We start from the raw sequence: 57,413 nt of genomic DNA, 5'->3' as shown, positions 1-57,413 counted from the left end.
TGATTGAGCCTGTCGAAATCCCCGGCAACGGAGCACTCCTTGTATACACCAAGCCTCCGAATCCCGAAATATTGCCAGCTTTTCCCACTTTTTCACCCATCCATGTATACACTGGCTATACCAACGAAGGGACAGCCAGTGCGAGCCAGCGATCGGGCCTATACCGCGCTCCGCGATGACATCGTTCAGTGGCGGCTCAAGCCGGGCGCCTTGCTGGCCGAGGTGGAACAGGCGCAGCGGCTTGGGGTTTCACGCACGCCGCTCCGGGAGGCGCTGGGCCGCCTGACAGCAGAAGGGCTGACGACGGCGGCGGGCGGCCGCGGCGTCGTCGTCACCGGCATCTCGCTGGCGGACATCGAGGAACTCTTCGAGCTCCGCGAGACCCTGGAAGGCAAGGCTGCGGCACTCGCTGCGGAACGTGGCGACGCCGGGACATTCCGGATGCTTGAGGCAGACTTCCGGGCGGCCCCCGCACTCATTAACGGCAGTGCACCGGCATTGGAGGACTACTACCGGCTGGTGGAACGGCTGGACTCCGCCATCGATGCCGCCAGCTCCAATTCCTACCTTGCCCAGGCCATGCGCAGCCTCCGGGTCCACCTGGTCCGCATCCGCCGCCTGGCAGCCGACGACGCCGCCCGGCTGACAGCTGCAGCAGCCGAACATGCGGCGATAGCCGAGGCCATCGCCATTGGCAACCCGCGCCTGGCGCAGGCAGCCACCACCGTGCATCTGCACCGCAGCCTGTCCCATATCAAAGCAACCCACACACCCCGCTAAAAGGAGCCCCATGGTCAAGGAACACCACGTCCGCGTCTATAAGAGCGAAGAGAACCTGCCGCGGGAGGACCAGCTGGCACACAAGATCGCCAAGGTTGCCGCCGATCCCGTTGGTGTGCCCGCCGAGGTCACAGAGATGGTCATCAACCGGATCATCGATAACGCTTCGGTGGCTGTCGCGTCGCTGAACCGGGCACCCATCGTGGCGGCCCGGGCCCAGGCGCTGGCCCATGGCCCCAGCACCGGAGGAAAGGGTTCGAAGGTTTTCGGCATCGGCGAACGGGTTTCGCCGGAGTGGGCCGCGTGGGCCAACGGCGTGGCAGTCCGGGAGCTGGATTACCACGACACCTTCCTGGCCGCTGATTACTCCCACCCGGGTGACAACATCCCGCCGATCCTCGCGGTGGCCCAGCACGTGGGCTCAAGCGGCCGTGATCTGGTGCGCGCCATCGCCACCGGCTATGAGATCCAGGTGAACCTGGTGAAGGCGATTTGCCTGCACAAGCACAAGATCGACCATGTGGCGCACCTTGGCCCGTCCGCCGCGGCGGGCATCGGCACCCTGCTGGGGCTCGACGTCGAAACGATCTTCCAGTCCGTGGGCCAGGCACTGCACACCACCACGGCAACGCGGCAGTCCCGTAAGGGCGAGATCTCCACGTGGAAGGCCCACGCCCCCGCATTCGCCGGCAAGATGGCCGTGGAGGCGGCAGACCGTGCCATGCGGGGCCAGACCTCCCCGGTGCCGATCTACGAAGGCGAAGACGGCGTGATCGCCTGGCTGCTGGACGGCCCGGAGGCCTCCTACCTGGTGCCGCTGCCCGAATCAGGCGAACCCAAGCGCGCCATCCTGGACACCTACACCAAGGAACACTCCGCCGAATACCAGGCCCAGGCCTGGATTGACCTGGCCCGGAAGCTGCACCGCGAGCACCCGGAGGCAACCGACCCCGCGAACGTGAAGTCGGTGTTGATCAGGACCAGCCACCACACCCACTATGTGATTGGATCCGGCGCCAACGATCCGCAGAAGTACAACCCCACCGCGTCCCGGGAAACCCTGGACCACTCCATCCCGTACATCTTTACCGTGGCCCTGCAGGACGGCTCCTGGCACCACGTGGATTCCTACTCCCCCGAACGTGCCGGCCGGCCCGACACCGTGGAACTGTGGCAGAAGGTGAGCACTGAGGAAGACCCCGAATGGACCCGCCGTTACCACTCCCTGGACATCGCCGAAAAAGCCTTCGGCGGCTCGGTGGAAATCACGCTGGCCCATGGTTCCGTGATCAAGGATGAGATCGCCGTCGCAGACGCCCACCCGCTCGGCGCCCGCCCCTTCGGCCGCGGGCAGTACATCTCCAAGTTCCGCACCCTGGCCGCCGGCCTGGTGGAGGAGGCCGAAATCGAACGGTTCCTCGCCGCCGTCGAACGCCTCCCCGAACTCGGCCCCGGGGAACTTGACCAGCTGAACATCACCGCCGGCCCCGGAATCATCGACCCCAGCGCCGCACCCAAGGGACTCTTCTGATGCTGTACTCCAAAACCACCCCCGAACAGAAACGCATCCGGTTCCGCGAACTGCTCGCGTCGGGCACCATCGCCCAGTTCCCGGGCGCGTTCAACCCGCTCTCGGCCCGGCTGATCGAGGAGAAGGGCTTTGCCGGGGTCTACATCTCCGGCGCGGTCCTGGCCAATGATCTTGGCCTGCCCGACATCGGCCTGACCACCCTCACCGAGGTGGCCACCAGGGCCGGGCAGATCGCCCGGATGACCGACCTGCCCGCCATCGTGGACGCCGACACCGGCTTCGGAGAACCGATGAACGTGGCCCGCACCGTCCAGGAAATCGAAAACGCCGGCCTGGCCGGACTGCACATCGAGGACCAGTTCAACCCCAAGCGCTGCGGCCACCTCGACGGAAAGAACGTGGTGGACCTTGAGACAGCCACGAAACGCATCCGCGCCGCCGCGGACGCCCGCCGCGACCCGAACTTCCTGATCATGGCCCGTACCGACGTCCGGGCCGTGGAGGGGCTGGCCGCTGCGCAGGACCGGGCCCGGGCACTCGTGGAGGCCGGTGCCGACGCCATTTTCCCCGAGGCGATGGCCAACCTGCAGGAATTCCAGGCCATCCGCAGCGCCGTGGAGGTGCCCATCCTGGCCAACATGACCGAGTTCGGCAAGAGCGCTTTGTTCACCACACAACAGCTTCAGGACGCCGGCGTGAACATGGTGATTTATCCGGTGACGCTACTGCGTAGTGCCATGGGTGCTGCCGAGCGTACGCTGGAATCGATTATGGCTGAGGGCACGCAGGAGGCGCAGGTTGGCAGCATGCTGACCCGCGCACGCCTATACGATCTTGTTGACTACGAAGGCTACAACCGCTTCGACAGCGGAGTGTTCAATTTCCGGGTCCCCGGGGAGTAGGGAAAACCGCGCCGGTACCGCCGGTACAACAGGCGACAGGAACGAAGGAGTTTCAGCATGGCTGAAAAGGACATCAAAAAGGGTCTTGACGGCGTCGTGGTCGACTACACGTCAGTCTCCAAGGTCAACCCGGACACCAACTCCCTGCTGTACAGGGGCTACCCCGTCCAGGAGCTCGCCGCAAAGTGCAGTTTTGAAGAGGTGGCCTACCTGCTCTGGAACGGTGAGCTGCCCGGCCAGGAGCAGCTGGCGGAGTTCACTGCCCGCGAGCGGGCCGGCCGTTCTCTGGATCCGGTGGTCAAGCAGGTCATCGATGTACTCCCGGAGACGTCCCATCCCATGGACGTGTGCCGGACGGCGGCCTCGGTGTTGGGCGCCCGGCACGCCCTGGCCGAAGATTCCTCGCGCGAGGCCAACATGGCCAAAGCCATTGACCTGTTTGCTGCCATGCCGGCCGTGGTGGCCTACGACCAGCGGCGACGCCACGGGCAGGGCGTCATTGAGCCGCGTAACGACCTTGGCTATTCGGCCAACTTCCTGTGGATGGCTTTCGGCGAGGAACAGGTGCCGGAGGTGGTGGAGGCCTTCAACGTATCGATGATCCTCTACGCGGAACACTCCTTCAACGCGTCCACCTTCACCGCCCGGGTCATCACCTCTACCCTCGCGGATCTCCACTCGGCGGTCACCGGGGCGATTGGCGCCTTGAAGGGCCCGCTGCACGGCGGCGCCAACGAGGCCGTGATGCACACCTTCGACGAGATCGGCATCCGCCCGCAGGAAACCCTCGAGGAAGCGGCGGCCCGGGCCAAAACATGGATGGAAAACGCACTGGCGCAGAAAAAGAAGGTCATGGGGTTCGGCCACCGCGTCTACAAGCACGGCGACTCCCGCGTGCCCACCATGAAGGCAGCCCTGGACAAGATGATTGCCCACTACGGCCGGCCCGAGCTGCTGGGGCTGTACAACGGCCTGGAGACGGCCATGGACGAGGCCAAGGGAATCAAACCGAACCTGGATTATCCTGCCGGCCCCACCTACCACCTCATGGGCTTCGACACGGCCACGTTCACTCCCTTGTTTGTGGCCAGCCGCATCACCGGGTGGACGGCGCACATCATGGAGCAGTTGGACGCCAACTCGCTGATCCGACCGCTGAGCGAATACGTGGGCCCGGAGGAACGGCACGTTCCGTAGGCAGGCTTTTGCTGAAAGCACGACGCCGGCCCGGTCACCTCACGGTGGCCGGGCCGCGATAGTCCGGCGGCCCTGGTTCAGAGCAGCCCTTGGTTCAGAAAAGAAGGCTTTCCGAGGAGGCAACGGCTTCGTTGTCATTGTCCATGGTGACCACGATGTTGACCCTGCCGCCCTCCAGGACTACCGGCAGCCAGTGGTCGGCGTCCTGCCACATGCGGTCCACCGGCAAGCTGGCAGTGTCGAACCAGGCCGGAGCAATCTCGGCGCTCTCGGTGGGCTCGCCTTCCCAGCTGACGGCAGTGAACAGCCGCGTGTCCATGTCCCACTCCGGTTTAGCAGGAAACACGAAGCGCACAACGCCCGCGTCCCGCAGGTCTTCGTGCCGGATCCCGATGTCGGCCTCTTCCCGCACCTCGCGGATCACGGCTTCGGCGTCGCCCTCCCCCGCTTCGACGTGGCCACCGATGCCAACGATCTTTCCCCGCCCGAAGCCGGTCTTCTTCAGACCCAGCAGGACCTGGGAAGCACCGTCCAGCTCACGGAGCAGGAAGCAGAGAGTAACCCGTGCTGCAGTCATGCGCCCTAGCCTATGTGGTCCGGGAGTTGTCAGCGAGAAAGCGCCTGGGGGTGATGAATATGCCAAGCTCTACGTGTGACTCCCGAAACTGCAGACGGGATACGGCCGGCCCGCATCTCCGCCATTGACACCCGCCTGCCGGAATGGCTGGTGCGCAACCCTTTGTACTGGGGCTGGGCCTGGGCCGGTTTCTGGACAGTGCTCATTGTGACGGACGAATTCGTGGGCCTGGCAGGCTGGACGTGGTATCTGCTGGTGGCCGCGGCTGCCCTGCCCACGCTGCTCAGCACCCTGGCCGTGCTGCACGTGACTCCGCGGCAGCAAGTGAAGGCCGGCCGGGAATCGGTTTTGGGCCTGTTCTTCGTGCGTTTCCTGGCGCTCATTGCGGCATTCATGGTGTGGGCCATATCGGTAGTTTTGAGCGCGTCCATCTCCACCACCATCCAAGCCCTGGCGGGTGACTCCGAGCGGGAAGTGACCGCCCTGGGTTTCAACCTGATGGCGGCCCTGGTTCCACTGGTGGTCGCCGTCCTGTGGCTCGCGTTTGTTGCCAGGTGCGCCTGGTTCCTGCGGAGGCTTCGCGGCTGGCGGCAGATCCCCACGCTCTCGCGGGTGCCGAAATCGTTCCTCCGCGGCCGCCCACGGCTGCGCCAGGTAGTGATTGGCTTGGCGCATCCTGGCCTGATGTTGCTCGCCGGGATGGGCACATCGGTGCTGGCTTTCCTGCTGGGCCCGGTGGAACTGACCATCGAGGCGCTGCTCTAGCTGCCCCCGGGAAGTATTTCCACGCGGCCCAATATGTTCGTGGGTATCTTCAGCCCAACGCCCGAGGGTGCGCTGCTGCATAGATTTCCCGCAGGGTGTCCGCTGTCACCAGGGTGTACACCTGGGTGGTTGTCACTGAGGCGTGGCCCAGCAGCTCCTGGACCACACGGACATCGGCGCCGCCTTCGAGCAGGTGCGTGGCGAAGGAGTGCCGGAGGGTGTGTGGTGAGACTTCTTTGGTGATGTTGGCCTTCCCGGCCGCAGCCTTGAGGATGGTCCACGCACTCTGGCGGCTGATCCGGCCGCCGCGCGCATTCAGGAACAACGCCGGCGTCCCTTTACCCTTGGCTGCCAGCAGCGGACGGCCGCGGATCAGGTAGGCGTCCAGAGCCCTGGCCCCGTAGGACCCCAGCGGCACCAGCCGTTCCTTGGAACCCTTGCCAAAGAGCCGTACGATCGCCGGCCCGGTTTCCGCCTCCTGGAGGGAGATGTCGTCCACGTCCAGGCCAACAGCCTCGCTGATACGGGCACCGGTGGAGTAGAGGAACTCCAGCAGGGCGCGGTCCCGCAGGCCGGTAGCGGTATCGGTGCCGGCCGCCTCCAGGATCCTGGTGACCTCGCCCACGCTGATGGCTTTGGGCAGCCGTTTTCCAGGCATGGGCGGGTGGACGTCGCTGGCGGGGTCCGTCGTCGTGAACCCTTCCAGGGCCCAAAACTTATGCAGGCCCCGCACGGCCACCACGGTCCTCGCCGCAGACCGCACACCCAAGGCTGTGCCGCCGTCGGACCCGTCCGCCAAGGCACGGACGTACCCGGTGACGTGGTGCCGGGTGATGTCTTCGGGGCGGCCGCAGCCTGCGGCTGCCAGGTAACGGGAGTACCGGGCCAGGTCCCTGCGGTACGCCGCGAGGGTATTGGCAGCCAGTCCCCGTTCCACCCCCATGTGCTGGAGGTAGTCGGTGATGCCGCGGTCGATCGCCGTTGGCGGTGACGGGGGCACGGAACCGGAAACCTTGCCTGGGCCGGCTTGTTCCGGATCGGCGCGGGGGGCCACACCGGCGGGAGCCAGTTCAGCGGAAGGACCGGGGACCATCAGCGCTGGCTGGGGTGCTCGGGCCAGGGCGCGTCCGCCGGCCGGAGCCCGGCAAAGCCGTCAGCCCGCGCAGCGGCCGCGGCAAGGATCCCGACGACGGCAGACGGGTTGTGGAGGCGGCCGGCCAGCACGGACTCCACGGCGTCGTCCAGGCCGATCCAATGGAATTCGATTTCGGCTTCCTCGTGGATCCGCTCGTGCCGCTCATGGTGCGGTACTTCCGTGAGGTCGCGGGCGAGATAGATCCTGATGGCCTCGCTGGAGGAACCCGGGGAGTTGAAGACGTCAGCCAGGACATTCCAAGTGCCGGCGGCAAGATCAGCCTCTTCGGCAAGCTCGCGTGCCGCACCCACCTGGAAGTCCTCGCCTTCAACGTCCAGCAGTCCGGCCGGGATCTCCCAGAGGTCCATGCCCACGGGGTGCCGGTACTGCTTGAGGAGGAGGATCTCGCCGTCGTTATTCATGGGCAGGACGGCAACGGCGCCAGGGTGGTCGATATAGTCCCTGGTGAGGGCCTCGCCTGTTTCCTGCAGCTGGAAGGTATCGCTGACCACATCCCAGATCCGGCCTTCGTACACCTTCTCGCTGGACACAAGACGGCGCGGGCTCGGTGCATCCGAAACCTTTGCTACATGGGTGGCTTCGTGTGTACCGGGCATCGCGCCGTCCTTTATTTCGTGCGGAACTACTTAGCGGCTACCGTACCGGACGGCGCGGCCTCGGAAACACCAGCCCCCGGGGCGAGGGCCGTGTCGGAGCCTGCCTGGTGGTCCAGGGCGGCCTTGACGAGGCCGGCGAACAGCGGGTGCGGGCGGGTGGGGCGCGAGCTCAGCTCAGGGTGCGCCTGGGTGGCCACGTAGTACGGGTGGACTTCCGCGGGCAGCTCGACGAACTCCACGAGCTTGCCGTCCGGAGACGTGCCGGAGAAAACGAGCCCTTCGGCCGCGATCTGGTCGCGGTACTTGTTGTTCACTTCGTAGCGGTGGCGGTGGCGTTCGCTCACAGTGGTCTTGCCGTAGGTTTTGGCGATGACGGAGCCTTCGTCCAGTTTGGCTTCGTAGAGGCCCAGGCGCATGGTGCCGCCCAGGTCGCCGCGGCCCTCAACAAACTCCAGCTGCTCTTCCATGGTGGCGATGACGGGGTACTTGGAATCCGGCTCGAATTCGCTGGAGGACGCGCCTTCCAGACCCACCACGTTGCGGGCGTACTCGATGACCATGCACTGCAGGCCCAGGCAAAGTCCCAGGACCGGCAGCTTGGTTTCGCGGGCGAACTTCAGCGCGCCGAGCTTGCCCTCGAGCCCGCGGATGCCGAAGCCGCCGGGGACGCAGATGGCGTCGACGCCGTCCAGGGCCTTGACGGCGCCTTCGCGGGTTTCGCATTCGTCCGAGGGGACCCAGCGGATCTTGACCTTGGTGTCATTGGCGAAACCGCCGGCGCGCAGGGCCTCGGTCACGGACAGGTAGGCGTCCGGCAGGTCGATGTACTTGCCAACGAGCGCGATTTCCACGTGGTGCTTGGGGTGGTGGACTGCCTCCAGGAGCTTGTCCCAGCTGGTCCAGTCCACGTCCTTGAAGGGCAGGTCCAAGGCCCGCACGATGTAAGAGTCCAGGCCCTGGGTGTGCAGGGTCTTGGGGATGTCGTAGATGCTGGGCGCATCGGCGGCGTTGACCACGGCGTCGATATCGACGTCGCACATCCGGCCGATCTTTTCCCGCATGGCGTCCGGCACTTCACGGTCTGAGCGGATCACGATCGCTTCGGGCTGGATGCCGATGGAGCGCAGTGCGGCGACGGAGTGCTGGGTGGGCTTGGTCTTCAGTTCCTGGGACGGCCCGATGTACGGAACCAGCGAGACGTGCAGGAAGAAGACGTTGGTCCGGCCAATATCCTGGCGGACCTGGCGGGCCGCTTCGAGGAACGGCTGGGATTCGATGTCGCCAACGGTGCCGCCGATTTCGGTGATGATGACGTCCGGGGCGTTCTTGCCTTCAGCGGGCAGGCGCATGCGGCGCTTGATCTCATCGGTGATGTGCGGGATGACCTGAACGGTGTCGCCCAGGTATTCGCCGCGGCGTTCCTTGGCGATGACGGTGGAGTAGACCTGGCCGGTGGTCACGTTGGCCGAACCCTCAAGGTTTTCGTCGAGGAAGCGCTCGTAGTGTCCGATGTCCAGGTCCGTTTCGGCACCGTCGTCCGTGACGAAGACTTCGCCGTGCTGGAAGGGGTTCATCGTGCCCGGATCCACGTTCAGGTAGGGATCGAGCTTCTGCATAGTTACAGACAGGCCGCGTGCCCGCAGCAGATGACCGAGGCTTGATGCCGTCAGTCCCTTACCGAGCGAGGACGCCACACCACCGGTTACGAAGATGTGTTTGGTCGTCTTGGACGAGCCCGGGAACCGGGAATTTACACGGGAATTTGATCGCTGCACCACGGAATTCGAGCCTATCATCAAAAGAGCCTTCCACGGGTCGGGAAACTGTTCCCCAAATGATCCAGTCTGCGGGTCCGGCCGTGCGGGAAGCAAGGGGTGGCCGCTGCTTGCAGACGCCTGGCTGGAACGTTGGACGCAATCAGGCCCGCTGTGGCAGGAGTTTCGCGTCGTCCAGGAGTTCCTGCGCGTGCGCGCGGGCAGATTCCGAGTCCTCCTGGCCGGCCAGCATGCGGGCCAGCTCACGGACCCGCTCGGGGCCATCGAGGAGGCGGACATCACTTGAGGTGAATCCGGTGGCTGTCTTGCCGTCGGCTCCCCTGACGGAGGTTTTGGTGACGGTGATGTGCTGGTCCGCGAAGGCGGCCACCTGCGGCAGGTGCGTTACCACCAGCACCTGCACGTGCCGGGCCAGCATGGCCAGCCGGCGGCCGATCTCGACGGCGGCACGTCCGCCCACTCCTGCGTCCACCTCGTCAAAGACGAACGTGGGGACGGGATCCACGGCGGCCAGCACCACTTCGATGGCCAGCATGACCCGCGAGAGTTCACCACCGGAGGCCCCCTTGCCCAACGGCCTGGCCGGGGCACCGGAGTGCGGCTGCAGCAGGAAGCTGATCTCGTCCCCGCCGTACGGTCCCAGCTGGCCGGTGGTCTCGAGCTTGATCACCAGGGTGGCATCGGCCATGGCGAGGGCCTTCAGCTCGGCGCTGACCCGGGACGAAAGTTCCTTGGCGGCCTTGGCCCTGATCTTGCTGATGGCGGCCGCCTGCTTCTGCAGGTCCGCCTCCGCCCGGACCACTTCAGCTTCCAGGGTTTCGATCCGCGTTGAATCGTCCTGCAGTTCATCGAAGCGCACACGGGCCTTTTCCGCCCACTCCAGCACTTCGTCGATGGACGGGGCGTACTTGCGGATCAGCTTGGCCAGGACGGCCCGCCGGTCCTCGATTTCCGCGAGCCGTTCCGGCCCCTCCGTGTCCAGGCTGGCCTGGTAGCTGGCCAGGTCGGTAGCGATATCGTTCAGCAGGAAGCCCACCTCGGCGAGGCGGGCTGCTGCAGAGCCGAGCTCGGCATCATGCTCTGCCACGTGCTCCAGCGTCCGCTTGGCGGCGTCCACCAACGTGGTGGCATCGCCTGCGTCACCAAAATCCTCCGCGATCAGCGCCTGATGTGCCGTGCTCGCGGCAATCCGCAACTCCTCCACATTGGCCAGCTTCACTGCCTCTGCCTTAAGGAGCTCATCCTCCCCCGGCTGCGGATCCACGTCGTCGATTTCGGCGAGGGCGGTCTCCAGGGATTCTGCTTCCCGCAGCCGGTCCCGGGCGGCGCTGCGCAGGGTGTCCAGCTCGGCCTGGCTGGATTTCCAGTGGTTGTACAGCTCCTGGTAGCGCGCCAGCGGGCCGGCCAGGGCGTCGCCGGCGAACTTGTCGAGCGCCCCGCGCTGGGCCGCGGCGCCCTTGAGCCTGATCTGGTCCGACTGGCCGTGCACCACCACCAGGGTCTCGCCGATCTCAGCGAGGACGCCCACAGGGGCGGCCCTGCCGCCCAGGAAAGCGCGGCTGCGTCCGTCCGCACCCAGCCGGCGGGCCAGGATCAGTTCCGCGCCGCCGTCGAACTCTTCCGCCTCCGCACCCGCTTCCAAAGCACGCTCGATGGCGGGATGGCCGGCGTCGAGCTTGAGCACTGCCTCGGCCGTTGCGCTTTTGGCTCCGCTCCGGACGGCACCGGCGTCGGCGCGGGCACCCAGGAGGAGGCCGACGGCGGTGACCACCATGGTCTTGCCGGCGCCGGTCTCGCCGGTCACCACGCTCAGCCCGGGGCCCAGCGGCAGTGTTGCGTCAGTGATGACGCCCAGGTCGCGGATTCTGAGTTCTTCAAGCATGGTTCACTTTGCGGTTGAGGGATCGGGATCGCTGTCCGGTTGCCCGCCGCCAGGCACCTGAAGCGGCGGCATGGGGCGGGGCGTCCGGACAATGGGAATGGGGCCGGTGTGGATCGCTTCGGACTTGGGGACGGGGCCGCGCCAGCCGTGGATGGGCAGTTCGAACTTCCGCACCAGCCGCGCCGAGAACGGAGTCTGGTGGGTGCGGGCCAGCCGTACGGGGGTGGCTGATTTGGTGACTTCCACGCGGGCACCCGGCGGCAGGTCCACCGACCGCCGGCCATCACACCAGAGGACGCCCTGGGCATCGGTACGGCCCAGGACTTCCACGGCGAGGCGTGAGCGGGGCGAGACCACCAGCGGCTTGGCGAAGAGCGCGTGGGCGCTGATGGGCACAATGACCAGGGCCTCCACCTCCGGCCAGACCACGGGGCCACCGGCGGAAAACGCATAGGCGGTGGAACCGGTAGGGGTGGCCATGACGATGCCGTCGCAGCCAAAGGAGGTCAGCGGACGCTGGTCCACCTCCGTAACCACTTCGAGCATGCGTTCCCGGTTGGCTTTTTCGATCGCTGCTTCGTTCAGCGCCCAAGTGTGCCAGATTTTCTGTCCGCGGACCCACACCTGGACGTCGATGGTCATTCGCTCTTCCACCGTGTAGTCCCGGCTGGCAATCCATTCAACGGTCTGCGCGAGGTCCGCCCGCTCGCTCTCCGCGAGGAAGCCCACATGGCCCAGGTTCACGCCCAGCAGGGGCACGTCAACTTCGCGGACCAGCTCGGCGGCGCGGAGGATGGTGCCGTCGCCGCCCAGGACCATCACCAGTTCAACGTCCGGAAGCTGGACGTGGTCGTGGAGCACCTCCACCGGCTGGGCAAGGTGCCCGAAGAAGCGTTCCATATCGCCCAGTTCGGAGTCCTGCATCACCGGAACGATGCCGGAGGCTTGCAGCTGGGCGCAGGCCTCCCAGGCGGCCTTCAGTGATTCCTCGCGGCCGGTGTGGGCGAGGACCAGTACACGCCTGCTCATCAGGTTCCGCTCCCTAGTGGTTGTGCCAGATTCGTCCGAGCAAGGCAGCGGTGGCTGCGTCTCGCTCTTCGATCTTAGGCAACTCTTGGCTGTTCCTGCGGTTTATCCACAGGAAGTATTCGACGTTTCCGTCCTGGCCGGGCAGCGGGCTCTGTGCGAGGCCCCGCAGGTCGAGGCCGGCGTCGAGGGCAGCCCGGGCCACTTTCTCCACCGCCATCCGCCGCTCCCGCTCGGACGTCACCACTCCGGTACGTCCCAGCCGGTCCTTGCCGATCTCAAATTGCGGCTTCACCATGAGCACCAGGTCGCCGCCGGGTTCGGTGCATTCCGCCAAGGGCCGGACCACCAGGGTCAGCGAAATGAAGGACAGGTCGGCCACGGTCAGCGCTGCGGGGCCGCCGATGTCCGCCGGCGACATGTACCGCACGTTGAGTCCCTCGTGGACTTCCACGCGGGGATCTTCCCGCAGCTGCGGCACCAGCTGGCCGTGCCCGACGTCGACCGCCACCACGTGCGCGGCGCCCCGGCGGAGCAGGACATCAGTGAAGCCGCCCGTGGACGCGCCGGCGTCGAGGCACCTTTTTCCGGCGGGCAGCACCTCGGGAAACGCATCCAGGGCGCCGGCCAGTTTGTGCCCAGCCCGGCTCACGTAGGTGTCCTGCTCGTCATGCCGGACCACAAGGTCCCTGTCTTCAGCGACCTGGAGTGATGCCTTGCTGAGCACCTGGCCGGCTGAACGGACTTTTCCTTCGGCAATCAGCGAGGCGGCGTGGGTGCGGGACCTGGCAAGGCCGCGGGCCACCAAGGCCTGGTCGAGCCGCACCGGCATCAGGCGCCACCGTCCGAGGGGTCGCCGATCGTGGGGTCGCCGATCGTGGGATCGCCGATCGTGGGATCGCTGATCGTGGGATCCGAATCCAGGGCGGTCCGCAATTCGTCATGAAGTGCGTCATACACCGCTTCGTGCTCTGCCACAGGAACCCCAGGCAATGCATCCAGGGGTGCCAGGGCCTGTTGGACCAGCTGGTCGGTCACCGCGGGTTGGCTGTCCAGCGGCCAGTCCGGGGAGGGCTGGGCTGCTGCTGATTCGTCAGGCGTGCTCAGCTCAGTCATTCAACCAGTCTAATGATCCAGCCAGGCCAGTTGTGGTGCCTTCGCCGCCGCGGCGTCCGGGGTGGCCGCCCACCAGGCTGCACAGGCGGCCCGCCAGGAATCGAGGTTGTCCTGGCTGCCAATGATGCCCACGGCTCCGTTGGCTGCGCGGGCCGTTGCTTCGCCGCACGTGTAGGTGCCGTCGTCGTGCGTCACCTCGGGGTACGGGCGGTACAGGTCGGTCAGGGAGCTGATGATGTAGTCGGGCCGTTCGGCGGCGCGGGCAGCGAGGATGCTCTGCCGGGTGTCGACGCCGGTCAGTACTGCCACGGTGGCGAAACCGGCATTGTTGCCGCCCAGGATGTCTGTGTCCAGCCGGTCCCCCACCACCAGCGGGCGCTCGGCTCCTAGCCGCTTGGCGGCCGAGTGGAAGAGCGGAGCCTCGGGTTTCCCTGCAACGCGGGGCGTCCGGCCCGTGGCGGCTGTGACTGCGGCCACCAGGGTTCCATTACCGGGTGCGATGCCGCGGGCCTGCGGGATGGACATATCCGTGTTGGTGGCCACCCACAGGGTTCCGGCCGCCACAACATAGGCAGCCTCAGCGAGTTCGTTCCAGCCGATGGCCGGGTTGAAGCCCTGGACTACTGCCACTGGGTTCTCGTCCTGGCTGTACACCGGTACCAGGCCCACCAATTCAATTTCCTGCGCCAGCGCCGGGCTTCCAGTAATGAGCACCCGGGAACCCGGGGGCAGCTCGGAGGCGAGCAGCTCGGCGGCGGCCTGGGACGAGCTGACCACCTGGTTGTCGGCGGCCGGGGCGCCCAGCTCCCGGAGGTGGGCCGCAACCTGTGCCGGGGTCCGGGACGCGTTGTTTGTTACATAGCCAAGGCCCACGCCCAGGCCCGCCAGCTGCTGGAGTGATTCCACCGCACCGGGGATCGCGTGCGGGCCGGCGTACACCACCCCGTCCAGGTCGGCGAGCAGCGCATCGAAACGGGAGACCAGGGTTGCATCAGTCATGCGCTTAGTCTTCCCGGCGATCCTGGTGGTCCTGGTGGTCTGCGGGAGCGTTCCCGTCCGCCAGGTCCTCTCCGGTGTGGTCCAGTTCGTCGTGCTCCACCGAGTCCTCATCGGACTCAGCGTCGTCTGAAACGAAGTAGTCCGCTTCCTGGTCATCGATGCTTGCGTCCACTGCTTCTTCGACGGCGGGCGATTCCACTGCCTGGGTGACTGCAGCCTCCGTGGTTGCAGCTTCTGTGGTTGCAGCTTCTGTGGTTGCAGCAGGAGCTTCAGCGCCGGCAGCTGCCGTTGCGGCCGTGCCGGAGGCGCTGGATGCGCGGTCCAGGAGCCGGCGCCGCTCGGCTTCCTCGCGGGCTTCTTCTTCCTCATCCCAACCAAGGTCAATGATGTCGGGTTCTTCGTCAACACCCAGGCCCAGCGCGTTTTCGGCCACAACGGCCTGTTTCTGCCACTTCTCGGCTTCGGCGGTGCGGCCTACCGCAGCCAGGGCGTCCGCATAGGCCCGGAAGAGCCGGGGGCTGTAGGAGAACGCGCGGTTGATGTCCAGCTGCTGGATCTCCAGCTCTGCAACGGCGGCGTCCAGCTGGCCAAGGTCTGTGCGTGCGCCCGCTGCCACAATGGCAAGTTCAACTTTTCCGGGTGCGTCCAGGTCCTGGGCTTCCTCGGACCGGACCACATCGAGTGCACGGTCGGGGCGGCCCAGCCCACGTTCACAGTCAGCCATTACGGGCAGGTGCACGTTGGAACCGCTGATCCGGCGGTACGTCCGGAATTCCCGAAGCGCCTCGCCATAGTGACCCGCAGCGTAGGCGGTGAGGCCTACGGCTTCGCGGACAGCAGCAAGCCTGCCGCCGCGCCGGCTGGCGGCCAGCGCGTGCTGGAAGGCCAGTTCGGGCTCGTCGTCGATGAGCCGGCCGGCCATCACCAGGTGGCGGGCGACCCACTCCGCGTTGTTGGCCTCAAGCGTTTTGATCTGGTGCTGCGTTGCGCGGTCAAGCTCCTTGCCGGTGACATCCTCGTCGATCTCCGGAGACCGTTCGCGGTCCGGGCGATTGGCGCTGCGGAGGTCGCGCATGTTGGGTACACGTGCCGGGCGCTCTTCCTGGCGGTCCCGACCGAAGGTGCGGGGACCGGCATCACCGCGGCTGTCAACGCGACCCGGTCCGCGGTCGAAGCTGCGGGGTGCGCGGGCGGGACGTTCTTCCTGGCGGTCGCCACGGCTGGGACGGTCGCTGCGGTCGCCAAAGGGCTTGCGGTTTTCTCCGCCGCCGAAACCGCGGCGGTCACCCTCGCCGTCACGGCGCGGACGGTCACCAAAGGACCGGTTGTCGCGGTCACCGTAAGGCTTACGGTCACGGTCACCGAACGGCTTCCGCTCCCCACCACCAAAACCACGGCGGTCACCCTCGCCCTCGCGGCGCGGACGGTCACCAAAGGACCGGTTGTCGCGGTCACCGTAAGGCTTACGGTCACGGTCACCGAACGGCTTCCGCTCCCCAGTACCGAAACCGCGGCGGTCGTCGCCTTCGCCCTCGCGGCGCGGACGGTCACCAAACGGCTTCTTGTCGCGGTCACCGAACGGCTTCCGCTCTCCGCCGCCGAAACCGCGGCGGTCACCTTCACCGTCACGGCGCGGACGGTCACCAAAGGACCGGTTGTCGCGATCGCCGTAAGGCTTACGGTCACGGTCACCAAACGGCTTCCGCTCCCCACCACCAAAACCGCGGTCACCCTCGCCGTCGCGGCGCGGACGGTCACCAAAAGGCTTCTTGTCGCGGTCACCAAACGGCTTCCGCTCTCCACCGCCGGTAGCACCCCTGGAGGGCTGGGAGTTGTCGCGGTTGGTGCGGGACCGGAATCCTCGGGGCTCGCCGCCGGAGTTGTTGTGTCCGCGGAACCCGCCGCGGTCGTTTCCGCCGCGGTTGCCGCCGTTGTGCTCAGCCATGTGGATTCCTCCTGTTGTGAGCCGACCACTGGCGCAATCGCAGCCGCTCGTATCCGTGTTTCGTTTCCTACGCAACCCGAAATCAAGCGCTTCGAAGTCCGTACATCTTCATCAATTCTAGTGGAGTTGCCTCCCCGGGCAGCACCGAGCAAGCACTAAGCGGCGGCACCGTGGCAATCTTCACACCGATGCCCCATCACCTCCTGCAGATTCTGGAGCAACGCCCAATCCGTTCCAGGAGGCGTCCGAAGGCGGTGCTGCCGCGGGGGTGTGCGGGAGGCTGGCCTTGGGAGAAGCGGAAAGTGATGGATGGTTGGCGGATTCGGTGCAGAAGCTGATGGAAGGTTCCCGAATTTTCTGCGGGAGCTGATAGCGCGCTTAATGGTCGGCCGGAAAAATGATGGCGCGGCCCTCTTACGGGACGCTCCATCAGGTCCTGCGGCTTATCTTCCGACGCCCCATCACGTCCGACGGCGGTGCTGCCGTGGGAGGGCGCGTTTTGGGTTCACCCGGGTTGGCCTTGGTTGTTTAAATGCGGGAGGCCCCAACCAGGTGCTGGTTGGGGCCTCGACCGTTTAATGGTTGTCCGGCGGTGACCTACTCTCCCACACCCTCCCGGGTGCAGTACCATCGGCGCTGTGGGTCTTAGCTTCCGGGTTCGGAATGGGACCGGGCGTTTCCCCCACGCTATGACCGCCGTAACCCTTGTACCCGTCACACACCCCGGGGGGGTGGTGTGGGAAAACTGTGGTTACAACATGTTCTGCAATGAATGCAGTGGTGGTGTTGTTATTCAATTATGTTCCCGTAGCAACGAAACCAGGTTTGGTTTTGTTGTTTGGGAACCACATAGTGGACGCAAGCAGTCTTGTTTCTTTTTACCATCGGCTGGTGTGAACGTCTTTTGAATCCGTTCACGCCAATGGTGTGTGGTGTAAGTTATCGGCCTATTAGTACCGGTCAGCTTCACGAGTCGTTAGTCCTCGCTTCCACATCCGGCCTATCAACCCAGTGGTCTGGCTGGGGGCCTCTCACACACAAGGTGTATGGAAATCTCATCTCGAAGCGAGCTTCCCGCTTAGATGCTTTCAGCGGTTATCCCATCCGAACGTAGCTAATCAGCGGTGCACTTGGCAGTACAACTGACACACCAGAGGTTCGTCCGTCCCGGTCCTCTCGTACTAAGGACAGCCCTTCTCAAATTTCCTGCGCGCGCAGCGGATAGGGACCGAACTGTCTCACGACGTTCTAAACCCAGCTCGCGTACCGCTTTAATGGGCGAACAGCCCAACCCTTGGGACCTACTCCAGCCCCAGGATGCGACGAGCCGACATCGAGGTGCCAAACCATGCCGTCGATATGGACTCTTGGGCAAGATCAGCCTGTTATCCCCGAGGTACCTTTTATCCGTTGAGCGACGGCCATTCCACAATGTACCGCCGGATCACTAGTCCCGACTTTCGTCCCTGCTCGAGATGTCTCTCTCACAGTCAAGCTCCCTTGTGCACTTACACTCGACACCTGATTGCCAACCAGGCTGAGGGAACCTTTGGGCGCCTCCGTTACTTTTTAGGAGGCAACCGCCCCAGTTAAACTACCCATCAGGCACTGTCCCTGACCCGGATTACGGGCCGAAGTTAGATGTCCAAAGTGACCAGAGTGGTATTTCAACGATGACTCCACCCGAACTGGCGTCCGGGCTTCAACGTCTCCCACCTATCCTACACAAGCCACTCCGAACACCAATACCAAACTATAGTAAAGGTCTCGGGGTCTTTCCGTCCTGCTGCGCGTAACGAGCATCTTTACTCGTACTGCAATTTCGCCGAGTTTATGGTTGAGACAGCGGGGAAGTCGTTACTCCATTCGTGCAGGTCGGAACTTACCCGACAAGGAATTTCGCTACCTTAGGATGGTTATAGTTACCACCGCCGTTTACTGGGGCTTAAATTCTCAGCTTCGCCGTGAGGCTAACCGGTCCTCTTAACCTTCCAGCACCGGGCAGGAGTCAGTCCGTATACATCGTCTTGCGACTTCGCACGGACCTGTGTTTTTAGTAAACAGTCGCTTCCCCCTGGTCTCTGCGGCCCCGATCCCCTCCGGACAGCAAGTGTCCATCAAGGTTGGGGCCCCCCTTCTCCCGAAGTTACGGGGGCATTTTGCCGAGTTCCTTAACCATAATTCTCTCGATCGCCTTAGTATTCTCTACCTGATCACCTGTGTCGGTTTGGGGTACGGGCGGCTAAAACCTCGCGTCGATGCTTTTCTCGGCAGCATAGGATCACCAAATCCCCCCAAACGGGGGTCCCATCAGATCTCAGGCATCATGAACAGCGGATTTGCCTACCGTTCGCCCTACATCCTTAGACCGGGACAACCATCGCCCGGCTCGGCTACCTTCCTGCGTCACACCTGTTAATACGCTTGCCTCCCAGGATCAGGTCCTGCGCTCCACCAAAACCCTCACACCACAAGGGTGATCGGGCAGGTTTCGGGCAGTTAGTATCCCCTGTTCAGCATGGGCGGTTTTTCGCCGGTACGGGAATATCAACCCGTTGTCCATCGACTACGCCTGTCGGCCTCGCCTTAGGTCCCGACTTACCCAGGGCAGATTAGCTTGACCCTGGAACCCTTGATCATTCGGCGGACGGGTTTCTCACCCGTCTTTCGCTACTCATGCCTGCATTCTCACTCGTGTAGGCTCCACCGCTGGTTTACACCGCGACTTCACCGCCCACACGACGCTCCCCTACCCATCCAGACGCCTGAACCACAAGGGCTTAGCAAAAATCTGAATGCCACAACTTCGGCGGTGTACTTGAGCCCCGCTACATTGTCGGCGCGGAATCACTTGACCAGTGAGCTATTACGCACTCTTTTAAGGATGGCTGCTTCTAAGCCAACCTCCTGGTTGTCTGAGCAACTCCACATCCTTTCCCACTTAGCACACGCTTAGGGGCCTTAGTTGGTGGTCTGGGCTGTTTCCCTCTCGACTATGAAGCTTATCCCCCACAGTCTCACTGCTGCGCTCTCACTTACCGGCATTCGGAGTTTGGCTGACGTCAGTAACCTTGTAGGGCCCATTAGCCATCCAGTAGCTCTACCTCCAGCAAGAAACACGCAACGCTGCACCTAAATGCATTTCGGGGAGAACCAGCTATCACGAAGTTTGATTGGCCTTTCACCCCTACCCACAGCTCATCCCCTCCATTTTCAACTGAAGTGGGTTCGGTCCTCCACGACGTCTTACCGTCGCTTCAACCTGGCCATGGGTAGATCACTTCGCTTCGGGTCTAGATCACGCCACTGCAACGCCCTATTCAGACTCGCTTTCGCTACGGCTTCCCCACACGGGTTAACCTCGCGACGTAACACTAACTCGCAGGCTCATTCTTCAAAAGGCACGCCGTCACAACTACAAGGCTGCTCCGACGGATTGTAAGCACACGGTTTCAGGTACTGTTTCACTCCCCTCCCGGGGTACTTTTCACCTTTCCCTCACGGTACTGGTCCGCTATCGGTCATTAGGGAGTATTTAGGCTTATCAGGTGGTCCTGACAGATTCACACGGGATTTCTCGGGCCCCGTGCTACTTGGGATACTCATCCGGGCGGTACACAACATTACGGTTACGGGGCTCACACCCTCTCTGGCCGGCCTTTCAAGACCGTTCACCTATGCCTGCACATCACACCCTTCCAGTCCGGCAGAACTGAAACGGAAAGTCCCACAACCCCGACCATGCAACGCCCGCCGGCTATCACACATGGAACGGTTTAGCCTGATCCGCGTTCGCTCGCCACTACTAACGGAATCACTATTGTTTTCTCTTCCTGCGGGTACTGAGATGTTTCACTTCCCCGCGTTCCCTCCACGCACCCTATGTGTTCAGATGCGGGTCACCAGGCAGCTCGCGCCCCTGGCGGGGTTTCCCCATTCGGACACCCTGGGATCACAGTCCGGTTATCGACTCCCCCAGGCTTATCGCAGATTCCTACGTCCTTCTTCGGCTCCTAATGCCAAGGCATCCACCGTGTGCTCTTAAAAACTTGACCACAAAAGATCAATCAGTAATTTTCGAGAGAACCATGAAAACCAACCACAACCACAGGCTGCAGCCAGATCCAGGTTCATATTCTTGGAAATTGCTTCTTATAAAAGATGCTCGCGTCCACTATGTAGTTCTCAAACAACAACCCCAAACCACACACCCCACACATCTACATGCATGATCGGTGCAGCCAGGAAACCAGAAACAAACAAACCCGGCAAAAGCACCGCAGCCAAAAGCCACAGCGCCCCCACCGGTCCTGTTGCCTCAGGACCCAACAGTGTGCCAAACACTAAACCACCCACACCCCAACCCCGCCGTTCCAGGACACCAAAGCATCCGTACTAGACAAGAAAGAAACACAAGCAGCCGCTATTTGTTGATATTCCACCCTTGAGCACCCGCCGCAGAACAATCGTCTGCGCAACGGGCCTTTACTCCTGACAAACCCCACGCCCCCACATACATGGAAACGGTGGCCTGTAGGTGCTCCTTAGAAAGGAGGTGATCCAGCCGCACCTTCCGGTACGGCTACCTTGTTACGACTTAGTCCCAATCGCCAGTCCCACCTTCGACAGCTCCCTCCCACAAGGGGTTAGGCCACCGGCTTCGGGTGTTACCAACTTTCGTGACTTGACGGGCGGTGTGTACAAGGCCCGGGAACGTATTCACCGCAGCGTTGCTGATCTGCGATTACTAGCGACTCCGACTTCATGGGGTCGAGTTGCAGACCCCAATCCGAACTGAGACCGGCTTTTTGGGATTAGCTCCACCTCACAGTATCGCAACCCTTTGTACCGGCCATTGTAGCATGCGTGAAGCCCAAGACATAAGGGGCATGATGATTTGACGTCGTCCCCACCTTCCTCCGAGTTGACCCCGGCAGTCTCCTATGAGTCCCCACCATCACGTGCTGGCAACATAGAACGAGGGTTGCGCTCGTTGCGGGACTTAACCCAACATCTCACGACACGAGCTGACGACAACCATGCACCACCTGTAAACCGACCGCAAGCGGGGGACCTGTTTCCAGGTCTTACCGGTTCATGTCAAGCCTTGGTAAGGTTCTTCGCGTTGCATCGAATTAATCCGCATGCTCCGCCGCTTGTGCGGGCCCCCGTCAATTCCTTTGAGTTTTAGCCTTGCGGCCGTACTCCCCAGGCGGGGCACTTAATGCGTTAGCTACGGCGCGGAAAACGTGGAATGTCCCCCACACCTAGTGCCCAACGTTTACGGCATGGACTACCAGGGTATCTAATCCTGTTCGCTCCCCATGCTTTCGCTCCTCAGCGTCAGTTAATGCCCAGAGACCTGCCTTCGCCATCGGTGTTCCTCCTGATATCTGCGCATTTCACCGCTACACCAGGAATTCCAGTCTCCCCTACATCACTCTAGTCTGCCCGTACCCACCGCAGATCCGGAGTTGAGCCCCGGACTTTCACGGCAGACGCGACAAACCGCCTACGAGCTCTTTACGCCCAATAATTCCGGATAACGCTTGCGCCCTACGTATTACCGCGGCTGCTGGCACGTAGTTAGCCGGCGCTTCTTCTGCAGGTACCGTCACTTTCGCTTCTTCCCTACTGAAAGAGGTTTACAACCCGAAGGCCGTCATCCCTCACGCGGCGTCGCTGCATCAGGCTTGCGCCCATTGTGCAATATTCCCCACTGCTGCCTCCCGTAGGAGTCTGGGCCGTGTCTCAGTCCCAGTGTGGCCGGTCACCCTCTCAGGCCGGCTACCCGTCGTCGCCTTGGTGAGCCATTACCTCACCAACAAGCTGATAGGCCGCGAGTCCATCCAAAACCACAATAAAGCTTTCCACCAACCACCATGCGGCAGTCAGTCATATCCGGTATTAGACCCAGTTTCCCAGGCTTATCCCAGAGTTAAGGGCAGGTTACTCACGTGTTACTCACCCGTTCGCCACTAATCCCCGGTGCAAGCACCGGATCATCGTTCGACTTGCATGTGTTAAGCACGCCGCCAGCGTTCATCCTGAGCCAGGATCAAACTCTCCGTTGAAGTAAAACAGACACAACCCCCAGCCCCGGGAAAACGGGACCAAAAAGCTGCACAAAATTTGAAACCAGCTGTAAAAACCAGACCCCACCACAGGGGCGGAAGGATCCAGCCAAAACAACCAATCAATAAAACAATTGGTATCAACAAACTTGGCACACTATTGAGTTCTCAAACAACAGACACATTCGAATATTCCCGAAACAATTCATTCAATGAATTTCTATTCCGTATTTCTTCGCTGCGATGTTTCAATCTTATTTGATTCAATTTCACTTTGCAAATCCGGTTGTTTTCCCGGAATTCACTCGGAGGAATGAATCCGCCCAGCAAAAAACGAAGCATTTTCTTCAATCCACGCCTTGCGCAGCCAAGAATTGCTTCTTATTTGTTGGGGGTTTTGCCACCACTCGGCGGTGGCGACTCAGAAAACAATACACGCCCCTCCGCGGGCGTGCAAATCGCCTGCGGAGGAGCGTGCAAAGCAGGTTTCTTTGGGCTAGGGAACCAGTACTTCAACAGTGGCCAGGCTCTTCTTGCCCCTGCGCAGGAGCAGGTACTGCCCGTGCAGGAGTTCGGACTCAGGGATCACAGCTTCAGGGTCCAGCACCTTCTCGTTGTTCACGTAGGCTCCGCCCTCACCAACCGTGCGACGGGCAGCAGACTTGCTGTCCGAAAGGCCGGAGGCAACCAGCAGGTCAACGATCCCCAGCGCGTCCACCTGAACAGTTGTGGAGGGAAGTTCGGAGGTGGCCGCCTGCAGCGTCGGCTTGTCCAGCGCCGACAGGTCGCCGTTGCCGAACAGTGCAGCCGAAGCGGCGATCACCTTTTCGGTGGCTTCCACGCCATGCACCAGGGAGGTCACTTCGAAAGCAAGCTTCCGCTGGCCTTCACGGGCAAACGGGCGCTCGGCCACAGCCTTGGCGATTTCTTCGATCTCGGACCGGGTCAGGAAGGTGAATACCTTCAGCCGGTCCACAACGTCAGCATCGGCGGTGTTGAGCCAGAACTGGTAGAAGGCGTACGGGCTGCACATCCCGGCGTCGAGCCAGATGGCGTTGCCCTCGCTCTTGCCGAACTTGGTGCCGTCCGAATTGGTGATCAAGGGGGTTCCCAGGGCGTGGACGCTCTTGCCCTCCACCTTGCGGATCAACTCTGTTCCGCTGGTGAGGTTGCCCCACTGATCCGACCCGCCGGTCTGCAGCATGCAGCCGTAGTCCCGGTACAGCTGGAGGTAGTCCATGCCCTGGAGGATCTGGTAGCTGAACTCGGTGTAGCTGATGCCCTCGTCAGAGCTCAGCCGCGAGGCCACTGCGTCCTTGCGCAGCATGGTGCCCACGCGGTAGTGCTTGCCCACTTCGCGCAGGAAGTCGATGGCGCTCAGCGGCGCCGTCCAGTCCAGATTGTTGACCATCCGGGCAGCATTGCCGCCCTCGAAGCTGAGGAACCGGCTCACCTGCGCCTGAAGGTAGCCCACCCACTCCGCCACAGTGTCCTTGGTGTTCAAGGTGCGCTCGGCTGTGGGGCGGGGGTCACCGATCAGGCCGGTGGAACCGCCCACTAGCCCGAGAGGCTTGTGGCCGGCCAGCTGCAGCCGCCGCATCACGAGCAGCTGGACCAGGTTGCCCAGGTGTAGGCTCGGCGCGGTGGGATCGAAGCCGCAATAGTAGGTGACCGGTGCACCGGCGAGGAGCTTTTCCAGCTCTGCTTCGTCGGTGGAGACATGGACCAGGCCACGCCACTTCAGTTCCTGCCAGATGTTGGCAAAAGTGGGGTCGTTCTGTTGCGTTTCGAGGCTGTTGATTTCTGGCACGCCTTCTAAGTTAGCAGTATTACCGGGCGCCGGCGCCGGACCAGAGGTACCGGCGCCCGCACGCCGAAACGGGACACCCCAACAGAAAAGGTCAGCGCTGGATCCCAGCGGGCACGGGCTCGGCAGCAATCAGCCGCAGCCGCCGGGTGGCGCGGGTCATGGCAACATACAGGTCCCCCACCTTGCCGTGCTCGTGGTTCAGCATCGTGGCGGGCTCCAGCACCACCACGCCGTCGAACTCCAGGCCCTTGGCTTCACGGGGGCTGATCACCACGATGTCCTGCTCGTAGCTGCCGGCACCGGTGCCGATGCGGCGGCCATACTCGGCGCGCAGTGCCGCAGTAGCTTCCGGCAGAAGGTGACCGTCGGCGATGACGGCCAGCAGGCCGCCGTCGAGCGCTTCCAGTTCTTCGGCCAGGACCTCCACCAGGCGGCTGACCACCTGGCCCGGCTCCACCTCATCGATGATGGGTGACCAGCGTCCTTCCCGCACGGCCTTGGGCGCGGACACCACGAGCCCTGCTGCGTTGGCCATCCGGACCGCCGCCTCGGCAATCTGGGACGGGGTGCGGTAGTTGACGGTGAGTTCCTCCAGCTGCCAGCGGTCCCCGAACATGGGGGCGAGCGCGCCCTGCCAGGAGTTGGCCCCGGCCACGGAACTCGTCTGCGCGATATCCCCCACGATGGTGAAGGACTTCAGCGGGCACCGGCGGACCAGCAGCCGCCACTGCATGGGCGAAAGTTCCTGTGCTTCGTCCACCACAATGTGGCCAAAGGCCCAGGTGCGGTCGCTCGTGGCGCGCTCGGCAGCCGTCAGCCGCGCATCCTGTTCCTGGTTCTGCTCGGCCAGCTCCTCAGCAGACATCAGCGGGTCCACCCCTGCGGCCTCCATGTTGACCAGCGTCTGCCTGGCGTTGGCCAGGTCACGGGCGCGGTCGTGCTCCTGCTGCGCCAGGCCACGGCCGGCCGCGGGGTCCAACTCGCCCAGGAGCTCGGCGGCTTCATCCAGCAGCGGGACATCGGACTCGGTCCAGGGCGCGTCGGCCGGGCGCAGCAGCAGGGCCCGCTGAGCCGGGCTCATGTCCGGTGTGCAAAACTCCAGCACAGCCGGCTTGCTGAACAGCTCCGAGATCAGCTTCTCGGGCGTCATGGGCATCCAGCACAGGTTGAGGGCGATCCGCACATCACGGGCAGTGCGGACATCCTCGGCCAGGTACGAGCGGTCGGCGTTGTTGCCGATATTGCCCTCTTCCACCAGCTCGGTCATCTGTTCAGTCAGTTCGCGCAGCAGGATCTTGACGAACGTCACGCGGGCCTCATTGTGCGGCTTGCCGGTGGAGCGGGCACGTTCGCGGGCACGGCGGACCTGGCGCGGGGTCAGCACCAGCTTGCGGCCGTCCACCTCCAGGATCCGGTTCTCCGCGGGAATGCGCTGGCGGTTGGCCACAGCGTTGGCCACCACGGTGGCCATGTCCAGGCGGCCCTTGATGGCCGCGACGTCGGCATCAGGTTCCGGAATGGCGTTGATGCCGGGCATCAGGCGGCCCACGCTGGCCATCACGACGCCGGTCTCGCCCAACGAGGGCAGCACCCTTTCGATGTACTTCATAAACGACGACGACGGGCCCACCAGCAGCACCCCGGCGGACTTCAGCCGGTCCCGGTGGGTATACAGCAGGTACGCGGCACGGTGCAGCGCCACAGCGGTCTTGCCCGTGCCGGGCCCGCCCTGGACCACCACGGCGCCGGAGATGGAGGACCGGATGATGCGGTCCTGTTCGGACTGGATGGTGCTGACGATGTCCGACATCCGGCCGGTGCGCTTGGAGTTCAAGGCCGCGAGCAGGGCCCCTTCGCCCTGCAGGGACTCGTCGTCCGTCAGCATGTCGACGTCGAGGACATCGTCCTCGATGGCCTTGACGTCGCGGCCCTGCAGGATCAGGTGGCGGCGGCGGCGGACGCCCTGCCGGTCGAAGGCTGTCGCCTGGTAGAAATGCCCGGCTTCGGGCGCGCGCCAGTCCACCATGAGCCGCTGCAGGTCCTCGGTGGTGAGGCCGATGCGCCCGATGTACTGGGCTTCCCCTGAGTCCAGGTCCAGACGGCCGAACACCAGCCGGTCATCCACCGCATCCAGCTGAGCCAGGCGGTCCTCGTACAAAGCCGCGAAAGCATCACGTTCGGAAACGTTCTGCATGGTACCCACAGCCCCTGCCCGCCGGACCTGCGCGAGCTGCTTGCGCTTTTCCTCGCGGAGCTCCTCCAGCCGGGCATACAGGCCGGCTACATAGTCCCGTTCGTGGGCCAAATCGGCGTCGAGCATCTAACGTTCCCCTATCGCAAAAGACAGACCTACCATTCTACAACCATTTCCGTTAACGCTGGCGAAACCGGACCGGCCTGGGCTTCGCTGCCTTGTACCTGGAAACCGTGGGGTCGCCGCTGAGCCAAAACCGCCAGGCGTAATCCTCCGATCCACCGGCACCGGAGACCCCCACCCGGGGCCCGGAGCTGACCTGCGTGGCCGGGCGGTCCGGGAGCGTAAGCCCGAACGGGGGCACCAGCACGTCGCGGCCACTGTAGGCGGTGGTCAGGCCGAGGGCTTTGGCGAGGCGGGCCGGACCGCTGGCCAGGTCGGCAGGATTTTTCGAGGTGGCGCGGCGGTGCCGGGCGAGCTCGACGCCCTCCACGATCTCCCCGGCACGCAGCAGCAGGGCCGAGGCCACCCCCTCTGGACCGCACACGATGTTGGTGCAGTGGTGCATCCCATAGGTGAAGTAGACGTACAGGTGCCCGGCCGGACCGAACATCGGCGCATTGCGAGACGTGGGACCGCGGTAGGTGTGGGAGCCGGGATCGGGGTGCAGGGAATCCTCCGGACCCAGATAGGCCTCCACCTCGGTCAGCCGGACGGACACCCGCCCTTCCCTCGAATGGTGGGTCAGGACAGCCCCGAGCAGCATCGGGGCCACCTCGCGGGCATCGCCGGACAGGAACTCCCGCAACGGTTCCCCGTCCGGCGAGGGACTTCTGCTCATGGCCAGACTCTATCGAAGACCGGCAGCAATAGGCGGCAGAAGGCAGAGAATTTGTACCACGGCGATGTCCGATTTCCGCTAGCCCCTGCCAGGTGCTGCTGGCAGGATGGAGGAATGGACTTCTGGCAGCGCTACCGTGCAATAGATGCCCGGGACACGCGGTTCGACGGGCAGTTCTTCACTGCCGTACGGACCACAGGCATTTATTGCCGCCCGTCATGCCCGGCCCGGACGCCCAAGGCCGCGAACGTCACCTTCTACGAGACGTCCGCCGCAGCGCACGACGCCGGCTACCGGGCTTGCAAGCGCTGCCTGCCGGAGGCGGTTCCCGGCACCCCGGCCTGGAACGTCCGCCAGGATATTGCGGGCCGTGCCATGCGCCTGATCAACGACGGAGTAGTCAACCGGGACGGCGTGGAGGGGCTGGCCGACCGCCTTGGCTATTCCTCGCGGCAACTGAACCGCATCCTGAGCCACGAGCTTGGCGCCGGTCCCCTGTCGCTGGCCCGGGCCAGCCGGGCGCAGACCGCCCGTACGCTGCTGGTCTCCACGTCCATGAGGCTGGCGGATGTCGCCTTCGCGGCCGGCTTCAGCAGCGTGCGGCAGTTCAACGAGACCATGGCGGAGGTCTTCGACATGACCCCCACCGCCCTCCGTGCCGCACGGCACCCAAAAGCCGTCGCGGGATCCACGGCCCTGACCCTCAGCCTGCCCTACCGAGAGCCCTTCGACCCCGGCATCTTCACGTTCCTGGCCGTGCGCGCCATCCCCGGCATTGAGGCAGGAACAGTAACGTCCTATGCGCGGACCCTGCGGCTGCCGCAGGGCGACGCGCGTTTTCGGATTGAGTACGACGCCGGCGCCCAAGGACGGCCGCTCACCCTCACCATCGGCGCGGTGGACCTGAGGGACCTGCCGGCACTGCTGAGCCGCGTCCGGAGGCTGTTCGACCTGGATGCCGATCCGGTGGCCATCGACAGTGCGTTGGCAGCGGACAGCCGCCTCGCAGCTTCAGTCGCCGCCGCTCCCGGCGTCAGGATGCCCGGTGCCCTGGACCCCGGCGAGATGCTGGTCCGGGCGATGATCGGACAGCAGATCACTGTGGCCGCGGCGCGGACGGCACTTACCGGGCTGGCCGCCGTCGGACGGCCCTGCCAGAGCCCCGGCGACGGCCTGGACCGGATGTTCCCCACCGCGGCCGAAATCGCCGCTGGCGGCTGCGCCCTCCTCCGCGGACCCAGGAAACGCGCGGAGGCCCTCCGTGCGGCAACCTCCGCACTCGCGGAAGGCAGGCTGGATTTCGGCTACGGAGACGACCTGGCCAGCCTGGGCGCGAAGCTGCTGCCGCTGGCAGGGGTGGGACCATGGACGGTGGGCTACCTCGGCATGCGGGTCCTCGGCGCTCCTGATGTTTTCCTGGCCAACGATGCGGCCGTGCGGAACGGGGTGAGGGCACTCGAGCCAGGGATTTCGGAAGCGCCCGACGGCCCCGGCACCGCCAGCTCCGATTTCCGCGAGGCCAGCCCCTGGCGCTCGTACGCCACCATGCACTTGTGGCGGGCAGCAGCCCGGGCCGCAGCAGCGTCCCGTCGACGCGGCACAACGAAACATGCCGGCGCAGGCACCGGAACAGCAGAGAAAGCGAAACGATGAAAGCCCAGTTGCTCCAGATGTCCACTCCTGACGGCCCGTTCACTATCCTCGCCCGGGACGGGACGGTCCTTTCGAGCGGGTGGACCGACAAGCCCGGCGATTTAACCGGGCAGATTCATCCGTCGCTGCGGCCGGCCTCCGTTGAGCTGGTCACCGACCTTGGCGGTATCACCACAGCGGTGGAAGCGTTCTATGCGGGGGATCCCGGACCGGCAATGCATGTGCCCGTGCTGCAGATGTCGGGGCCGTTCCGCACCCACGCCTGGGACGTGCTGCGGCTGGTCCGGCCGGGGTCACCGGTGACGTACACCGAATACGCGGAACTGGCGGGCAACCCCAAAGCCGTCCGGGCGGCCGCCAGCGCCTGCGCGTTCAATGCGGCAGCCCTGTTTGTTCCCTGCCACCGCGTTATTCGGACAGACGGTTCGCTGGGCGGTTTCCGCTGGGGCCTGGCTATCAAGGAGAGCCTGCTGGCACGCGAGGCCGCTTAGTCCCCGGGCGGGCTGCTCCTGCTGCCCGCCTCAGTGCTGCTTTGGGGCCGGTGTTCCCGCAGGCCACGGTAGCAGGGCCGGCAGGTCAACACCGTCCGCCGCGGCGGAGGCGCGCAGGCTGCCAAGGGTAGGTTCGCGGCCGGCGAGCCATGCGGCGATATCGGTGATCATTCCGCTGACCACCGTGGACCGGTTCCCACTGCCGATGCTCACTGGCGGAAGGCCGAGGGGCTGCAGCACGAGTTTGTCCTCCGCCGGCACACGGGCTGCGAGGAAATCGAACAGGTGCCCGCAGAACGGCCGGCTCCAGGTTTCCGGTCCCCTGCCTGTCAGCAGGTCCGCGTTGTGGATGACGAGTTCACGCCACAGTGCGAGGCCGCCGTCCAGGACCACTCCCCCACGGTAGGTGATGGGTGCGTACCAGCCGGTGCGGTTGGCGGACGAATCCTTGACGCCGGGGAGTACATCGAACGCACGCAGCACCCGGTCCAGGGCTGCCCTCAGGTCTGTGAGGTGGGTGGCGGCGTCGTGCCCGGCAGCCGTGTCGATCGCCCGGTTCCGGCCCTCCATGCCGCCGTCGTACAGCTCAACGGTTTCGCCGCGGGCCGCGTACTCGAGCTGCCGGGCCATGGCGTTGGAGATCCCGGTCAGGTGGGCCAGCACGTGGCCCCGCGTCCAGCCGGGAAGCGCGGAGGGAGCCCTCACGTCCTCATCGCTGAGCTTGGCAACATCGGAGGCAACGTCGTCGGCGGCCTTATGGATTCCGGCCAGCAGGACCTCGGGTTCGGGAGCTATCATGGCGCTCATCCTAGCCGGGAATAACGCCATCGGGCCCGAAGCGCTGGCGGATGTGGGGGCCGCCGTGGCTGGCCTGCCAAAACTCGATTTCGGCGGGTTGGACAGCGTAGAGCTGCCAGTCCGGGTTTTCACTGCCGTCCGGCCGCGGCCGCCCGTCCCAGTCACGGGCCGAAGCCTTTGCAGGCAACTCCACCACAGGCCCCGCCACCCGGACCTGCCGGCCCAGGGAAGGCCAGTAGAAGTTCAGGGCCGCTCGGGGGTGCAACGCTCGCTCAGATAATGCGTGGAAATTGGCAACGCTCTCTCACTTTCTTAGGGAAAGTGAGAGAGCGTTGCCCAAAAGGACGCATTAAGTGAGAGAGCGTGCGGCAGCTATCCTGCGTACTCCCGCACGCCGTCGAGCTCGGCTTCCAGCGCCACCAGCTGGCGTTCGACGGCGGCCGGTGCCGTTCCGCCCTGGGAGTTGCGGCTGTTGAGCGAACCTTCGGTGGACAGGACCGCGCGGACCTCCGGCGTGAGGTGCTCCGAGATGGCGGCATACTCCTCATCCGTCAGGTCCCACAGCTCCACGCCGCGGGATTCCGCCTGCTTGACGGCAGCGCCGGACAGTTCATGGGCCTCGCGGAATGGCACGCCCTGGCGGACGAGCCATTCGGCGATGTCCGTGGCCAGCGCGAAGCCCTGCGGCGCCAGCGATTCCATCCGTTCCCTGTTGAACGTGAGGGTGGCGATCATGCCGGACACCGCCGGAAGCAGGAGCTCGAGGGTATCGGCGGCGTCGAAGACCGGTTCCTTGTCCTCCTGCAGGTCCCGGTTGTATGCCAGCGGCAGTCCCTTGAGCGTGGCCAGGAGCCCGGTCAGGTTGCCGATCAGGCGCCCTGCCTTGCCGCGGGCCAGCTCCGCCACATCCGGGTTCTTCTTCTGCGGCATGATGGACGATCCCGTGGAGTAAGAATCATGCAGTGTCACGAAGGAGAACTCCTTGGTGGCCCACAGGATGACTTCCTCGGAGATCCGTGAAAGGTCCACGCCGATCATCGAGCACACCCAGGCAAACTCGGCGAAGACGTCGCGGGAGGCGGTGCCGTCGATCGAATTGTGGGCCGCGGAGTGGAAACCGAGGTCCGCGGCTACTGCCTCCGGGTCCAGTCCCAGGGAGGAGCCTGCCAGTGCCCCAGATCCATAGGGCGAGACGCCGGCGCGCTTGTCCCAGTCCTGAAGCCGCTGCACATCGCGCAGCAGTGCCCAGGCATGGGCCAGCAGGTGGTGGCTGAGCAGAACCGGCTGGGCGTGCTGCAGGTGGGTCCGGCCCGGCATGGCCACGCCGTGGTGCGCCTTGGCCTGTTCCACCAGCGCGTCCACCGTGGCCAGCACGCCGCGGGCGATGATCCGGGCGTGGTCCCGCAGGAACATCCTGCCCAGCGTGGCCACCTGGTCGTTGCGGGACCGGCCGGCGCGGAGCTTGCCGCCCAGCTGGGGTCCGGCACGCTCGATCAGGCCGCGCTCCAGCGAACCGTGCACGTCCTCATCGGATTCCGCCGGCACATAGGTGCCCGAGGCTACGTCATCGTCCAGCCTGCTAAGGGCCGCGAGCATGCCTTCCAGCTCGGCGTCGTCCAGCAGCCCGGCCTTGTGCAGTACGCGGGCGTGGGCCTTGGAACCGGCGATGTCGTAACGGGCCAGCCGCCAGTCGAAGTGCGTGGACTTGCTCAGCGCAGCGAGGGCATCGGCAGGGCCGCCGGCGAACCGGCCGCCCCACAGCGCGCCTGTGTTGGTAGCTTCCGATTTCCGGGTTTCGACAGGCTCAACCACCGGTCCTTACTTTCCTGAGACCCGGATGTCGCGGCCGGAAGCAACCTTGGCGGACATGCCCCACAGCTCGATGAAGCCGCGGGCCATGGACTGGTCGAAGGTGTCGCCGGTGTCGTAGGTGGCGAGGTCGAAGTCGTAGAGCGAGGTGTCCGAGCGGCGGCCGTTGACGATGGCCTGGCCGCCGTGGAGCACCATGCGGATGTCACCGGAGACGTACTTCTGGGTGTCCTCGATGAAGGCGTCCAGGGAGCGCTTGAGCGGGGAGAACCACTGGCCGTCGTAGACCAGCTCGGCCCAGCGCTGGCCGACGGTGGCCTTAAAGCGGGCCTGCTCGCGCTCGATGGTGATGTCCTCGAGGTGCTTGTGCGCGGTGATCAGCGCCATGGCACCGGGCGCTTCGTAGATTTCGCGGGACTTGATGCCGACGAGGCGGTCCTCGACGACGTCGATCCGGCCCACGCCCTGGGCGCCGGCGCGGCGGTTCAGTTCCTTGATGGCCTGCAGCGGGGTGACCTTGACGCCGTCGATCGCGACCGGGATGCCGGCCTCGAAGGAGATGGTGACCTCATCCGGCGCCGGCGGGAACTCCGGTGTGGCGGTGTAGTCGTAGATGTCCTTGGTGGGGGCGTTCCAGATGTCCTCGAGGTAGCCGGTTTCCACCGCGCGGCCCCAGACGTTCTGGTCGATGGAGTACGGGTTCTTCTTGGTGGTCTCAATGGGCAGGCCCTTTTCCTCGGCGAAGGCGATGGCCTTGTCGCGGGTGAGGGCGAGGTCGCGGACGGGGGCGATGCACTTCAGGTCCGGACCGAGGGTCTGGATGCCCACTTCGAAGCGGACCTGGTCGTTGCCCTTGCCGGTGCAGCCGTGCGCAACGGTGGTGGCGCCGAACTCGCGGGCGGCCTTCACCAGGTGCTTGACGATGACCGGGCGGGAGATGGCGGAGACCAGCGGGTAGTGGCCCTGGTAGAGGGCGTTGGCCTTCAGGGTGGGCATGGCGTATTCGTTGGCGAACTCGTCGGAGGCGTCGGCCACGTAGGCTTCGACGGCGCCGCAGCCCAGGGCACGCTGGCGGATGGTTTCCAGGGACTCGCCGCCCTGTCCGACGTCGACCGCCACGGCGATGACCTCGGCGCCGGTGGCTTCGCCGATCCAGCCGATGGCTACTGAGGTGTCCAGGCCGCCCGAGTAGGCCAGCACAATGCGTTCAGTCACTTGAAATGCTCCTTGGGATTGGGGTTTGTAGATGTTGTCTTCAAGCTTATTGCCCGGCTTCTTCGGCCAGTTGCAGGAACCTGGCGGCGAGGTCCTGGCCGCCCAGCGGATCCCGCGACACCAGCAGCACGGTGTCGTCCCCGGCGATGGTGCCCAGGATGGACGGCATCACCGAGTGGTCAATCGCCAGTGCCAGGAAATTGGCGGCTCCGGGCGGGGTGCGGAGCACGGCGATGTTCGCTGAGGCTTCCGCCGTAACCAGGAGTTCGCTGCACAGCCGCGCCAGCCGGGCGTCCAAAATCTCCTGGCTTACCCCGCTTTTGGCGGCCCGCTCGCCACCCTCGCCGGGGACCGCATACACCAGCACGCCCTCCTTGCCGCGGACCCGGACCGCGCCGAGTTCCACCAGGTCCCGCGACAGCGTTGCCTGGGTGACCTGCACGCCGTCGTCCGCCAGCAGGGCTGCCAGCTCCGCCTGGGACCGCACGGATTCACCCGTCAGGATAGCCGTGATGCGGGCCTGCCGCGCGGTTTTGGTGGCCGGGCTGGAGCCCGGCGACGCCGGTTGGGCTGACACTAGAACGTGCTCTCCCCGGTTCCTTCAACGGGAGAAAGGCCGTCGACGAAGGCGAGGCCGGACCGGTGCATCAGCCATGCCATCAGGGCTTTCTGGGCGTGGAGCCGGTTTTCGGCTTCGTCCCACACGATGGACTGGGGGCCGTCGATCACGCCCGCCGAAATTTCGTAACCGCGGTAGGCGGGCAGGCAGTGAAGTACGACGGCGCCTTCCGCGGCGTGTGCCATGGCGGCCTCATCGACGGAGTACTCCCGGAACAGCTGCAGGCGCGCTTCCTTTTCCGCTTCCTGGCCCATGGATACCCACGTGTCTGTTGCCACGACGTCGGCGCCCTTCAGCGCCTCCACGGCGTCACTGGTGATCAGCACAGAACCGCCGGTCTGGGCAGCACGCTCCTCAGCCGCGGCCACGATGTCTGCGGCGGGCAGGTAGCCCTCGGGCCCGGCGATGCGGACGTGCATGCCGGCCGTGACGCCGGCCAGCAGGTAGGAATTCGCCATGTTGTTGGCGGCGTCCCCGAGGTAGCTCATGGTGAGGCCCTTGAGTGCGCCCTTGTGCTCCTTCACGGCCAAGAGGTCCGCGAGCAGCTGGCAGGGGTGGTAGTCATCACAGAGGGCGTTGATGACGGGCACCCTGGAGTTTTCCGCCATCGCCACCAGGCCGGCGTGCGCACCGGTCCGCCAGACGATGGTGGAGACCATGCGCTCCAGGACCCTGGCGGTATCCTCCACGGATTCCTTGTGGCCGATCTGGGCCTCGCCGGGGTTGATGATGAGGGCGTTGCCGCCCATGTCCGCAATGCCGGTAGCAAACGAGACCCGGGTCCGGGTGGAGGTCTTGTCGAAGATCACGGCAACGGTCTTACGGCCGCTGCCGTCCGCAGCGAAGGGCTGGACGCTGTACGGATCCTTTTTCATGCGGGCGGCGAGTTCCAGGACCTCGGCCTGCTCGGCAGGGCTGAGGTCCGTGTCCTTGAGGAAGTGGCGGGTAGTGCCGGTTACTGAAGTCACTGGGCGTCCTTAGCTGCTTGGAGGATGGCCGGGAAAGCGGCGAGGAAGGAGTCAGCCTGCGCCGTGGTGAGGACCAGCGGCGGTGCCAGCCGGATGGTGCGGGGCCCGGGGCTGTTGACGATGAAGCCGGCGTCAAGGCCCGCCTGCACCACAGCCGGTGCCACGTCCGCGTCCAGGTCGAAGCCGATGAGCAGGCCTTCGCCCCGGACTTCAGTGACGCCCGGGATGGCTGCCAGCGCGGAACGCAGGTGCTCCCCCACCGCTGCCACGTTGGCCAGGACATCCTGGCTTTCGATGGCGTGCAGGGTGGCCAGGGCGGCCGCCGTGGCAACGGGATTGCCGCCGAACGTGGTGCCGTGCTGGCCCGCGGTCAACAACGACGACGTTTCGGCGCCGAAGGTGATCAGCGCACCGATCGGGAAGCCGCCGCCCAGGCCCTTGGCCAGGGTAACGGCGTCCGGCACGATGCCCGCGTCCTCGCTGGCCAGCCATTTGCCGGTCCGGCCGATGCCGGTCTGCACCTCGTCCAGGATCAGCAGGGCGCCCGCTTTGCTGGTCAATTCCCGTGCTGCCCGCAGGTAGCCGGCCGGAAGGGGACGGACCCCGGCCTCGCCCTGGATGGGTTCGAGGAACACTGCCGCCACGGTTTCGTCAACGGCCGCTTTGAGTGCCTCGACATCCCCGAACGGGATGTGCACCACACCGCCGGGCAGCGGCTCGAACGGCGCGCGGTACGCCTCCTTGGCAGTCAGCGCCAGGGCGCCCATGGTCCGGCCGTGGAAGGCGCCTTCGAGGGCGATGATTTTGGTCCGGGGGCCTGTGCCGGCAGGATCACCGTTGCGGCGGGCCAGCTTAAAAGCGGCCTCGTTGGCCTCGGTGCCGGAGTTGGTGAAGAACACTTTGGAACCGGCAGGCGCGCTGGTGAGGGCCAGGAGCTTTTCGGCCAGCGCAATCTGCGTGGGGCTGGTAAAGAAGTTGGACACGTGGCCCAAAGTGGCCAGCTGGCTGGAGATGACCGACGTGACGAACGGGTTGGCATGGCCCAGCGCGTTGACGGCGATCCCGCCCAGCAGGTCCAGGTATTCCTTCCCGTCAGCATCCCAGACAAGGCAGCCGGCACCGCGGACCAGGACGCGCTGCGGAGTGCCGAACACGCCCATCAAGGATGTGGAGTACCGCGCCAGCCACTCGGATCCGGCGTGGCCCTTGGTTTCGACAAGCTCAACCACCGGGGCTTCGTGCTCAACCACCGGGGTTTCGACAGGCTCAACCACCGGGGGTTGCTGGATCTTGTTCATGCGTTCAATTCCTCGTCCGGGACTACCTGGGTGCCAATGCCCGCCGTCGTAAATGTTTCCAGAAGCATGGAGTGGGGCAGGCGCCCGTCCACAATATGCGCGCGTTCCACTCCCTCATCAATGGCTTTGAGGCAGGCGGCCATCTTGGGGATCATGCCCGATTCGAGCCCCGGCAGCATGTCCCGAAGCTGCGAGGCCGTGAGGGAGGAGATCAGCGAGGACTTGTCCGGCCAGTTGGCGTACAGGCCTTCGACGTCGGTCAGGATGACCAGCTTTGAGGCCCCCAGTGCCGAGGCGACGGCTGCCGCGGCGGTGTCCGCGTTGACGTTGAGGACCTGGCCGGTGGGCTGGAAGCGCGCGGTGCCGGCCACGCCGTCTCCGCCGTCCACAATCTCGGGGGCAACCGTGGAGATCACCGGGATCCGGCCGGCGTCGAGGATGTCCACGATGCCGGCGGGATCGACGCCCACCACCTCGCCCACCAGCCCGAGGTCCACTTCTTCGCCGTCCACCACCGTCCCCGTCCGGACTGCGCGCAGCAGGCCGCCATCTTCTCCGGACATGCCCACCGCGTAGGGACCGTGGGAATTGATCAGTCCCACCAGTTCGCGTCCCACCTGGCCGGTGAGGACCATCCGGACCACATCCATGGCTTCAGGGGTGGTAACGCGGAGGCCGCCCTTGAATTCGGACTCGATGCCGAGCCTGCCGAGCATCGAGTTGATCTGGGGGCCTCCGCCGTGGACAACCACCGGGTGGATGCCTACGTGGTGGAGGAACACGATGTCCTCGGCGAAGGCGCGGCGGAGATCGTCGTTGACCATGGCGTTGCCGCCGTACTTGATCACCATGATGGTACCGGCGAACCGCTGGATCCAGGGCAGGGCCTCAATCAGGGTTCCTGCCTTGTCCTGGGCATCGGACATGCTGGTGGTTTCACGCGTCTGGGTGTTCATGCTGTCACTTTCCGCTACGGTTCTTGCCGGGGCGCGGGGCTCCTAGCTGGAGTATGCGCTGTTCTCGTGCACGTAATCGTGGGTGAGGTCGTTCGTCCAGATGGTGGCTTCTTCGTTCCCGGCCTGCAGGTCGATTTCCACGAGCACTTCCCGCGGCTCCAGGTCCACGAGCGCCCGGTCGTCGCCGATGCTGCCGTTGCGGCAGATCTGGATACCGTTCATGGAGACGTTGAGCTGGTCAGGTTCGAAAACGGCATCCGTGGTGCCGACGGCGGAGAGCACCCGGCCCCAGTTGGGGTCCTTGCCGAAGATGGCGGCCTTGAAGAGGTTGGAGCGGGCCACGGAGCGGCTGACGGTTTCGGCGTCGGCCTCGCTGGCGGCGTTGAAGGTGCGGATGGCGATGTCGTGGCTGGCGCCTTCTGCGTCGCCGATCAGCTTCCGGGCGAGCTCGGCGCACACCTGGGTGAGGCCCGAGCCGAAGGCTTCGGCGGACGGCACCGCGCCGGAGGCGCCAGAGGCGAGCAGGACCACGGTGTCGTTGGTAGACATGCAGCCGTCCGAGTCGGCCCGGTCGAAGGTGACACGCGTGGCGTCGCGGAGGACGACGTCGAGCATCTCCGCCTCCACCAGGGCATCCGTGGTGAGGACCACCAGCATGGTGGCCAGGCCGGGAGCGAGCATGCCGGCACCCTTGGCAATACCGCCGATGCTGAATTCCTGGCCGTCCGCGTCGGTGCCGATGAACAGCGCGGACTTGGGCACCGAGTCGGTGGTCATAATGGCGGTGGCGGCGTCGGGTCCGCCGTCGGTGCTGAGGGCCTTGGCGGCTGCCTCCACGCCGGGAAGGATCTTCTCCATGGGCAACTGCTCACCGATGAGCCCGGTGGAGCAGACAAACACATCCGTTGCGGAGATACCCAGCACTTCGGCCACTTTTTCGGCCGTGCTGTGGGTGTTCTGGAAGCCGGTGGGCCCCGTGCAGGCGTTGGCGCCGCCGGAGTTGAGGACCACGGCGTCCACCCGGCCGTCCGACACCACCTGGCGGGACCAGTGGACCGGGGCCGCAGCCACGCGGTTGCTGGTGAACACCGCGGCAGCGGCCTTGGCGGGACCGTCGTTGACCACCAGGGCGAGGTCCGGGTTGCCGGAGGCTTTCAATCCGGCAGTGACGCCGGCGGCCCGGAATCCAAGGGGTGCGGTAACTGTCACGGGGCTACTCCCTGCAGGTCAAGGCCGGCGGTTTCTGCCAGGCCGAGTGCGATGTTCATGGACTGGACGGCGCCGCCGGCAGTCCCTTTGGTGAGGTTGTCGATCACGCAGGTGACAACCACCCGGCCGGTGTGCGCGTCGAAGGCAAGCTGCATGGCAGCGTGGTTGGACCCCTGGACGGTCTTGGTGGCGGGCCACTGGCCTTCGGGAAGGACGTGCACAAACGGTTCGTCGTCGTACGCGTCGGTCCACGCCTGGCGCAGCTGCTCAGCAGTGGTGCCGGGCTTGACCTTCGCGGTGGCGGTGGTGAGGATGCCGCGGCTCATCGGCGCCAGGGTGGGCGTGAAGGAGACCGTCACCTGCTCCCCTGCCGCGTTGGAGAGGCCCTGTTCGATCTCGGGGGTATGCCGGTGTCCGCCGCCCACGCCGTAGGGGCTCATGGAGCCCATCACTTCGGAGCCGATCAGGTTTACTTTCGCTGCCTTGCCTGCGCCCGACGTGCCGGAGGCGGAAACGATCACAACGTCGTCGGGCTCAAGGAGGTGGGCGGCGAACCCTGGCGTCAGGGCCAGCAGGGCCGACGTCGGGTAGCAGCCGGGCACGGCGATGCGGTTGGCGCCCTTGAGGGCTTCACGCTGCCCGGGCAGTTCGGGCAGGCCGTAGGGCCAGGTGCCCGCGTGGGCTGAACCGTAGAATTTTTCCCACGCCGCCGGATCCTGAAGGCGGTGGTCGGCGCCGGCGTCGATCACCACTGTCCCTTCCGGAAGCTGGGCAGCAATTTCGGCGGAGGCTCCGTGCGGCAGTGCGAGGAAGACGACGTCGTGGCCCGAGAGGTTCTCCACGGTGGTGTCCTCCAGGATGCGGCTGGATAGTCCGTGCAGGTGGGGCTGCAGCTCGCCGAGGCGGGAACCGGCGTTGCTGTGGGCTGTGATTGCTCCGATGGTCACATCCGGGTGGCCCGCGAGGAGGCGGAGTACTTCTCCGCCGGCATAGCCGCTGGCGCCTGAGACTGCAACAGAAATAGTCATGGCCTCCACCTTACAGCAAAACTATTCACTAGGCCCGATATTTATGCACCCCGCGTGAATGAGTTGCCCGGGCTTCAGGTGAGGAGTCCTTAGGATGGTTCCGGCAGCCGGGGCTGGAAAGGCCGGACCCGGGGAAGGAGAGCCATGACGCATGCAATCGTCGCACGCCAGGCAGGCGGTCCGGAAGTCCTTGGGTATGCGGATGTGGACAAGCCGGGTCCAGGGCCCGGCCAGTTGCTGGTCAAGGTAGCCGCAGCGGGAGTGAACTTCATTGACACCTATAAGCGCAGCGGCACCTACAAGGTCCCCTTCCCGTTCACCCCGGGATCAGAAGCCGCCGGCACGGTGGAGGCGGTCGGCGACGGAGTTACCGGTTTCACCGTCGGCGACAGGATCGCCACGGCCGAAGGCATTAACTGCTACGCGGACTATGCACTGGTGGACGAGGACGTCGCGCTGCCCGTACCCGCCGGGGTTGATGACTTCACCGCTGCCGCACTCCCCCTGCAGGGCATTACAGCGCATTTCCTGATGAACTCGACCTTCAAGGTGGAGCCAGGGCATACCGTGCTGCTGCACGCGGGCGCCGGCGGCGTGGGACTGCTCCTGACCCAGATGCTCAAAGCCAGGGGGGCGGAAGTCATCACCACCGTTTCCAGTGACGAAAAGGAAGAGTTGGCGCTGGACGCCGGCGCGGACCACGTGCTGCGGTACGAGGGGTTCGCCGAAAGGGTCAGGGACATTACCGGCGGCACCGGCGCCGACGTGGTCTACGACGGCGTAGGAAAGGACACCTTTGACGGCTCACTTGGCGCATTGCGCGTGCGTGGAATGCTGGTGCTCTTCGGCGCGGCCTCCGGTCCCGTGCCTCCCATGGATCCACAACAGCTCAGGCTTGGCGGCTCGCTTTTCCTGACCAGGCCCACCATCGGGCACTACGTGCGGGATGCAGCCGAACGCCGCTGGCGCTCGGACGAAATTTTCGCCGCTGCGGCAGGCGGCAACCTCAAGGTCCGGATCGGCGCCCGCTACCCCCTGTCGCAGGCGGCCCAGGCGCACCGCGACCTTGAAGGCCGCCGCACTACCGGCAAAGTGCTCCTCGTTCCGTAAGCCCCTTAACCGGGACAGACGGAAGGTCCCCGCAGCCAGGATAAATCAATCCGGGCTGCGGGGACCTTCCGTTTTTACCGTATCTGCTTCCTTGCTACCGCTGGACTGCCCCAAACCGCTCGGCGGCCAGGGTCACTGCGCTTTCGCGGGCTGCCGATGCCTCGTCCGCCGTCAGCGTGCGGTCGTCGGCGCGGAACCGCAACCCGAAGGCCAGTGATTTTTTGCCTTCCTCAATCCCCTTGCCCGCGTAGACGTCGAAGAGCGCAACCTCCTCAAGCAGTTCACCGGCGCCTTCACGGAGTGCGGCGAGCACGTCGTCGGCCGGGACCTCGGCAGGGACCACCAGGGCCACGTCCTGGGTGGCCACCGGGAACGTGGAGATGTGGCGCGCCACGATGACGTCCGGCGCAGCGTCGAACAGCGCATCAGCGTTGAGCTCCAGGGCCACCGAGCGGGCCGGCATGTCGGATGCGGCGAGCAGTTTGGGGTGCAGCTCGCCGGCGTAGCCCACCACTTCGCCGGTGCGGAGGGAGAGCCGGGCAGCACGGCCCGGGTGGAATGCCTGGTGGCTGCCCTGGCTGACCACCAGCTCCACGCCCAGGACGTCGCCGGCGATGCGGGCGATGTCCAGCGCGTCGGCCCAGTCCCACGCCCGGGGGGCGTGCGCGGCCGCGGCCGGTGAATCATGTCCAGTGAGGACCACGGCGAGGTGGAACGGCTGGGCGGGTACGCCGTCGTACAGTGCATCGAGCACCTGATCGGAGGGCTTGGCGCCCAGCGGCGGGATGGACCCGGTACCCATCTTCCCGGCGGGCAGGAACACCAGGCCGGACTCGAAGAGGGCCAAGTCGCGGAAGCCGCGGGAATGGTTCCGCTTGGCCACCTCGATCAGGCCCGGCAGGATCGACGTGCGCAGGAAGCCCTGCTCCTCGCTGATCGGGTTGGCCAGTTTGACGGCGCTCCGGCCGGCACCCTGTTCGGACACCCCGAAGGTGTCGTTCGCCGCCTTGGAGACGAACGGGTAGGACAGGACTTCGGTGAGTCCGGCGTCCGCCAGGGCCTGGATCAGGCGCCGGCGCTGCTGCTGCACCCTGGTGAGGCCCCGGCCCGGTGGCGCGACAGGCAGCGTCGCCGGGATCTTGTCGTAGCCCACCAGGCGTGCGACCTCCTCGGAGAGGTCCTCCTTGGTCTCCAGGTCGTGGCGCCAGCTGGGGGCAGAGACGCGCCAACCGCCGTCGTTCTTCACCACGCCCGCGCCCAGGTCCTCGAGGGACGTGACAATCTGCTCTTCGGTGAAATCGATGCCGATCCGGGTGGCAGCGAAGCCTGCCGGAAGGTCGATCGTCACGGAGTCCGGGGCGGTGCCGACGTCTGTTCCTGCTTCGTCTGCCGTGCCGCCAGCGAGCTCCACGAGGAGGTCGACCACGCGCTGGGCGGCGATGCCGGCCACCTGCCAGTCAACGCCGCGCTCGAAGCGCTTGGACGCCTCGGACGGCAGCTTGTGCCGGCGGCGTGACCGGCCGATGGACACCTCGTCGAAGTGCGCGGCTTCCACCAGGATGTTCGACGTCGTGTCCCCCACCTCGGTGGCTGCCCCGCCCATCACGCCGGCGATGCCGATGGCACCGGAGTCGTCGGTGATCAGCAGGTCCTCGGGGTCGAGGCTGCGCTCCTTGTCATCCAGGGTGGTGATCTTCTCGCCGGCGGAGGCGCGGCGGACCACGATGTCACCGGACAGCTTGTCCAGGTCGTAGCAGTGCGTGGGCTGGCCCAGCTCGAACATGACGTAGTTGGAAATGTCCACCGGCAGCGAGATGGAACGGACGCCGGCCAGCCGCAGCCGGGAAACCATCCATGGCGGGGTGGGCCTGGTGGCATCGACGCCGCGCACGGTCCGCGCCACAAAGCGGTCGCAGCCGGGCTTGCCGTAGATGGGGGCGTCGTCGTTGAGCTTGACGCCGTAGCCGCCGGAGAGTTCGGCCGGGGCGTTAACGCGCGACGCGGGATCGGTGAACGTGGTTCCGGTGGCGTGCGCGTACTCGCGTGCCACGCCACGGATGGAGAAGGCGTAGCCGCGGTCCGGCGTGACGTTGATTTCGGCTGCTTCATCGTAAAGGCCAAGCAGCTCCATGGCGTCCGTGCCGATTTCCGGGTCCAGGCCGATGCGCGAGAGGACAAGGATGCCGTCATGGTCCTCTCCGATACCCAGCTCGCGGACCGAGGCGATCATCCCGGCCGAGAGGTGGCCATAGGTCTTCCGCGCGGAGATGTGGAAATCGCCTGGCAGCACGGCGCCCGGAAGCGTGACCACCACCTTGTCGCCCTCAACAAAGTTGTGCGCGCCGCAGATGATGCCCTGCACGCCGGAGGGATCGATGCCCTTGCCGGTGAGCGTCTGCTCCTGCCCTTCGGGGACCACCCGGACCTGGCACCAGTTGATGGTTTTGCCGTTGGTCTGCGGCTCCTTGACCAGGCTCAGGACCTGGCCCACCACGATGGGGCCTTGCAGGGTGTCCGTGGGACGGTGGACGTCTTCTTCTTCAAAGCCCACCTTCACCAGTTCGGCCATCACGTCTTCGGCCGTTGCTCCGGCCGGTACCTCTGCGAATTCACGCAGCCAGGAAATTGGGATACGCACTGTTAGATCTCCATCCCGAAGTGCTCGCTGAAACGTACATCGCCTTCGATCATGTCGCGCATGTCGCCCACTTCGTTGCGGAACATCAGGGTCCGCTCGATGCCCATGCCGAAGGCGAAACCTGAATAGACGTCCGGGTCGATACCCGCGGCGCGGAGCACGTTGGGGTTGACCATGCCGCAGCCGCCCCACTCGATCCAGCGCGGTCCGCCCTTGGCGCCCGGGTGGAAGATATCCAGCTCAGCGGACGGTTCGGTGAACGGGAAGTAGTTGGGACGCAGCCGGATCTGGGCTTCGTCGCCGAACATCTGCCGCGCGAAGTGCTCAAGGGTGCCGCGCAGGTCCGCCATGCTGAGCTTTTTGTCGATGGCCAGGCCTTCGAACTGGTGGAACACCGGAGTGTGCGTGGCATCCAGCTCGTCGGTGCGGAACACCTTGCCCGGGCACAGCACGTAGATGGGCAGCTCGCGTTCGAGCATCGAGCGGACCTGCACCGGGGACGTGTGGGTGCGCATCAGCAGGTGCGCCTCCGGCGGCTCCACGAAGAATGTATCCTGCATCTCGCGGGCCGGGTGGTCCGGCTTGAAGTTCAGGGCATCGAAATTGAACCACTCCGATTCGACTTCCGGCCCCTCGGCGATTTCCCAGCCCATCCCCACGAAGATGTCCGCCACACGGTCCTGCAGCGTGGACAGCGGGTGGCGGGCCCCTGCCCGGCGACGGCGGGGGGCGGCCGTGACGTCAACCGTCTCTTCCAGGAGGATCCGTGCGTCGTTTTCGGCTTCCAGCTCTGCCGTGCGGTCCGCGAGCGCCTTGTTAACCCGCCCGCGGGAGGCGCCCATGAGCTTTCCGGCGACGGCCTTCTGGTCCTTGGCCAGCTTGCCGATTTCACGGTTGGCAAGGCTCAGCGGCGACTTTTCACCGGTGTGCGCGAGCCTCACCGCCTTCAGCTCGTCAAGGGTGGCCGCGCCGGCGATGGCGGCGATGGCCTGGTCTACAGCGGCAGTAATGGCGGCATCATCCGTAGGGTTCGGGATGGCGGCGCCCGGCAAAGTTTCAGTCATCTACTGTTCTTAGCTTGTGAGTCGTGGCTGCCGGTGAACGGGCAGCCTGCGCGGTTTCCCGGCGGCTCGTCCGTCACTGGCAGGTCATGGATGAATGCCCTCATTCACGTGCAAATATCGGTTCATTCAATGACCAGGTCAGGGCTTACCGGTAAATCCGGCGGCCACTGCCCTCCAGTCTAATTGAACCCTCCGGCTAGCATGGCCTCATGACACCACGGGAGCCATTGGCGCTTCGGCGGCCCCTGACAGTTCCACAGGTGCTGCGGCTGGCGGCGAACGCCGCCAACGGCAGCACCGGCCTGGGTCTCGCCGTGGCGGCTGCCGCAAGGACGGAGCTCAGCAGGGGCCCGCGGGGGCTCATCATCGCCGGCGGTTACCGTTGGCGGGTGCCGTTTGCTGGGGCGTTCACGCTGGGGAATGTGGTGCTCTGCCGTTGCCCCGCTGTTGACCTGCTGTCCCGGCCGGAGCTGCTGGAACACGAGGAAAAACACTGTTCCCAGTACGCCTGGTGCCTCGGGGTCCCCTTCCTCCCGCTCTACTTTCTCGCGGCCGGGTGGTCCCAACTGCGCACCGGCAATCCGGGGACGGGCAATATCTTCGAGCGGCACGCGGGCCTCGCGGCCGGCGGGTACCCGGTGCGAGACATTGCTTCCCGCCCTCGGCGCCTTCGCATGTTGGGGATGACCGGCCCCCACAGGAGGGAGGCCTAACCGATGCCGTCCGAAGCCGACGATCCCACTCGGGAGAGCAGCCGCGACGAAGGCGGCAACGCCGTCGAACAGGCCAGTGACCCGTCCGACGGCGGCGCTGCCGCCGGCACTGTCAGCGTCACCGGAACGGGCACGGCGGAAGCTGTCCCTGACCTGATGGTGGTCTCCATAGGGGTGGAATGCCGCGCCGAGTCCGTGGAGGCGGCGTGGTCCCGGGCGGGGAGCAGCTCAGACGCTGTGGCGTCAATGTTCCGCCGGCACGGCGTTGCCGGGGAGAACATCAGAACCACGGGACTCAACGTCCGGGCAGACCTTGTGTGGCGGGAGGGTGAAGGCCAGTCGGTCACCGGGTACGTCGCGGCCAGTACCCTCAGCGTAAGGCTGCGGGCGCCAAATTCCGCCTCGGCAGCGATTTCCGACGCTGTTGACGCCGGCGGGAACGATACCCGGCTTAACGGCCTTGAGCTGACGTTTACGGACGACGCCGAAGTACGGGCACGTGCGCGGGAAGCCGCCTGGCTGGACGCACTCCGTTCGGCGCAGCAGTTTGCCCTTCTCGCCTCCGCCCGCCTGGGCCGGGTGCTTTCCATTACGGACACGGTGGTACCCCAGTCTCCGGTGCCCCTTTCCGGAATGCAGCGCGCCGCTTCCGTGGAAGCCCTCGGGGTGGAAGCCGGGGAAACCGCGGTGCAGATGGCTGTCCGGGTCGTCTGGGAGCTTGAGTACTAGTTCCCTGGCCTATTGGGGCCCCTGGCAGCCCTTCCGGCGCTTGACTTAAGTTCGAACGTATATTCGAATTGAGTCCATGAGATGGGACGCCCAAGCACTGATGCCGCCGCCGGCAAAAACAGCTGCGGACGGGGGCACTCCCGCGCTTCTTCCCCTGGCCGGGCTGGTCCGGTCTGTCACCACACCGGACTTCGCCGGCATCACCTTTCATGAGGTCACCGCCAAATCGGTGCTCAACAAGGTTCCGGCGGGCTCGCGCATGCCGTTTGAGTGGACCATCAACCCCTACCGCGGGTGCAGCCACGCCTGCGTCTACTGCTTCGCCAGGAAGACGCACACTTATCTGGATTTCGACGCCGGACGGGACTTTGACAGCCAGGTGGTCGTGAAAGTCAACGCCGCGGAGGTCCTCCGGAAGGAACTGGCCAAGCCATCCTGGACCCGTCAGCAGGTAGCCCTTGGCACCAACACCGATCCTTACCAGCGCGCCGAGGGGCGCTACGAGCTGATGCCGGGGATCATCACCGCCCTGGCAGAGTCCGGCACTCCCCTGTCCATCCTCACCAAAGGAACCCTGCTGGCCAGGGATATTCCGCTGTTGAAGAGTGCCGCTACCCAAGTGCCTGTGGGCCTCGGCATCTCGCTCGCCATGACCGACGAAGCACTGTCCGAAGCCATCGAGCCCGGTACCCCCGGGCCTCGGGCACGTCTCAAGCTGGTCTCCCGGCTTCGCGAGGCCGGACTCCCGTGCGGAGTCATGGCCATGCCTATCCTGCCCTGGCTCACGGACAGCGACGAAGCACTGGATTCCCTTTTTGCCTCCCTCGCTTCCGCAGGGGCCACCGGAGTGACGGCCGGTGCCCTGTACCTGAAGCCAGGCGGCACCCGGGAGTGGTTCATGAAGTGGATGGCAGCCAATCATCCTGAACTCGCCGGCCGTTATCGCCGGCTCTATGGCTCAGGCTCCTACGCCTCAAAGGAATACCGGTCCTGGCTGGCCGGCAGGGTCCGCTATTTCAAGGCCCGGTACGGATTCTCCGATTCGTCGGGGTTCAGCCACCGCGACCTTGACGATCCCCGCGGTGAAGAAGCGGAGTACCCTGCAGGCATCATCCCCGCCGCCATACCCACAGAGGCCGCCGGCACCGCCGACATTTCAGCGCCGGGGACCCAGGCCACCCTGTTCTAGGAAGCGCCGGTTCCGGGAGTACGGGTTCCCTCAGGAGTACGGGTTCGACGAGTACGTTCTACTGGCGCCCGCCTGCTGCCGGCACAGCGAGTGCCGCCAACAACTCCCGAACGATCGGCAAATCAGCCGGAATCCAGGGCAGGCCAAGGACCTCATCCGGGTCAGCCAACGGCACCCACCTGAGCTCGTCATGGTCCTCGAGGGGCTCCGGCTCACCCTCCATGATTTCCGCAAACCAGACCCGCATGCTGGCCCGGTCATTAAGGGGCCAGCCCTTGGGAGACTCTGCCGGAAGCTCGACGCCGAGGCGCACTCCGATTCCCAGTTCCTCGCCCAGCTCACGGCACAGCGCCTCCTCCGGGTCCTCGCCCGGCTCCACTTTGCCGCCCGGGAACTCCCACAGGCCGGCAAGCTTCTCGGGTGCACTGCGGCGGGCCACAAGCAGCAGGGAAGGTTCCGCAAGGCGATCCACGACGGCTCCGCCCACCACCTGTATCAGTCCAGTCACCGCCCCATTCTATGGGGGACAATGGGAAGGCCCGGGCGCTCTTTCCGTTTTCCGGGAATACCTGCACCGCACCGGGGGTTGTCCCGGGGGTCCAGGCCTCATCCAGCCCCACTGCCGTGGCTGCAGCCCATCTTGTATCTCCCAGCACTTCGAAAAGCAGGCACATGAGCAGCGTCGTACAGTCCCCCACGGCAACCAGCACCACCGCCCCCAACCTCGCTATGGCCATCATTGCCCTCGCCATGGGCGGGGTGGGAATCGGGGTCACCGAGTTCACCATGATGGGTCTGCTCAAGGAAGTGGAACAGGGCCTCAACATCAGCACCCCCGAAGCCGGGCACCTCATCTCCGCCTACGCGCTGGGAGTAGTGGTGGGCGCACCGCTGCTGGCCGCCGTCGGCGCCAAACTTCCCCGCAAGAACCTGGCTTTGGGCCTGATGCTGTTCTTCACCGTCGCCAACCTGGCCTCCTTCGTGGCCCCCGATTACGGAACCATGCTGGTTTCACGGTTCGCGGCCGGGCTGCCGCACGGCGCATTCTTTGGCGTTGCCGCCGTTATCGCCGCCTCGCTGGTGCCGCCCACCCGGCGTGGGTGGGCGATCTCCATGGTGATGGCTGGCCTGAGTATCTCGAACGTTATTGGTGTCCCGGCAGCCACCTGGGTGGGGCAGACCTACGGCTGGCGGTTGCTCTTCATCCTGGTGGGCCTGCTTGGAATGCTGACCCTGGTGCTGATCTCGCGTTTTGTTCCGTTCCACGAGGCCCATCCGGATGCCAGCATCCGCCGCGAACTCGGGGCGCTCAAGCGGCTCCAGGTCTGGCTTGCCATCCTGATAGGCATCGTGGGCTTTGGCGGTTTCTTTGCCACCTACACGTACATCTCCCACACCATGACCCACGTTGCCGGCCTCCCCTCCTCGCTGATTCCGCTGGTGGTGGCCCTCTACGGGCTGGGCATGGTGGCCGGCAACATGGTGGGCGGCAGGTTCGCGGACAAGTCCGTGATGGGGACGCTCTACAGCGTGCTGCCGGCCATCGCCGTGGCCCTGGTGGTGTACGCCGTCGCCGCACACTGGCCCTGGTCGGCCCTGGTGATGGTGTTTGTGGTGGGCGCTTCCGGCTCCATGCTCGTACCGGCGCTGCAGACCCGCCTCCTGGATGCCTCCCCCGACGCACCGTCATTGGCGTCGTCCCTGAACCACGCCGCACTGAACGTGGCGAACGCACTTGGGGCGTTCCTGGGCGGGCTGGTGATCGCCTGGGGCTGGGGCTATGTTGCACCCGCCCTGGTAGGCGCCTGCCTTGCCGTCCTCGGCCTGGGCGTTGCCTTCGCCAGCGGCCTGCTGGAGCGCAAAAAGCCGCTGGCCGCCTCATGAGAGGCGGCCAGCGGCTGCCTGGCGTTGATGGTTATGCCGGGCGCTGTCAGGGCCTCGGTGCCGCAGCAGCAGGTTGCTGGCCGGCACCTGCAGCATCCGAACGGTGGAGGTCAGGCTCCAGGTAGATCACCCTGGCAATAGGCACCGCTGACCGGATGCGTGACTCTGCACTGTCGATTTCCTTCGCAATCTCCGCGCCCGTGGCGTTGCGGTTGATGGCGATCTTCGCCGCCACCAGCAGTTCCTCCGGCCCAAGGTGCAGCGTCTTGAGGTGAATGATCCGGCTGCCGTCCGCCCTGATGGCTTGCGCAATGCGCTCCACATCGTCCCTGGACGCTGATTCACCCAGGAGCAGTGACTTCGTCTCCAGGGCAAGGATCACGGCAATGGCCACCAGCAGGAGGCCGATCATGCCTGTGCCAGCAGCATCCCAGAGACCGTCACCGGTAATAAGCGTCATGCTGACGCCCACGAGGGCGAACACCAGGCCCAGGAGCGCACCCAGGTCCTCAAGCAGGATGACCGGCAGTTCCGGCTGCTTCGCGCTGCGCACAAACTTGGCCCATGACTGCTCGCCGCGGAGGTGGTTCGATTCCTTGATCGCTGTCCGGAACGAGAAGGATTCGGCCACGATCGCCCCAACCAGCACTGCCAGGGGAACCCACCAGAAATCGCCCTCGATGGCGTGCGGGTGCTGGAACTTCTCCCACGCCTCATACAGGGCAAAGAGGCCGCCGACGCTGAACAGCACGATGGACACGATGAAGGCATAGATATACCGCTCGCGGCCATAACCGAAGGGATGTTCGGGACTGGCGGCCCGTTGTGCCTTCTTGCCGCCCACCAGCAAAAGGATCTGGTTGCCGGAGTCCGCCACGGAGTGGATGGCTTCGGCAAGCATCGACGACGAACGCGTCAGGAAGTACGCGATGAATTTCAGGAGGGCGATGGTCAGGTTGGCAGCCAGAGCCGCAATAATCGCCTTTGTACCGCCACTTGCAGCCAAGGGGCTTCACCTCTTTTACGGTTTCGGAACACTACGGAATATGCGGATCCTGACTCGGCTCCGCCCATAGTTACCGTACCCGCCCTCGCCGCAGACACGCACCAGCGACAGGCCCCAAGCCTGCTGACAACCAGGAGGCCCTATGTTAGCTTGAACCTCATCGGGACGGTTTATCCCGGTCACTATAAGGAGGAGACATGGGTTTTCTTGCTTGGATCATTCTTGGCCTCATCGTGGGGGCCATCGTTAAAGCCGTGATGCCCGGCAGGGTGGGCGGCGGTTGGGTCACCAGCCTTGTTCTGGGCGTGGTGGGCGCAATAGTAGGCGGCTGGATCGGAAGCCTGCTCTTTAACAAAGGCGATATGGCCTTCTTCGACCTTGGCACGTGGATTCTCGCCATCGTAGGCGGCCTGGTGGTCGCCGGCATCTACGGTGCCATCACCGGACGCGGCAAGGCAACGCGCGCGCCCTGAGTATCCCCGGTTAATTTTCATTTCACCCAAGCGAGGGCTCCGGTTGATCCGGGGCCCTCGCTGCCGTTGCAGCCCGTTCAGCTATCCCTGCAGGGCTGCCGGCAGGTGCTGGGAGCGGGCACTGGCGTAAAGGCAGACGGTGGCGGCCGTGCCGAGGTTGAGGCTTTCCGCTGCCCCGTACACGGGTACCGCCACCCGGTGGTCGGCCAGGCCAAGCTCGGACTGGGAGAGCCCCTGCGCCTCGTTGCCGAACAGCCAGGCAGTGGGTTTTTCCAGGTCATACTCTGACGGGGTAGCGTCCCCCGTCAGGCGGCGCCGCGCATTCTCGTCCTGCAGCACGTCAAGGTTCAGGGAACCGTAGCCGTCCGCCGCGAGGATGCCGATCCCCCGGGCCCGGCAGGCAGCGGCCAGATCAGTGACGTCCACGCCCAGCACCACGGGAAGGTGGAACAGGGAGCCCGCCGTCGAACGCACCGCCTTAGGGTTATAGATATCCACGCTGGAGCCGGTGAGGATGACGGCGTCTGCCCCCGCCGAGTCCGCGGCCCGCAGGACCGTTCCGGCATTCCCGGGGTCCCGGACCTGGCAGAGAACGGCGATGAGGCGCGGGCCGGCGTCGAGCACTTCCTCAAGGGTCACGTCCACGAACCGGCAGACAGCAATGATGCCCTGCGGGTTGACCGTGTCCGCCATGGCGGCCAGGACGTCATCGGTGGCCAACCGTGCATTCGTGCCTTCGGCAAGTTCGTCGAATTCCGGAAACCGGTCCAGGCAGGTTTCACTGGCGAAGACCTCGGTGACCACACCGGAGCCTCCCTCGGCGAGGCGCTGTTGATGGAGCTTCAGCGCTTCGCGCACCGCCTGGGGGCCTTCAGCCAGGAACTGTCCGCGCTTTAAACGGGCCGGGCGCCCGGCAAGTTTTGCCACATCCCTGACCCGATCTGCTCGGGGGTTGGAGAGTGGTAAATCCTGCGGGCGCCCGGTTTCGTTCATATAGGAAACTTTAGTGGCTGGCGCCACCTGTTCCTGAACTGCCCCTCCTGCGAGGGAAGGCAGGTGCTGCTAGGCCGTGGCAACCTTCTTGGCGGAGGTGTCGGCGGGCAGCGAGTCCTTGGCAACCTGGACCAGCGCGGCGAAAGCGTTGGCGTCGGAGACAGCCAGCTCGGCCAGCATGCGGCGGTCAACCTCAACCTCAGCGGCCTTCAGGCCCTGGATGAGACGGTTGTAGGTGAGGCCGTTGGCGCGGGATGCAGCGTTGATGCGCTGGATCCAGAGGCGGCGGAAGTCGCCCTTCTTCTTCTTGCGGTCGCCGTAGCTGTACACAAACGAGTGCAGCAGCTGCTCTTTGGCCTTGCGGTACAGGCGTGAACGCTGTCCACGGTAGCCCTTTGCGCGTTCAAGGATAACCCGGCGCTTCTTGTGGGCGTTGACCGCCCTCTTCACACGTGCCACGTGCGTACTCCTTCGAAATTCTGATCCCAAGCATCTACTGCCGGATTTCCGGCGGCCTGAGAAGGCTTTTTGGCAGGTGACTTACACCAGGTGGTGCCAGTCAAAGAACTTGGAAATTAGATGCCGAGCATCTTCCGGATGACCTTGGCGTCGCCCTTGAAGACGATCTTGTCGCCGGCAAGGCGGCGGGTCAGCCTGGAGGACTTGTGCTCGAGGTAGTGGCGGCGGTTGGCCTGCTGGCGGCGCAGCTTGCCGCTGCCGGTCAGCTTGAAGCGCTTCTTAGCACCACTGTGGGTCTTCATCTTCGGCATGGGAACCGATCTCCTTACGTATCCGCAGGCGGGGCCTGCAGTTCTATCGCGCAGCTGCCCCTGGGGGCGGCGTGCTGGTTGCGGACTGCCGGAGGGCGACCTCCGGCAGCTGTGAACTAAGTGGTCTTCTTGCCAGCCGGCTTCGGCACTGCCTTGGGGGCAGGGCGGGCAGCAGGCTTGGGTGCAGCGGGCCTGGCCACCGGCTTCGGCGGAGCAGGGACCGCTGCGGGCTTCGGCGCCGCAGCTGCCGGCTTGGCAGCTTCGGGCTTCGCCGCAGCCGGCCGGGAGGCCGGCGCAGCAGCCTTCGGGGCTTCCTGCTTCGGAGCCGCGGCCTTCGGGGCTTCCTGCTTCGGAGCTTCCTGCTTCGGGGCTTCCTGCTTGGGAGCTTCCTGCTTCGGGGCTTCCTGCTTGGGAGCTTCCTGCTTCGGGGCTTCCTCCTGAGGAGCTTCGGCGGCCTTGGCCGGAGCTTCTTCAGCGGCAGTCTCGACGGCCGGAGCCGCCTCCTGCACGGGAGCCTCGGGCTCTGCTTCCGGTTCCGTCGAGACCGTGAATCCCTCGGGAAGCAGGTCCGCCAGGGACTGCGTCAGGGGTGCCTGGTCGTCGCCGGAAACGTCGATGCGGCCGGATGCCTTGGCTTCGTTCTGTGCCTTCGCTTCGGCCCGCTGAGTGGCGCGGCGTGCTTCGGCCTTGGCTTCAGCCTTGTTTTTCAGCGGCCCCACCACCATGACCATGTTGCGGCCGTCGATGCGGGGGCTGGATTCAACCACGCCGACTTCGGCAACGTCCTCGGCGAAGCGCTGGAGCAGGCGGATGCCCATCTCCGGACGCTGCTGTTCACGGCCACGGAACTGGATCATGGCCTTGACCTTGTCCCCGGCGCCGAGGAAGCGAAGTGCGTGCCCGCGCTTGGTCTCGTAGTCGTGGGTGTCGATCTTGAGGCGGAAGCGGATTTCCTTCAGAACAGTGTTCGTCTGGTTCTTCCGTGCTTCACGTGCCTTGACCGCGGCCTCGTACTTGTACTTGCCGAAGTCCATCAGCTTGCACACCGGAGGCTTCGCCTGAGGTGCAACTTCAACGAGATCAAGGTCGGACTCCGCGGCCAGACGCAGGGCATCCTCAATACGGACGATTCCTACCTGTTCACCTGCAGGGCCGACCAGCCGCACCTCGGGGACGCGGATACGCTCATTGATTCTTGGCTCGCTAATGTTAAAGCTCCTGTGTTGTTGTGGGATCCGGAAAATAGGGAAGGCCCCCAATTGCCGGAGCAATCGAAGGCCTCGAAGACTGGTTGGGCGCGTCCAAAAAGGAACAACACCTTTGGTTCCGGCGTGTGCCGGTTCCGCTGCCAACCAGGTACCCGGCAACCTTGCGTCCCATCTGACTTCAGGAACAGCGGCTGACGCGGGTGGGAGAGAACTCCGCTTGCAAACTGCATGCCATTCTACAGAAAAAATTCCCGACAACGCAGGCGCTGCTGGGAACCTTGATCGTGTGGGCACAATCTCTGAAATAACGACATCCAGTTGGTCTGTGTCAAGCTTACCAGTATGAGCACCCCAGACAGTAATTCACACGTTTTCGAGCCTGCCCGCGCCGGCGGCGATGTCTCCCAGCAGATCCGCGACATTTCCGAAGTGCCGGCCATCGAGGTCATCACCACCGCTGCCGTCCACCTCATGAGTGCAGCCGCCGTCAAACTCGGCCTCGCAGCGGAAGAGAACGCCGAGGAGCTCAAGGACCTGGACGAAGCCCGGAAACTGATCACCGCGCTGGCTGGCCTGGTCACAGCTGCGGCTCCTGAAATCGGCTCCCAGCACGCCGGACCCTTGCGTGACGGCCTGCGGTCGCTGCAGTTGGCCTTCCGCGAAGAGTCGCTGATCCCCGACGCGCCCGGGAAGGGCCCGGGCGAAAAGTACACCGGCGCTGTCAACTGACACTGCCGCAGAACGCCACGCGCACCTCAATAATGACGACGGCGGCGGGCCGGCCTACACGGGCCGCCCGCCGCCGTCGTTGGTTACGGCACGACCAGCATCCTAGGACCATCGATTGCTCCGTAACGGCCGTTCTGGGGCCCGGTAAGGGCCGTAACGCGGCAATCGGTGAAGCGTGAGGGTCAGGCCGCCGACCTGCGGCGCCGCTGGAGGGCCAGCCCGCCCACGCATAATGCGACGCCCGCCGCACCCACCGCGACAAAGCCTCCGGACGGCCCGACCTGGTCGATGAAGACACCCGCCAGCGGAGCGCCGAGCGCCACTCCGGCCGTGAGGGCGGAACCGTACCAGCCCATTGCCTCACCGCGCCTCGCCTCCTCCACGAGGTCCGCCACCTTCTCGGATGCGGACGAGAGTACCGGGGCGCAGAGAAGCCCCGGCAGGATGGCAACGAAGGCCAGGGTCCAGGTGTCCTGGGCGAAGCCCATAGGGATGGTCAGGGCGGCCATGCCCAGGAGCAGGACAATGGGCGGGATGGGCCGGTGCATGGCACCGTAGATGAGCCCGCCCACTACGGAGGCTGCGCACCAGAACAGGAAGACGACGCCGATTTCGGCCTGGTGTCCGCCTGTTTCCAGCGCTGCGACGATTCCCACGTCGGTGCCGCTAAGAACCATTCCTGTTCCGGCGGCAACCGCGAAGAGTGCTGCCACAGTGGCGGTGAACCACGTGAAGTTCACAGCCACTTTCTCCCTCAAGCCGGGGCTGCGGGCAGTGCGGTCAGCCGCCGGGGCCAAGTCCGCGACCGCTTCCTGCAGGTGGGCGGGCGCGGTGGCGACTACGGCGGCCTCGGCCGCGCGCTGCTGGTCCGCCTCCCGGCCGTCAGCGGTTGTGGCGCTGCGGGTGGGCGGGTTGAACCACATAAGGAACAGGCCGGCCAAGGATGTGGAAACGCCCACAATCGTCAGGCCTGCAACACTGAAACCGCTGGTGGCGACGATCGCTCCGGCGGCAGGACCGATCATAAACACCACTTCGGTGGTGATCGCGTCGAGGGCGAAGGCGGTGCGGCGCTGGTCTCCGTCGGCCAGCACGCCCAAGGACTGCCGCACCACACTGAAGATGGGCAGGGTGAGGAGTCCGCCCACGAAGACTAACGGCAGGAGCCACTGGTAGGACACGTGGGGGACAACGGACCAGATGACGGTCTCGGACACCACCGAAGGAATCAAGGCCTTGCGCAGGCCCACCGTGTCCACCCGGCGGCCCCGCCAGGGCGCACCAAGGGCGATGCCGATGGTCATCACGGCCGCGGCTGCGCCGGCAGCGGCGTATCCCTGGCCGAGGGTGAGGACGATGTGCAGGGTCAGCAGAACACCGGCTGCCGAGTGCGGAATACGGGCGATCATGCCCACAAGGAGCAGCCGCCTGATGGGCCGCACGGCGAGCAAATCCCGGTAGAGGGCGAAATTCACTAAAGAATCCTTCGGTCTGCCGCAGCCGGCCGAGGATCCCCCTCCCCGCCGCAGCTAGTGGACAGCGCGCCGCAGTTTTATCTCGATGGAGTCGACCCGCTCACCAAACAATACATTCCGCGACCACTCAGCCTGGAGTCCGGCCACGAGCACCTGGACGGCGGCGGCGTCCAGGCCGTCCTCAAGGTACAGGACCACCTGCAGCTCAGGGCCGGAGCCCCCGCCGGCGAGGATGGCGCCATCAGCCGTGCGGGCTGCCACTCCCCTGCCCGGCAGGAGCTCCAGGCTCCGCACCGCGGGGAAGCCGGCTGCAGCATGCTGCATCTCGCGGACGAGGGCGTGATCCGTGTACGACGGGATCCAGTCCTGCTGCTGGGCCAGGGCCCACAGGGCGGGCCGCCGGACCACAAACGTCACCGCCGAGCCCGGGTCCAGGACCAGCAGTTCGGCTCCTTCGGCCACGGCGGAAAGGGCTGCGCGGGCGGCGTAGACCGCTACCGGCCGCGCCTCGGGATGCCAGGAGCTGAGGGCCTCCGCGGAGGTGAATGCCGGCATGGCGGTCCTGCCGTCGGCGGCCTTGAGGGTCACCAGGGCCATGTCCGCCTGTTTGTCGGCGTGCAGGCCGTCCTGGCCTTGGGCTTCTTCGGCGAGCTGGGCAACGATCGGGATAAAGACGCGGGCGGTGGCGAGGGCGGCGACCACGGCTGCTTCGTCCCCCTGTCCTGCCTGCAGGGCCGCGACGGCGGAGAGGTAGCCGGCGTCGGCCAGTCCGTCGTCGTTATCGAAGTTGTGGATCCTGGCGTGCTCCCCCGCCAGGCTGCGGCCCGCCCAGGGCTGGCCGGCAGAGTCAGTGGCACCACCGGCGCCGGCGAGTGCTGCGGCAATATGGCCGGGGAGGTGGCGTTGCGGAGGGGTGCCGGATCCGGCTTCGGTGCTGGCCATGGCGTTGCCCGGGTTGGCCTGGCTGCCTAGCGCCGGCCGGCGACGTCGAGGGCTTCGGGCAGCGTAAAGGCTCCCGCGTACAAGGCCTTGCCCACAATGGCTCCTTCAACGCCCAGTGGCACCAGGGACCGAAGCACCTTGAGGTCATCCAGGCTCGAAATACCTCCCGAGGCCACCACGGGCTTGCCGGTCTTTTCGACCATTTGGCGGAGCAGCTCCACGTTGGGCCCCTGCAGGGTCCCGTCCTTGGTCACGTCGGTGACCACGTAGCGGGAGCACCCGGCTTCCTCGAGCCTGCCCAGGACGTCCCAGAGGTCCCCGCCTTCCTTGGTCCAGCCGCGGCCGGCCAGCGTGGTTCCGCGGACATCGAGGCCGACGGCGATTTTGTCACCGAAGCGTTCGATGGCCCGGCGGGTCCACTCCGGGTTTTCCAAAGCTGCTGTGCCCAGGTTCACCCGGGCGACGCCCAGGTCCAGCGCCGCTTCGAGCGATGCGTCGTCGCGGAGGCCGCCGGAGAGTTCCACCTTGATGTCCAGCCGGCCCACAACTTCCCGCAGCAGCTCCGCGTTGGATCCACGGCCGAAGGCAGCGTCAAGGTCAACCAGATGGACCCATTCCGCACCCTGCTGCTGCCAGTTCAGGGCCGCTTCCAGCGGGGTGCCGTAACTCGTTTCGCTGCCCGCTTCACCCTGGACCAGCCGCACGGCCTGGCCGTTGACGACGTCGACGGCGGGCAGCAGTTCAAGAACCGGCAGGTCGGTAGCGGTGTTCATCAAAATCCTCGAGGTTGGGGGAACGGACGGGCAGGCTGCGGCCAGTTGGCCGGCAGTGTGCGGCTAGTTGGCCGGCAGCGTCAGCAGATAGGCGGCAAGCAGTGCCATACCCGCCAGGACGTAGAAGGAAACCTGGGTCCAGAGAGGTTTGCGCTGCTGCCGGAAGGAAATACCGCCGCCGATGAGAAGGCCGGCGAGGCCCATCAGCAGGACGGACCACATTTAGGCGTCGCCGCCGGCGGGGGTGGGCCTGCGGAGGGCTTCCACCCAGTTGCGCAGGAGCTGCGCACCGGCGTCGCCGGACTTTTCCGGGTGGAACTGGGTTGCACAGAGCGGCCCGTTCTCAACAGCGGCGATGAACGGAGCGCCGTGCTCCGACCAGGTGACCAGGGGCGCGGCCATCCGCGGCTGGACAACCTCGAAGTTCCATTCCTGCACGCCATAGGAGTGCACGAAGTAGAACCGCTCGTCCTCGACGCCGGCAAACAGTTTTGAGCCTTCCGGTAC

49 protein-coding genes, 3 rRNA genes and 1 pseudogene are annotated in these 57,413 nt (G+C 65.3%); 14 read left to right on the top strand and 39 right to left on the bottom strand.

Going from position 1 to position 57,413, the window contains the following annotated elements:
• The first annotated feature begins 138 nt into the window (after positions 1 to 138).
• The 4 genes from FBY31_RS00260 to FBY31_RS00245 are packed head-to-tail and all read left to right on the top strand — an operon-like array spanning position 139 to position 4,410.
• On the top strand, positions 139 to 780 hold the full coding sequence (locus FBY31_RS00260; protein ID WP_142035433.1) for a GntR family transcriptional regulator: 642 nt from the start codon (positions 139 to 141) through the stop codon (positions 778 to 780).
• A 10-nt stretch (positions 781 to 790) separates the two neighbouring features.
• Positions 791 to 2,311 carry an MmgE/PrpD family protein gene (locus tag FBY31_RS00255; RefSeq protein ID WP_142035429.1) on the top strand — a complete coding sequence of 507 codons (1,521 nt, stop codon included), beginning with the start codon at positions 791 to 793 and terminating at the stop codon, positions 2,309 to 2,311.
• The gene (gene prpB / locus FBY31_RS00250) at positions 2,311 to 3,213 is read left to right on the top strand and encodes a methylisocitrate lyase (protein ID WP_142035426.1); all 903 of its coding nucleotides are present in this window, start codon (positions 2,311 to 2,313) and stop codon (positions 3,211 to 3,213) included. Before FBY31_RS00255 ends, prpB begins: the two co-directional genes overlap by 1 nt.
• A 57-nt stretch (positions 3,214 to 3,270) precedes the next feature.
• On the top strand, positions 3,271 to 4,410 hold the full coding sequence (locus FBY31_RS00245) for a bifunctional 2-methylcitrate synthase/citrate synthase (protein WP_142035423.1): 1,140 nt from the start codon (positions 3,271 to 3,273) through the stop codon (positions 4,408 to 4,410).
• Between the two features lie 94 nt (positions 4,411 to 4,504).
• Here the strand turns inward: FBY31_RS00245 and FBY31_RS00240 are convergent, their stop codons facing one another.
• A complete protein-coding gene (locus FBY31_RS00240; RefSeq protein WP_142035407.1) occupies positions 4,505 to 4,987 on the bottom strand; it encodes an 8-oxo-dGTP diphosphatase in 483 nt (160 codons plus the stop codon).
• Between the two features lie 75 nt (positions 4,988 to 5,062).
• On the opposite strand from FBY31_RS00240, the gene FBY31_RS00235 reads away from it, so the two are divergent.
• Complete coding sequence (locus tag FBY31_RS00235) at positions 5,063 to 5,752, top strand: hypothetical protein (protein ID WP_235012853.1); 690 nt, start codon at positions 5,063 to 5,065, stop codon at positions 5,750 to 5,752.
• Positions 5,753 to 5,801: 49 nt separating this feature from the next.
• On the opposite strand, the gene xerD is transcribed toward FBY31_RS00235, so the two are convergent.
• The 15 genes from xerD to FBY31_RS00160 form a co-directional block, all read right to left on the bottom strand.
• Positions 5,802 to 6,845, bottom strand: a complete 1,044-nt coding sequence (gene xerD, locus FBY31_RS00230) for a site-specific tyrosine recombinase XerD (protein WP_200833280.1) — start codon at positions 6,843 to 6,845, stop codon at positions 5,802 to 5,804.
• Positions 6,845 to 7,504 (bottom strand): NUDIX domain-containing protein, encoded by a 660-nt coding sequence (locus FBY31_RS00225; RefSeq protein ID WP_142035404.1) that lies wholly within the window; start codon positions 7,502 to 7,504, stop codon positions 6,845 to 6,847. The genes xerD and FBY31_RS00225 overlap by 1 nt, the downstream gene beginning before the upstream one ends.
• A 26-nt stretch (positions 7,505 to 7,530) precedes the next feature.
• Complete coding sequence (locus FBY31_RS00220; protein WP_142035402.1) at positions 7,531 to 9,300, bottom strand: CTP synthase; 1,770 nt, start codon at positions 9,298 to 9,300, stop codon at positions 7,531 to 7,533.
• Between the two features lie 121 nt (positions 9,301 to 9,421).
• Positions 9,422 to 11,161, bottom strand: coding sequence for a DNA repair protein RecN (gene recN / locus FBY31_RS00215; RefSeq protein WP_142035399.1), 1,740 nt, complete (start codon positions 11,159 to 11,161; stop codon positions 9,422 to 9,424).
• A gap of 3 nt (positions 11,162 to 11,164) precedes the next feature.
• On the bottom strand, positions 11,165 to 12,190 hold the full coding sequence (locus tag FBY31_RS00210) for an NAD kinase (protein WP_142035396.1): 1,026 nt from the start codon (positions 12,188 to 12,190) through the stop codon (positions 11,165 to 11,167).
• A 13-nt stretch (positions 12,191 to 12,203) separates the two neighbouring features.
• Positions 12,204 to 13,019: a TlyA family RNA methyltransferase gene (locus tag FBY31_RS00205; protein WP_142035393.1), complete on the bottom strand. Its 816-nt coding sequence runs from the start codon at positions 13,017 to 13,019 to the stop codon at positions 12,204 to 12,206.
• Positions 13,019 to 13,303, bottom strand: a complete 285-nt coding sequence (locus FBY31_RS00200) for a hypothetical protein (RefSeq protein ID WP_200833279.1) — start codon at positions 13,301 to 13,303, stop codon at positions 13,019 to 13,021. Before FBY31_RS00200 ends, FBY31_RS00205 begins: the two co-directional genes overlap by 1 nt.
• A gap of 9 nt (positions 13,304 to 13,312) precedes the next feature.
• Entirely contained in the window at positions 13,313 to 14,302 is a 990-nt protein-coding gene (locus FBY31_RS00195; protein ID WP_142035390.1) for an HAD-IIA family hydrolase, read from the bottom strand.
• Positions 14,303 to 14,306: 4 nt separating this feature from the next.
• The gene (locus tag FBY31_RS22940) at positions 14,307 to 16,247 is read right to left on the bottom strand and encodes a hypothetical protein (RefSeq protein WP_235012852.1); all 1,941 of its coding nucleotides are present in this window, start codon (positions 16,245 to 16,247) and stop codon (positions 14,307 to 14,309) included.
• Positions 16,248 to 16,831: 584 nt separating this feature from the next.
• A 5S ribosomal RNA gene (gene rrf / locus FBY31_RS00185) occupies positions 16,832 to 16,948 on the bottom strand.
• Positions 16,949 to 17,176: 228 nt separating this feature from the next.
• Positions 17,177 to 20,302: ribosomal RNA gene (locus FBY31_RS00180) — 23S ribosomal RNA — on the bottom strand.
• A 493-nt stretch (positions 20,303 to 20,795) separates the two neighbouring features.
• Positions 20,796 to 22,321 (bottom strand): 16S ribosomal RNA (locus FBY31_RS00175).
• The 16S, 23S and 5S rRNA genes sit together here, the layout of an rRNA operon.
• A 496-nt stretch (positions 22,322 to 22,817) precedes the next feature.
• Positions 22,818 to 24,131, bottom strand: a complete 1,314-nt coding sequence (gene tyrS, locus FBY31_RS00170; RefSeq protein WP_142035386.1) for a tyrosine--tRNA ligase — start codon at positions 24,129 to 24,131, stop codon at positions 22,818 to 22,820.
• A 91-nt stretch (positions 24,132 to 24,222) separates the two neighbouring features.
• A complete protein-coding gene (locus FBY31_RS00165) occupies positions 24,223 to 26,451 on the bottom strand; it encodes a HelD family protein (RefSeq protein ID WP_142035383.1) in 2,229 nt (742 codons plus the stop codon).
• A 52-nt stretch (positions 26,452 to 26,503) separates the two neighbouring features.
• Positions 26,504 to 27,166 (bottom strand): DNA-3-methyladenine glycosylase, encoded by a 663-nt coding sequence (locus FBY31_RS00160; protein WP_142035380.1) that lies wholly within the window; start codon positions 27,164 to 27,166, stop codon positions 26,504 to 26,506.
• A gap of 114 nt (positions 27,167 to 27,280) precedes the next feature.
• On the opposite strand from FBY31_RS00160, the gene FBY31_RS00155 reads away from it, so the two are divergent.
• Together FBY31_RS00155 and FBY31_RS00150 are read left to right on the top strand one after the other, a co-directional pair.
• Positions 27,281 to 28,819, top strand: coding sequence for a DNA-3-methyladenine glycosylase 2 family protein (locus FBY31_RS00155; protein ID WP_142035377.1), 1,539 nt, complete (start codon positions 27,281 to 27,283; stop codon positions 28,817 to 28,819).
• On the top strand, positions 28,816 to 29,310 hold the full coding sequence (locus FBY31_RS00150; protein WP_142035374.1) for a methylated-DNA--[protein]-cysteine S-methyltransferase: 495 nt from the start codon (positions 28,816 to 28,818) through the stop codon (positions 29,308 to 29,310). Before FBY31_RS00155 ends, FBY31_RS00150 begins: the two co-directional genes overlap by 4 nt.
• A 30-nt stretch (positions 29,311 to 29,340) precedes the next feature.
• On the opposite strand, the gene FBY31_RS00145 is transcribed toward FBY31_RS00150, so the two are convergent.
• From FBY31_RS00145 to argC, 10 genes and pseudogenes are all read right to left on the bottom strand, one after another.
• Positions 29,341 to 30,108, bottom strand: coding sequence for a maleylpyruvate isomerase family mycothiol-dependent enzyme (locus FBY31_RS00145; protein ID WP_142035371.1), 768 nt, complete (start codon positions 30,106 to 30,108; stop codon positions 29,341 to 29,343).
• 10 nt (positions 30,109 to 30,118) lie between these two features.
• Positions 30,119 to 30,373, bottom strand: coding sequence for a pyridoxine 5'-phosphate oxidase C-terminal domain-containing protein (locus FBY31_RS00140; RefSeq protein WP_142035368.1), 255 nt, complete (start codon positions 30,371 to 30,373; stop codon positions 30,119 to 30,121).
• Between the two features lie 107 nt (positions 30,374 to 30,480).
• Positions 30,481 to 31,920 (bottom strand): argininosuccinate lyase, encoded by a 1,440-nt coding sequence (gene argH, locus FBY31_RS00135; protein WP_142035365.1) that lies wholly within the window; start codon positions 31,918 to 31,920, stop codon positions 30,481 to 30,483.
• 6 nt (positions 31,921 to 31,926) lie between these two features.
• Positions 31,927 to 33,132, bottom strand: a complete 1,206-nt coding sequence (locus FBY31_RS00130) for an argininosuccinate synthase (RefSeq protein WP_142035362.1) — start codon at positions 33,130 to 33,132, stop codon at positions 31,927 to 31,929.
• Between the two features lie 46 nt (positions 33,133 to 33,178).
• The gene (locus FBY31_RS00125; protein WP_142035359.1) at positions 33,179 to 33,709 is read right to left on the bottom strand and encodes an arginine repressor; all 531 of its coding nucleotides are present in this window, start codon (positions 33,707 to 33,709) and stop codon (positions 33,179 to 33,181) included.
• Between the two features lie 125 nt (positions 33,710 to 33,834).
• Positions 33,835 to 34,719 (bottom strand): annotated as a pseudogene (gene argF / locus FBY31_RS00120) (ornithine carbamoyltransferase); the annotation flags it as partial.
• The gene (locus FBY31_RS00115) at positions 34,716 to 36,017 is read right to left on the bottom strand and encodes an acetylornithine transaminase (RefSeq protein WP_235012851.1); all 1,302 of its coding nucleotides are present in this window, start codon (positions 36,015 to 36,017) and stop codon (positions 34,716 to 34,718) included. The pseudogene argF and the gene FBY31_RS00115, both read right to left, overlap by 4 nt.
• Positions 36,014 to 36,973, bottom strand: coding sequence for an acetylglutamate kinase (gene argB / locus FBY31_RS00110; RefSeq protein ID WP_142035353.1), 960 nt, complete (start codon positions 36,971 to 36,973; stop codon positions 36,014 to 36,016). The genes FBY31_RS00115 and argB overlap by 4 nt, the downstream gene beginning before the upstream one ends.
• Positions 36,974 to 37,015: 42 nt before the next feature.
• Positions 37,016 to 38,182 (bottom strand): bifunctional glutamate N-acetyltransferase/amino-acid acetyltransferase ArgJ, encoded by a 1,167-nt coding sequence (gene argJ / locus FBY31_RS00105; protein WP_142035350.1) that lies wholly within the window; start codon positions 38,180 to 38,182, stop codon positions 37,016 to 37,018.
• Positions 38,179 to 39,210, bottom strand: coding sequence for an N-acetyl-gamma-glutamyl-phosphate reductase (gene argC, locus FBY31_RS00100; RefSeq protein WP_142035347.1), 1,032 nt, complete (start codon positions 39,208 to 39,210; stop codon positions 38,179 to 38,181). The genes argJ and argC overlap by 4 nt, the downstream gene beginning before the upstream one ends.
• 144 nt (positions 39,211 to 39,354) lie before the next feature.
• Here argC and FBY31_RS00095 point away from each other — a divergent pair, with 144 nt between their 5' ends.
• Positions 39,355 to 40,320, top strand: coding sequence for a quinone oxidoreductase family protein (locus tag FBY31_RS00095; RefSeq protein WP_142035344.1), 966 nt, complete (start codon positions 39,355 to 39,357; stop codon positions 40,318 to 40,320).
• A gap of 94 nt (positions 40,321 to 40,414) precedes the next feature.
• Here FBY31_RS00095 and pheT read toward each other — a convergent pair whose 3' ends face one another.
• Both pheT and pheS read right to left on the bottom strand, forming a co-directional pair.
• Positions 40,415 to 42,958: a phenylalanine--tRNA ligase subunit beta gene (pheT, locus tag FBY31_RS00090; RefSeq protein ID WP_142035341.1), complete on the bottom strand. Its 2,544-nt coding sequence runs from the start codon at positions 42,956 to 42,958 to the stop codon at positions 40,415 to 40,417.
• 2 nt (positions 42,959 to 42,960) lie between these two features.
• Positions 42,961 to 44,022: a phenylalanine--tRNA ligase subunit alpha gene (pheS, locus tag FBY31_RS00085; RefSeq protein ID WP_142035336.1), complete on the bottom strand. Its 1,062-nt coding sequence runs from the start codon at positions 44,020 to 44,022 to the stop codon at positions 42,961 to 42,963.
• A gap of 209 nt (positions 44,023 to 44,231) precedes the next feature.
• Here pheS and FBY31_RS00080 point away from each other — a divergent pair, with 209 nt between their 5' ends.
• The 3 genes from FBY31_RS00080 (at position 44,232) to FBY31_RS00070 (ending at position 46,653) form a co-directional block, all read left to right on the top strand.
• Positions 44,232 to 44,735 carry a hypothetical protein gene (locus FBY31_RS00080; RefSeq protein ID WP_235012850.1) on the top strand — a complete coding sequence of 168 codons (504 nt, stop codon included), beginning with the start codon at positions 44,232 to 44,234 and terminating at the stop codon, positions 44,733 to 44,735.
• 3 nt (positions 44,736 to 44,738) lie between these two features.
• Positions 44,739 to 45,464: an SIMPL domain-containing protein gene (locus tag FBY31_RS00075; RefSeq protein ID WP_142035333.1), complete on the top strand. Its 726-nt coding sequence runs from the start codon at positions 44,739 to 44,741 to the stop codon at positions 45,462 to 45,464.
• 76 nt (positions 45,465 to 45,540) lie between these two features.
• The gene (locus FBY31_RS00070) at positions 45,541 to 46,653 is read left to right on the top strand and encodes an Rv2578c family radical SAM protein (RefSeq protein ID WP_142035330.1); all 1,113 of its coding nucleotides are present in this window, start codon (positions 45,541 to 45,543) and stop codon (positions 46,651 to 46,653) included.
• 58 nt (positions 46,654 to 46,711) lie between these two features.
• On the opposite strand, the gene FBY31_RS00065 is transcribed toward FBY31_RS00070, so the two are convergent.
• On the bottom strand, positions 46,712 to 47,161 hold the full coding sequence (locus FBY31_RS00065) for a (deoxy)nucleoside triphosphate pyrophosphohydrolase (RefSeq protein WP_142035327.1): 450 nt from the start codon (positions 47,159 to 47,161) through the stop codon (positions 46,712 to 46,714).
• A 164-nt stretch (positions 47,162 to 47,325) separates the two neighbouring features.
• Here FBY31_RS00065 and FBY31_RS00060 point away from each other — a divergent pair, with 164 nt between their 5' ends.
• The gene (locus FBY31_RS00060) at positions 47,326 to 48,537 is read left to right on the top strand and encodes an MFS transporter (protein ID WP_142035324.1); all 1,212 of its coding nucleotides are present in this window, start codon (positions 47,326 to 47,328) and stop codon (positions 48,535 to 48,537) included.
• Positions 48,538 to 48,583: 46 nt separating this feature from the next.
• Here the strand turns inward: FBY31_RS00060 and FBY31_RS00055 are convergent, their stop codons facing one another.
• Positions 48,584 to 49,543: a cation diffusion facilitator family transporter gene (locus tag FBY31_RS00055; RefSeq protein WP_142035322.1), complete on the bottom strand. Its 960-nt coding sequence runs from the start codon at positions 49,541 to 49,543 to the stop codon at positions 48,584 to 48,586.
• A gap of 197 nt (positions 49,544 to 49,740) precedes the next feature.
• Between FBY31_RS00055 and FBY31_RS00050 the strand changes: the two genes are divergently transcribed.
• Complete coding sequence (locus tag FBY31_RS00050; RefSeq protein ID WP_142035319.1) at positions 49,741 to 50,016, top strand: GlsB/YeaQ/YmgE family stress response membrane protein; 276 nt, start codon at positions 49,741 to 49,743, stop codon at positions 50,014 to 50,016.
• Between the two features lie 81 nt (positions 50,017 to 50,097).
• Here the strand turns inward: FBY31_RS00050 and FBY31_RS00045 are convergent, their stop codons facing one another.
• The 4 genes from FBY31_RS00045 to infC all read right to left on the bottom strand — a co-directional run bounded on the left by FBY31_RS00045 (position 50,098) and on the right by infC (position 52,945).
• Positions 50,098 to 51,009: a TrmH family RNA methyltransferase gene (locus FBY31_RS00045; protein ID WP_142035316.1), complete on the bottom strand. Its 912-nt coding sequence runs from the start codon at positions 51,007 to 51,009 to the stop codon at positions 50,098 to 50,100.
• Between the two features lie 69 nt (positions 51,010 to 51,078).
• A complete protein-coding gene (gene rplT, locus FBY31_RS00040) occupies positions 51,079 to 51,468 on the bottom strand; it encodes a 50S ribosomal protein L20 (protein ID WP_142035313.1) in 390 nt (129 codons plus the stop codon).
• A gap of 116 nt (positions 51,469 to 51,584) precedes the next feature.
• Positions 51,585 to 51,779: a 50S ribosomal protein L35 gene (gene rpmI, locus FBY31_RS00035; protein ID WP_009358635.1), complete on the bottom strand. Its 195-nt coding sequence runs from the start codon at positions 51,777 to 51,779 to the stop codon at positions 51,585 to 51,587.
• Positions 51,780 to 51,895: 116 nt separating this feature from the next.
• Positions 51,896 to 52,945: a translation initiation factor IF-3 gene (gene infC / locus FBY31_RS00030; protein ID WP_235012849.1), complete on the bottom strand. Its 1,050-nt coding sequence runs from the start codon at positions 52,943 to 52,945 to the stop codon at positions 51,896 to 51,898.
• A gap of 384 nt (positions 52,946 to 53,329) precedes the next feature.
• Here infC and FBY31_RS00025 point away from each other — a divergent pair, with 384 nt between their 5' ends.
• Complete coding sequence (locus FBY31_RS00025; protein ID WP_142035307.1) at positions 53,330 to 53,716, top strand: DUF1844 domain-containing protein; 387 nt, start codon at positions 53,330 to 53,332, stop codon at positions 53,714 to 53,716.
• Between the two features lie 182 nt (positions 53,717 to 53,898).
• Here the strand turns inward: FBY31_RS00025 and FBY31_RS00020 are convergent, their stop codons facing one another.
• From FBY31_RS00020 to FBY31_RS00005, 5 genes are all read right to left on the bottom strand, one after another.
• A complete protein-coding gene (locus FBY31_RS00020; protein ID WP_142035304.1) occupies positions 53,899 to 55,191 on the bottom strand; it encodes an MFS transporter in 1,293 nt (430 codons plus the stop codon).
• 54 nt (positions 55,192 to 55,245) lie between these two features.
• On the bottom strand, positions 55,246 to 56,133 hold the full coding sequence (locus FBY31_RS00015) for an SseB family protein (RefSeq protein WP_142035301.1): 888 nt from the start codon (positions 56,131 to 56,133) through the stop codon (positions 55,246 to 55,248).
• Between the two features lie 26 nt (positions 56,134 to 56,159).
• On the bottom strand, positions 56,160 to 56,906 hold the full coding sequence (gene priA / locus FBY31_RS00010; RefSeq protein WP_142035298.1) for a bifunctional 1-(5-phosphoribosyl)-5-((5-phosphoribosylamino)methylideneamino)imidazole-4-carboxamide isomerase/phosphoribosylanthranilate isomerase PriA: 747 nt from the start codon (positions 56,904 to 56,906) through the stop codon (positions 56,160 to 56,162).
• Positions 56,907 to 56,969: 63 nt separating this feature from the next.
• A complete protein-coding gene (locus tag FBY31_RS22935; protein ID WP_200833278.1) occupies positions 56,970 to 57,128 on the bottom strand; it encodes a hypothetical protein in 159 nt (52 codons plus the stop codon).
• Positions 57,129 to 57,413: glutamine amidotransferase-related protein (locus tag FBY31_RS00005; protein WP_442858155.1), on the bottom strand; the 285-nt coding region annotated here is incomplete at its 5' end.

Source organism: Arthrobacter sp. SLBN-100 (genome assembly GCF_006715305.1).
Taxonomy (GTDB): domain Bacteria; phylum Actinomycetota; class Actinomycetes; order Actinomycetales; family Micrococcaceae; genus Arthrobacter.
The sequence above is the reverse complement of the archived record's forward strand: the minus strand, read 5'-3'. Positions and strand labels throughout refer to the sequence as shown.

Coding starts and splice junctions, on each gene's coding strand:
- FBY31_RS00045 (WP_142035316.1), bottom strand. CDS start 51,009: ATGAACGAAACCGGGCGCCCGCAGGATTTACCACTCTCCAACCCCCGA.
- FBY31_RS00245 (WP_142035423.1), top strand. CDS start 3,271: ATGGCTGAAAAGGACATCAAAAAGGGTCTTGACGGCGTCGTGGTCGAC.
- FBY31_RS00195 (WP_142035390.1), bottom strand. CDS start 14,302: ATGACTGATGCAACCCTGGTCTCCCGTTTCGATGCGCTGCTCGCCGAC.
- xerD (WP_200833280.1), bottom strand. CDS start 6,845: ATGGTCCCCGGTCCTTCCGCTGAACTGGCTCCCGCCGGTGTGGCCCCC.
- argC (WP_142035347.1), bottom strand. CDS start 39,210: ATGACTATTTCTGTTGCAGTCTCAGGCGCCAGCGGCTATGCCGGCGGA.
- FBY31_RS00225 (WP_142035404.1), bottom strand. CDS start 7,504: ATGCCCGGTACACACGAAGCCACCCATGTAGCAAAGGTTTCGGATGCA.
- argB (WP_142035353.1), bottom strand. CDS start 36,973: ATGAACACCCAGACGCGTGAAACCACCAGCATGTCCGATGCCCAGGAC.
- FBY31_RS00210 (WP_142035396.1), bottom strand. CDS start 12,190: ATGAGCAGGCGTGTACTGGTCCTCGCCCACACCGGCCGCGAGGAATCA.
- FBY31_RS00060 (WP_142035324.1), top strand. CDS start 47,326: ATGAGCAGCGTCGTACAGTCCCCCACGGCAACCAGCACCACCGCCCCC.
- FBY31_RS00145 (WP_142035371.1), bottom strand. CDS start 30,108: ATGATAGCTCCCGAACCCGAGGTCCTGCTGGCCGGAATCCATAAGGCC.
- FBY31_RS00095 (WP_142035344.1), top strand. CDS start 39,355: ATGACGCATGCAATCGTCGCACGCCAGGCAGGCGGTCCGGAAGTCCTT.
- FBY31_RS00255 (WP_142035429.1), top strand. CDS start 791: ATGGTCAAGGAACACCACGTCCGCGTCTATAAGAGCGAAGAGAACCTG.
- recN (WP_142035399.1), bottom strand. CDS start 11,161: ATGCTTGAAGAACTCAGAATCCGCGACCTGGGCGTCATCACTGACGCA.
- FBY31_RS00080 (WP_235012850.1), top strand. CDS start 44,232: ATGACACCACGGGAGCCATTGGCGCTTCGGCGGCCCCTGACAGTTCCA.
- FBY31_RS00165 (WP_142035383.1), bottom strand. CDS start 26,451: ATGCTCGACGCCGATTTGGCCCACGAACGGGACTATGTAGCCGGCCTG.
- FBY31_RS00150 (WP_142035374.1), top strand. CDS start 28,816: ATGAAAGCCCAGTTGCTCCAGATGTCCACTCCTGACGGCCCGTTCACT.
- FBY31_RS00160 (WP_142035380.1), bottom strand. CDS start 27,166: ATGAGCAGAAGTCCCTCGCCGGACGGGGAACCGTTGCGGGAGTTCCTG.
- FBY31_RS00115 (WP_235012851.1), bottom strand. CDS start 36,017: ATGAACAAGATCCAGCAACCCCCGGTGGTTGAGCCTGTCGAAACCCCG.
- FBY31_RS00205 (WP_142035393.1), bottom strand. CDS start 13,019: ATGCCGGTGCGGCTCGACCAGGCCTTGGTGGCCCGCGGCCTTGCCAGG.
- FBY31_RS22935 (WP_200833278.1), bottom strand. CDS start 57,128: ATGTGGTCCGTCCTGCTGATGGGCCTCGCCGGCCTTCTCATCGGCGGC.
- FBY31_RS00155 (WP_142035377.1), top strand. CDS start 27,281: ATGGACTTCTGGCAGCGCTACCGTGCAATAGATGCCCGGGACACGCGG.
- FBY31_RS00070 (WP_142035330.1), top strand. CDS start 45,541: ATGAGATGGGACGCCCAAGCACTGATGCCGCCGCCGGCAAAAACAGCT.
- prpB (WP_142035426.1), top strand. CDS start 2,311: ATGCTGTACTCCAAAACCACCCCCGAACAGAAACGCATCCGGTTCCGC.
- pheS (WP_142035336.1), bottom strand. CDS start 44,022: ATGACTGAAACTTTGCCGGGCGCCGCCATCCCGAACCCTACGGATGAT.
- FBY31_RS22940 (WP_235012852.1), bottom strand. CDS start 16,247: ATGGCTGAGCACAACGGCGGCAACCGCGGCGGAAACGACCGCGGCGGG.
- FBY31_RS00200 (WP_200833279.1), bottom strand. CDS start 13,303: ATGACTGAGCTGAGCACGCCTGACGAATCAGCAGCAGCCCAGCCCTCC.
- rpmI (WP_009358635.1), bottom strand. CDS start 51,779: ATGCCGAAGATGAAGACCCACAGTGGTGCTAAGAAGCGCTTCAAGCTG.
- FBY31_RS00050 (WP_142035319.1), top strand. CDS start 49,741: ATGGGTTTTCTTGCTTGGATCATTCTTGGCCTCATCGTGGGGGCCATC.
- FBY31_RS00220 (WP_142035402.1), bottom strand. CDS start 9,300: ATGATAGGCTCGAATTCCGTGGTGCAGCGATCAAATTCCCGTGTAAAT.
- FBY31_RS00240 (WP_142035407.1), bottom strand. CDS start 4,987: ATGACTGCAGCACGGGTTACTCTCTGCTTCCTGCTCCGTGAGCTGGAC.
- FBY31_RS00075 (WP_142035333.1), top strand. CDS start 44,739: ATGCCGTCCGAAGCCGACGATCCCACTCGGGAGAGCAGCCGCGACGAA.
- FBY31_RS00015 (WP_142035301.1), bottom strand. CDS start 56,133: ATGGCCAGCACCGAAGCCGGATCCGGCACCCCTCCGCAACGCCACCTC.
- FBY31_RS00025 (WP_142035307.1), top strand. CDS start 53,330: ATGAGCACCCCAGACAGTAATTCACACGTTTTCGAGCCTGCCCGCGCC.
- priA (WP_142035298.1), bottom strand. CDS start 56,906: ATGAACACCGCTACCGACCTGCCGGTTCTTGAACTGCTGCCCGCCGTC.